This is a genomic window from bacterium, assembly GCA_035454885.1.
In the GTDB taxonomy this organism is placed as follows: Bacteria; UBA10199; UBA10199; order JACPAL01.
In genome coordinates, this window is sequence record DATIGE010000077.1 from 1 (window position 1) to 53,568 (window position 53,568).

A 53,568-nucleotide genomic window follows, 5' to 3' on the forward strand; every position below is an offset into this window, starting at 1 on the left:
GGGCCTGGTGTTCCTGCCCAGGGACCCCGAGGTCCGCCGCCGCTGCGAGGAGCTGTTCGAGAAGACGGCCCTCGAGGAGTGCGTGCCCTTCCTCGGCTGGCGCGACGTCCCGACCGACAACTCGTCCCTGGGCCGGAGCGCGCGGGCCGCCGAGCCCGTGATGCGGCAGGCGTTCGTGGGCCGTCCGGAGGCGCTCGAGGACGACCTCGCCTTCGAGCGCAAGCTGTACGTGGTGCGCCGCCTGGCCGAGAAGGCCGCCTCGCGTTCGGCCATCCCCTCGCGCGGAGACTTCTACATCCCCTCGCTGAGCTGCCGGACCATCGTCTACAAGGGCATGCTCAACGCCTCGCAGCTGCGGACCTTCTACCCGGACCTGCTCGACGAGCGCCTCGAGAGCGCGATCGCGCTGGTGCACTCGCGCTTCTCGACCAACACGTTCCCGAGCTGGGAGCTCGCGCACCCGTACCGCTACATCGCCCACAACGGCGAGATCAACACGCTGCGCGGGAACGTGAACTGGATGCACACGCGGCAGGCCATGCTGGAAAGCGACCTCTTCGGGAAAGACCTGAAAAAGGTTTTTCCCATCATCAACGAGGACGGCAGCGACTCGGCCATGTTCGACAACGCCCTCGAGTTCCTCGTCCTGGCCGGCCGCTCGCTCCCGCACGCGATGATGATGATGATCCCGGAGCCGTGGTCGAACCACGAGAGCATGAGCCCGGAGAAAAAGGCGTTCTACGAGTACCACGGCTGCCTCATGGAGCCCTGGGACGGACCGGCCTCGATCGCCTTCACGGACGGCACGCAGATCGGCGCCGTCCTGGACAGGAACGGCCTCCGCCCGTCCCGCTACTACGTCACCAAGGACGGCCTGGTCGTCATGGCGTCCGAGGTGGGGGTGCTCGACATCGCGCCGGAGCGAGTTTTGCAGAAGGGGCGCCTCCAGCCGGGCCGCATGTTCCTCATCAACATGGAACAAGGCCGGATCATCGGGGACGAGGAGCTGAAGGAAAGGATCTCGAGGGAGCACCCCTACGAGGTCTGGCTCAAGGACAACCTCGTTCCGCTTGAGAAGCTGCCCGACGCCCCCCACCTGCCGGAGCCCGACCACGAGACCGTGCTCCAGCGGCAGCGGGCCTTCGGTTACACCTTCGAGGACCTGCGGATCGTGATGGCGCCGATGGCCAAGAGCGGCGTCGAGGCGATCGGCTCGATGGGGAACGACGCGCCCCTGGCCGTCCTCTCGGAGAGGCCCCAGATCCTCTACAACTACTTCAAGCAACTCTTCGCCCAGGTGACGAACCCGCCGATCGACGCGATCCGGGAGGAATTGATCACGGCGACCGAGACCACCATCGGTCCCGAAGGGAACTTGATCGATCCCAAGCCCGAGAGTTGCCGGCAGATCAAACTGAAGTCGCCGGTGATCAGCAACGAGGAGCTGGGCAAGCTCCGCCACGTGAAGCGGCCCGGATTCGAGAAGACCGTCACCCTTCCCATGCTCTTCGACCCCAGGGACGACGGGAAGGGGCTCGAGAAGGCGATGGAGGACATTTACAAGGCCGCGGACCGCGCGATCGAGGACGGAGCGAAGATCATCATCCTCTCGGACCGCGGGGTGGACAAGGACCACGCCCCGATCCCGGCCCTGCTCGCCACCGCCGGCCTGCATCACCATCTGATCCGCGAGGGCAAGCGTACGCGCGTCGGCCTGGTCATCGAATCCGGCGAGCCGCGCGAGGTGCATCACTTCGCACTGCTCATCGGCTACGGCGCGGGCGCGGTGAATCCGTACCTCGCCTTCGAGACCCTGGACGACATGATCCGACAGGGCATTTTGACCGACATCGAACACAAAGAGGCCGTCAAAAAATATTTGAAGGCCGCGATGAAGGGCGTCGTGAAGGTTCTCTCCAAGATGGGAATCTCCACGATCCAAAGTTACCGCGGAGCCCAGATCTTCGAGGCGGTCGGGTTGAACGATTCGGTCGTCGGCAAGTATTTCACGGGCACGGCCTCGCGGATCGCCGGCGTCGGGATCGGCGTCATCGCCAGGGAGGTCGCCCTGCGCCATCAGAGCGCCTTCCGCGACCGCTCCGAGGACGTTGCGGCGCTGGACCCGGGCGGCCAATACCAATGGCGGAAGGATGGCGAGCACCATCTCTTCAACCCGCAAACCGTCCACAAACTGCAACTCGCCTGCCGCACGAACAGCTTTAAGGTGTTTCAGGAGTACTCCAAACTCGTCGACGACCAGTCCGAGCGTCTGGCGACGCTGCGGGCGCTGCTCGAGTTCAAGTTTCCGGACAAGCCGATCCCGATCGACGAGGTCGAATCAGTGGAGTCCATCTGCAAGCGCTTCAAGACCGGCGCCATGAGCTACGGGTCGATCAGCAAGGAGGCCCATGAGTCTCTGGCAGTCGCCATGAACCGGATCGGCGGCAAGTCGAACACCGGCGAGGGAGGCGAGGACCCGGAACGCTACGTCTGGACGAACGAGAAGGGCGACTCCAAAAACAGCGCGATCAAGCAGGTGGCCTCGGGGCGTTTCGGCGTGACGAGCCAGTACCTGGTCAAGGCGCAGGAGCTCCAGATCAAGATGGCCCAGGGCGCCAAGCCCGGCGAGGGCGGCCAGCTCCCGGGCACCAAGGTGTATCCGTGGATCGCGAAGGTCCGTCTCTCCACGCCGGGGGTGGGGCTCATTTCGCCGCCGCCCCACCACGACATCTATTCGATCGAAGACCTGGCGGAGCTGATCCACGACCTCAAGAACGCGAACACGCGGGCCCGCATCAACGTCAAGCTCGTCGCCGAGGTGGGCGTCGGGACGGTCGCTGCGGGAGTCGCCAAGGCGCACGCGGACGTCGTCCTCATCTCGGGGCACGACGGGGGCACGGGCGCCTCGCCGCAGACGTCGATCAAGCACGCGGGGCTCCCGTGGGAGCTGGGGCTCGCGGAGACGCACCAGACGCTCGTCTTGAACAACCTCCGGAGCCGGATCGTTGTCGAGACGGACGGGCAGCTCAAAACGGGCCGGGACGTGGTCGTCGCGGCGCTCTTGGGCGCGGAGGAATTCGGATTCGCGACGGCCCCGTTGGTCGTGATGGGCTGCATCATGATGCGGGTCTGCCACCTGGACACCTGCCCCGTGGGCGTGGCGACGCAAAACCCGGAGCTCCGCAAGAAATTCACGGGCGATCCGGAACACGTCGTCCGCTTCATGCGCTTCGTCGCCCAGGAGATGAGGGAGATCATGGCCAAGCTGGGCGTGAGGACGGTCAACGAGCTCGTCGGGCGGACGGACCTGATCGAGCCCAAGAAGGCGATCGAGCACTGGAAGGCGAAGGGACTGGACCTCACCAACATCCTCTACCGTCCCAAGGTGGCCGATGACGTCGGCCGCTACTGCCAGATCGCGCAGGACCACGGGATCGACCAGTCGCTGGACGCGACGGCGTTGCTCGATCTCTGCAAGCCGGCGATCGAGCGGGGGGAGAAGGTCGCGGCCACCCTCCCGATCCGCAACGTCAACCGCGTGGTCGGCACGATCACGGGGAGCGAGGTCACGCGGAAATACGGGGCCGAAGGGTTGCCGGAAGACACGATCCAACTCACGTTCCAGGGTTCGGCGGGACAGAGCTTCGGGGCCTTCATCCCGAAAGGCATGACGCTCATCCTCGAGGGCGACGCCAACGACTACGTGGGCAAGGGCCTCTCGGGCGGCAAGATCGTCGTGACGCCGCCCAAGGGTTCGACGTTCGTGCCCGAGGAGAACATCGTGATCGGCAACGTCGCCTTCTACGGGGCCACGGGCGGCGAGGCCTACATTCATGGGATGGCGGGCGAGAGATTCTGCGTCCGCAACAGCGGTGCGCATGCGGTGGTGGAATCGGTGGGTGACCACGGCTGCGAGTACATGACCGGCGGACGCGTCGTCGTGCTGGGCCCGACCGGGCGGAACTTCGCCGCGGGCATGTCCGGCGGCATCGCCTACGTGCTCGACGAACGCGGCGACTTCGCCAACCACTGCAACAAGGAGATGGTGGATTTGGAAAAAATCGACGACTCCGAGGCCGAGGCGGTGAAGTCCATGATCAAGAAGCACTATGATTACACGCGCAGCCAAAAGGCCTGGAAGGTGCTGTCGTCCTGGAAGGAAGAGTTGCCCAAGTTCGTCAAGATCATGCCGCGCGACTACAAGCGCGTCTTGGAGGCGATGGACCGGGTCACGAAGGCCGGCATGAGCGGCGATGAGGCCGTCATGGCGGCGTTCAAGGAAAACGCGCGGAACCTGGCGCGGGCATCGGGGAACTAATATGGGAAAACCGACGGGATTCATCGAATACAGGCGCGAACTGCCGGAAGACCGTTCCCCAGCCGCGCGGGTCGGCGACTGGAACGAGTTCCACCTCCACATGGAGGAGGAGAAACTCAGGGAGCAGGGCGCGCGCTGCATGGATTGCGGGGTGCCCTTCTGCCACACAGGCACGTTGCTCGCCGGCATGGCCTCCGGCTGCCCCATCAACAACCTGATCCCCGAGTGGAACGACCTGGTCTACAAGGGCCTCTGGCGCGAGGCGCTCGAGCGCTTGCACAAGACGAACAATTTTCCGGACTTTACGGGACGGGTCTGTCCCGCGCCCTGCGAGGGGTCCTGCGTCCTGGGGATCAACGAGCCGCCGGTGACGATCAAGAGCATCGAATGCGCGATCGTCGACCGCGGCTTTGAGGAGGACTGGGTGACGCCCCAGCCGCCCGCCAGACGCACCGGCAAGAAGGTGGCCGTGGTGGGTTCGGGCCCGGCGGGGCTCTCGGCGGCGGCGCAGCTCAACAAGGCGGGCCACGCCGTGACGGTCTTCGAGCGCGCGGACCGGATCGGCGGGCTGCTGATGTACGGCATTCCGAACATGAAGCTCGACAAGAAGGAGGTCGTCCAGCGCCGGATCGACTTGATGGCCGCCGAGGGGGTCAGGTTCGTCACGAACACGGAGATCGGCAAGGACATCCCGGCCGCGAAGCTGCAACAGGACTTCGACGCCGTCGTCCTCTGCGGGGGCGCGACCAAGCCGCGCGATCTGCCGATCGAAGGCCGGAACCTGAAGGGGGTCCATTTCGCGATGGAGTTCCTGACGGCGAACACGAAGAGCCTGTTGGACAGCGGTCATGAGGACGGAAAGTTCATCGACGCGAGGGGGAAGAACGTGATCGTCATCGGCGGCGGAGACACCGGCACCGACTGCGTGGGCACGTCCCTGCGCCACGGCTGCAAGAGCCTCGTGCAGTTCGAGATCCTCCCCCAGCCGCCTCTGGAGCGCGCGGCGGACAACCCCTGGCCCCAGTGGCCCAAGGTTTACAAGATGGATTACGGCCAGGAGGAGGCCGCCGCAAAGTTCGGCGCCGACCCGCGCGTCTATTGCATCCTCACCAAGAAATTCATCGGCGACGTCGACGGAAGAATAAAGGAACTTCATACCGTCGACGTCGAATGGGTGCCCGGCAGCAACGGGGGGCCCCCGTTCCGGGAGGTCCCGGGGACGGAAAGGGTCTGGAAGGCGGACCTGGTCCTTCTCGCCATGGGATTCCTCGGCCCCGAGGACGCGGTCCTTTCGCAGTTGAACGTCGAGCGCGACCCGCGCACGAACGCCAAGGCGGAGGAGGGCAAGTACGCGACGAGCGTGAAGGGCGTCTTCGCCGCCGGCGACATGCGCCGCGGCCAGAGCCTGGTCGTCTGGGCGATCAAGGAAGGCCGCGAGGCGGCGCGCGAATGCGACCGCTACCTCATGGGCTCGACGAACCTGCCCTAATCTCCTTCCACCCGGATTATTGTGCAAAAATCAGAGTCGCCGGAGTCGGCGTCGGCTCGATCGAGACGGTCTTGAAGTCCGCCTCCTTCAACCAGTTCCGGTAGTCCGACTGGCGATAGGTCGCCCCGCCAGGCGTCTGCAGGAGCATCACCGAATAAAACATGAGGGCGAACGGATGATGGGCGGTCCGGTCGTCGTTCACCACGAAGTCGCTGATCACGAGCGTGCCACCGGGCTTCAGGGCCTTCCGGAACTTTTTGAAGACGGCCAGGTTGCTCTCCGGCGTCTCTTGGTGGGCGATGTGCGAGTAGATCAGGAAGTCGTAAGCCCCGTCGTCCAGGCGGGCCGTGTGGAAATCGCCGTCGATGGTCTTGAACCGGTCGGCGACGCCGAACTTGCCCACGAAGTCGCGGGCGATCCGGTTGACGTTGGGCCAGTCGAGTTGGAAGCCCGTGGCCTGGCGGTTGAGCCCAAGCCACACCGCCGAATAGATGCCCGAGCCCCCGCCGATATCCAGCCACTTGACCGGACCGGCTTTTGCCAGCCCCAGCCGGTCGGCCGCCATCTGAGCGACGGGGAAGGAGAGTGCGGCAATGGAGGGCACGAGCATTTCCCAATACGGATTCTCCGGCGTATCGCTCGTGTTTTTGATTTGAGGGGCGCCGCTCTTGACGGCCTCCGCCAGCGTGCTCCAGCGTTCGAAATCAAGGTAGTTCAATTTGGCCATCCCGCCCAAGTAGGTCGGCTTGCCTTCCACCAGATACGTCGATGCATCCGGCGTGTTGCGGTAACGGCCGTCTTTCAAGTCGATCAAGCCCAACCCCAACAGTCCGTCCAGGAGGGCTTGAGCCCCACGGCCCGAAATTCCCGATTTTTGCGACACCTCCTTGGCGGAGAGCCCCTCGCCTTCCAGGTGCCGAAAGAGTGAATGGATGACCGCCGATCCCAGGATGCTGCAGGCCCAACCTCCCGTCACGATCCGCATGACCTTTTCCGGCGTCGGCTGCTGGTCGTTCATGGCGCCTCCTTGTTTTCTGAGGAAGGAATTTTATACCAAGTGCGAATCCCTAATCCACTGCCGTCGGCGGCTGTTTTCCCAACCGGGCGATCAGCACGCAGCCCAGGATGACCACCGCGCTTCCGGCGACCGACCAGAGTGAGGGGATTTCTCCCCAAAACAGCATCCCGGCCACGAACGAGAGGACGACGGCCACGTAGGAGAGCGGCGCGAGCCGGGAGACGTCGGCCAGTCCGTAGGCATGGGTCATCAGGATCTGCCCGCCCGTCCCCAAGACACCCGCGCCGAGGAGGAGGGCCCATTCCCGGGCGTTGGGCGGGACGTAGTCCTGCATCATCAGGGGAAAGGCGATGAAGGCGCAGAGGGCCGTGAAATAGAAGGCGATTCGGAGCGAAGGGTCCGTCTCGTGCGTCTGATGGATGACGACGATGACCACCGCCGAAAAGATCGCCGCCAGGAGGGCGATGAAGCCGGCGAAGTTCAAGAAGTGGAACTGCGGCCTCAAGATCATGAGGATGCCCGCCCAGGAGAGGGCGATCAGGACCCACAACGCGCGGGTCGGACGCTCTCCCAGAAAAAGGAAGGAGAAAAGGGCGGCGAAGACGGGAAACGTGTTCACGAGGGTGCACGCGTCCCCGAACGAGAGCTTTCCCAGGGCATAGAAGTTGCAACTCATGGCGGCGAAGCCGGAGAGCGACCGCGTGAGCATGAGGGTCAGGTTCTTCGCGCGAAATCCGGTTCCGCGGGCCTTCATGAGGCCGCCCAAGGCCACCGCCGAGACGAAGGCCCGGAAGAAGACGGTCTCGTACACCGGCATGCGGCCCGAAACGCCTTTCACGCAAGCCGCCATCGACACGAAGAAGAACGAGGCGCCGATAATCAACGCCTCCGCACGATTCCGAAATTGACTCTTCACCTCGATGCTCCTATAAATCCCCCCACACAAACGACAGGAGGCCTCTTTCTATGTTCTTCTCCTTCAAATCCAATAAATCCAAGGTGATTTTGTGGCTCATTGCCGCGTGTCTGTTCCTCCCCGGCGCCCTTCACGCCGCGGCCAGCTTTGACAGCATCAGCTTCAAGCCGGCCACGGACCAGGGTTTCTACCTGACGACGCAACAGTCGCAGACCCTCGGCCAGTGGGGATACGCGGCGGGCTTGCTCGCCGAGTTCAGTAACGACTCGGTTATCGCCAGGACGTCGACGGGGGCACGGATCAACGACGTGGTCGAGAAGGAGATCACCCTCCACGCGGGCGGTGCCTTGGGCCTCTTCAACTGGCTGAACGCCGGCGTCCTCGTTGAATTCGTTCCCTTTCAGGAGTTCAACTCCATCGGAACCAACATCGGCGACAACGGGGCCCGGATGGGGGACATCCGCGTCGACCTCAAGGGACGGATTCTGGACAACGATAAATACCCCGTCGGTATCGCCCTGGTCCCCTTCGTGACCCTTCCCACGGGCAGCGACTCCCATTTTACGGGCAACGGCAAGGTGACGGGCGGCGGCGTGCTCGTCATCGACACCCCCCGCATCCGCGACAAGTTCTCGGCGGCGTTGAACGTCGGGGCCCAGATCCGGAGCGGGGCGGCGCTCACCTCCGGCACGTCCGTCGACGACCAGTTCCTGGTCGGCGCGGGCGTCAACTACGCGGTCCATCCGAAGGTCCAGCTGATCGCCGACGTGAGCGGCTGGACCCCCTTCGATAATTTTTGGAAGAACAACATCCGCAATCTCGAGGGCAACGGGGCGGTCCGATGGCTCTTCGCCCGGCACTGGGCGGCCACCGTCGGAGGCGGCACGGGCATTCTGGACGCCATCGGCGCCCCCGATTACCGCGTGTTCGCGAGCATCGCCTACCGCCACCCGCCGGAAGAGCACGTCGAGGCCCCGAAGGAGGAGGTCATCCGCACCAACAAGATCCACTTCGAGTTCGACAAGGCGGTCATCAAGCCGTCCTCCTACCCGATCCTGGACAACATCGTGGCCCTGCTGAAGAGCCGCGATGACGTCGAGGCCGTCCGCGTGGAAGGACATACGGACTCCAAGGGCTCGGACGAGTACAACTTGAGCCTCTCGGAACGACGCTCCGCGGCCGTCATGGAGTACCTGGTTAGCCACGGGGTGCCGCGCTCCAAGCTCTCCTCCGTGGGCAAGGGCGAGCGCGAACCGATCGCACCGAACGACATCAACGGCAAAGACAATCCGGCGGGACGGGCTGAAAACCGCCGCGTCGAGTTCCACCTTTCGATCCGCCCCGGGTCCAAGGTGAAGGTCCTCAAGGAGGAGCAAGAGGCGCCGACCTACATCGATGGGTCGTCGGAACCGGCGCCGTCCAGGAAGAAGGCGAGGTAGTTTATGACGTCAAAAAAGATAATTTTTGCCGGGACGGCCTTGGCGGTTCTACTGACCGCCGGGTGGGCACATTCGGCGACGATCAACGTCAACACAACGACGGACGAGACAACGGATAATACGACGTGCTCCTTAAGAGAGGCGATCATTTCGGCGAATAACGATTCGAATGCCGCCGAGGATGCCTGCGTGGCGGGTTCGGGCGCCGACGTTATTAACCTTCCGGCGGGGCTTTATTCGTTCAGCGCCATTTTGGGGACGTCCTGCGAGGACGACGCTGAAGACGGGGATCTCGATATTCGGGACGACCTGACCATCGTAGGCGCCGGTGCGGATCCGACGCCGAACGGTGTTTGCGATCCGGGTTCAACGTGCATCGATGCCGGCAACATCGACCGGGTTTTTGATATTCCGTTCGATCCGACTTCGCCGACTGTGTTGATGACCGACTTGGTCATTCAGAATGGAACCGCAAGCACATGCGATGGCCCCCTTAGCGATGGAGGGGGAATCCGAGTCGCCTCTGGCTCTAGCGTGGATCCCGCAGAAGTGACCCTCAGAAGGGTCGTAGTGAGGGTCAACACGGCCTCGACGGGTGGGGGGATCTACAACGAAGACCTGGTAACCATTGAGGACTCCACGATTAACGGCAATATAGCGACGGCCGACGGAGGCGGCATCGAGAATTATTACAGCGCGTCCAATACCGTCACGACGGTGATCAACAGTACCATCAGCGGAAACGAGGCGGCCGGCTATGGTGGAGGAATCGACGCCAGTGGCTATGGGATTGCGAACCTCCGCAATGTGACCGTGACGGGCAACACAGCCGATAACGGGGGCGGGGTTTCTATTCCAGATGCCGGAGGTGAAAATGAGCTTCGGGTCAGGAACACGATTATTGCGGGCAATATCGACAGCGATCTTGGCACACCGAATCCTGATTGTTATTTGGAATCCGGCATACTGACCTCAGAGGACTTCAATCTCATCGGAGATGAAACAGGATGCGACGGATTGTTTACCGTACCGAACGATCAAGTCGGAACCAGCGGCAGTCCTATCAATCCACGATTGGGTCCCTTAGCGAACAACGGCGGCCCGACCCCCACCCATGCGCTCTTGACGTCTCCCGTCGTGAGCCCCGCGATCGATACGGCCAATTTGGCAGGCTGTTTCTCGAACGACGCCAACAACGGCGTTCTCTTGAACACGGATCAAAGGGGTTCACCCCGTCCCCGCGACGGCGGCCCCGCGGGTCCCTCTCCGGCCCGCTGCGACATCGGGGCCTTCGAGCTGGGCGGCTGCGGCGACGGCTTCCTTCTGTCGCCCGAGGAGTGCGATGACGGGAATCTGACCGACGGCGACGGTTGCAGCGCGACGTGCACGATCGAGGCCTGCGGCGACGGGATCGTTCAAGGAACGGAGGAATGCGACGACGGCAACCTGGTGGACGGCGACGGCTGCTCCGCCAATTGCACCAATGAGGTCATCCCCGCCTGCGGCGACGACATTATTCAGGCAGGTGAGGAGTGCGACGACGGGAATACCGTGGACGGGGACGGTTGCTCGGCGGATTGCCTCGACGAGGCGCCTCCGCCGGCCTGCGGCGACGGAACCCTTGACGCCGGCGAGGGCTGCGACGATGGCAATACGACGAATAACGACGGCTGCTCCTCCACCTGCACCGTGGAGCCGTCCTTGATCCTCCTTCTGGGCGACGGCGGGTGCAGTTTGATTCGATGAGAATTCGCGCGGGCGATTAAGATGAACGAACGACAAAGGGAGTCTATGACAATGAAACACATCGTGATCCTGACCGTCTTTCTCCTGTGGAGCGGCGCCTCTTGGGCGGCGACGTTCACGGTCACCAAAACGGCGGATACGGCCGACGGGACCTGCAATGCCGACTGTTCGCTTCGGGAGGCCATCAGCGCATCCAACGCCACATCGACCAACGACGTGATCACGTTGCCTGCGGGGACCTTTCCCATCCAGATCGCGTCGACCTGCGAAAACTTCAACGACGATGGCGATATCGACATCTTTACCACGACCCCCGGCAAGACGTTGACGATCAACGGGACCGGTGTGGCCACGACGATCATCGACGGCAACGACGTTGACCGTGTCTTCGACCTCGTGTCGCAGTCGGTCTTCACGCCGACGGTGACGATCAACGGGGTCACGGTCCGGGACGGGACGGCGCAGGAGGACTTTGACGGGTGCGGCGTCGGGGGGGACGGCGGCGGAATCCGGATCGGAAATCTGGCGTCCTTGACGATGAACGATTCCGTCGTGGAGCAGAACGCCGCCGACGAGGGCGGCGGCATCTACAACAACGGCTCGCTGACGATCGACGAGAGCACGGTTCGAACGAACCAGTCCCGATTTGACGGGGGCGGGATCGGGAACACGAACGTTTGCCTGGGCACAGACATCTTGATCACGAACAGCACCGTCAGCGGGAACACGGCCGGCGATTCCACGGGGAACGGCTCACAGGGCAACGGCGGCGGCATCAGTAGCAGCAGCGGGGAGGTGAGGGTCGTCGACAGCACGATCAGCGGCAATCGGGCCGTGGGCACGGACGGCGCTGGCAACGGGGGCGGTCTCTATGTCTTCTCGGGTGCTTGCCCGGCGACGGCCATTCTGATGAACGCGACGATCACGGCCAACACGGCGGACTTCGGCGGGTTCTTCAGCGGGGATGGAGGCGGTGTCGCCGTCGAGGGGCAGATCGTGCCGGCGCTCACGGCGCTCGTCGTGACCAGCGACGAATTGAATCTGAGAAACACCATCATCGCCGGAAATACGGATGCGAGCACCACCGGCACACTGACCCCGGATTGCGTCACCATCGGCTCCGCGGTGATCAATTCCGAAGGTTTCAGCCTGATCGGCAACGAGACCGGCTGTGACGGGTCCTTTACGGGGACCGGCGATCAGGTTGGGACGGCGGGGAGCCCCATCAACGCCCGCCTCGGTCCGTTGGCCAACAACGGTGGGCCGACCCAGACGCATGCGCTGTTGACGACCCCGTTCGTGAGCCCCGCCATCGACGCCGCCAACCCGGCGGGGTGCTTCACGAACGACGCCAACTCGGGCAGCGCCCTGACGAGGGACCAGCGCAACGCGCCCCGTCCCCTGGACGGCGGTCCGGCTGGGCCGTCCCCGGCCCGTTGTGACATCGGCGCCTTCGAATTGGGAGGCTGCGGCGACGGCTTTGTCGCTCCGACCGAGGAGTGCGACGACGGCAATTTGACCAACGGTGACGGCTGCAACGACACGTGCCAGATTGAGGCGTGCGGCAACGGCGTGCTGGATGCGGGCGAAGAGTGCGACGATGGAAACGTCGCCGACGGCGACGGCTGTTCGGCGAATTGCACGAACGAGGTGATTCCGGCGTGCGGGGACGACATCCTGCAATCCGGCGAGGAGTGCGACGACGGCAATACGATCGCCGGCGACGGATGCGCGGCCGATTGCACGCTGGAGCCGTTTTGCGGCGACGGAACCCTTGACGCCGGCGAGGGTTGCGACGATGGCAATAAGACGAATAACGACGGCTGCTCCTCCACCTGCGCCGTGGAGCCGTCCTTGATCCTCCTTCTGGGCGACGGCGGGTGCAGCCTCATTAGGACGCCTTGATGAAAGTCCGCAGCCTTCTTTTCATTCTTGTCTCCGCCTGCGCGGCCCTTCTTCCCGTCGCGTCGCCGGCGGCGACGAGTTTCGATTCGTTGAGCTTCAAGCCGGCCGATGACCACGGCTACTTCCTGGTCACCCAGCAGTCGCAGACGCTCGGAAAGTGGGGATGGGCCGCGGGACTGACGACGGAATTCTCGAACGACTCGCTCGTCTTGAAAAACGCCGCGGGGGCCCGCATTCAAGACGTCATCGACGATCAGATCGCCCTGCAGGCGGGAGGGGCCTTGGGCGTCGCCGACTGGTTGAACGTGGGACTGAACGTGAGCTTCGTCCCCCTTCAACGGTTCACCCGGATCGCTCCCCCCATTTCGGACGATGGGGCCCGCATGGGCGACGTCCGCCTGGATTTCAAGGCGCGGATTGTGGACAACGAAAAACATCCCGTCGGACTGTCCGTGGTGCCTTTCGTCACCTTCCCGACGGGAAGCGACAGCCATTTTGTCGGCAACGGAAAATTCACGGGCGGTGCGCTCGCGGTTTTGGATTCCAAGCGGATCGCGGACCGAGTCTCCCTGGCGCTGAATGTCGGCGCGCAGCTCCGGGACGAAGTCACGTTGAGTCCCGGGACGACGATCGGGCATCAGCTCCTGTACAGCGCGGCGGGCAACGTCGCCATCGTCAAGAAGAAGCTGGAAGGCATCGTCGACGTGAACGGTTGGACGACGTTCGACAATTTCTTCGATTCGAACAACCGGAACCTCGAACTGAACGGCGCCCTGCGGTTTTTCCCGATCGACAAGCTGGCTGTGACGGCGGGCGCGGGGACAGGCCTGCAGGACGGCGCGGGCGCGCCTGATTTTAGGGCCTTCCTGACGGTGGCTTATCGCCATCCGCGCGAAGAGAAGGCCGCACCGCCGCCTCCGGAGCCCGCGCCGGCCCAAGAGGAAGTCATCACGACCAACCGCATTCACTTTGCGTTCAATAAGGCGGCGATCCGGCCCGAGTCTTACCCCGTCATCGACGAGATCCTGGCCTCCATCCAGGGCCGTCCCGAAATCGAGAGCGTGCGTGTGGAGGGGCACGCCGACAGCGTGGGTTCGGATGCCTACAACCAGAAACTATCCGACCAGCGCGCGAACGCGGTGCGGACCTACATGACCGACAAGGGGTATCCGGCCGACAAGGTGACCGCCGTCGGCATGGGCGAGAGCGCCCCGATCGCCGACAACGCGACCAAATCCGGCCGGGCTCAGAATCGCCGCGTGGAATTCCATCTTCAGATCAAGTCCGGGGCCCACATAAAGGTGAAAAAGAAGGGCGAGGAGTCACCCACCTTCCAGGAAGGCGATCCGATCAAGGACAAGAAGTAGACTGCGTTGACAGGGCGAGTCGAGATCCCCTAAGGTTAACTCCTATGATGGAAGCCACCGAATCCGCGCCGGCCGAGGCCCCCAAGCCGGCGGCCAAGCCCGAGAAAGCGGCGAAACCCAAGATGAAGGCGCTGGTCGAGCGCGACGCCTGCACGGGCTGCGAGTACTGCGTCCATTGGTGTCCGGTGCCGGAATGCCTGGTGATGAAGGAAGGCGAGCAGGTTCCGGGCGTCCTGCAAATCGTCCACGTCAACATCGAGACCTGCATCGGCTGCAAACTCTGCGAACAGAATTGCCCCTACGACGCCATCCACGTCTACAAGCTCGCCCCCGAGGAAATCGAGGCCGCGAAACCCCTGGACGGCGTGATTCCCGAGCCTTTTCACGAAGGCCTTCTCTAATCCCATTGAAATTTAGTGACTTAGGTTTAACAATCTCGATTTAATCGAGATAGATGATATAACTTATTATCTTTTAAGTATAATTTTAATTATAAACAAGTGTGGATAGAAATCGAAATTCCTTTGAAATTTCAATAGATTAGCTATAGATTTTCGTTGACTTCGCACGCTCGTTCCATATAATCCCACAAAGTTCCATAAAGGGGTTATTTGTGTTTCGCGGGCGATACGAACATACCATCGATCCGAAGGGCCGTCTGTCCATTCCTTCCAAGTTCCGGGAGATTTTGGTCGCGCATTTTGACGAACGTTTGATCCTGACCAATTTCGACCAGTGTTTGTGGGCCTATCCGGTCCGCGAGTGGAAGGCCGTCGAGGACAAGGTGGCCGCGCTTCCTCAGTTCAAGCCGGAGGTGAAGGCCTTGCAGCGCTTCTTCATCTCGGCCGCGAGCGAGTGCCCCGTCGATCCCAACGGGCGCATCATCATTCCCACGACGTTGCGCAAATACGCCGACTTGAATCAGGACGTCGTCATCGTCGGGATGACCAACCGTTTCGAAATTTGGGCGAAGGAGAAGTGGCAAAAAATCTTCGAGCAGGCGGAGCACGACTTGAACGCCATGGGCGAGAAACTCGCGGATCTCGGTCTTTAGGGGCCGCTGGGAGAATTTCATGTTCATGCAGGTGGACGACGTGTCGATCTTCAACCCCTCCGGCGAGCTGGATCACGTCGACGGGCGCGCTCTCTTGGAAAAAATCCGAAAATCCTTGAGCTCCGATTGGAGGAAGATCGTCATCGACCTCTCTCAGGTCGAGCACATCCATTACGGCATTTTGGGCCAGTTGTGGGGGCTTGCGGAGATCACGGCGGGCGCGGCGGGCGGCATCAAGCTCGCCAACGTCAACCCTCACAACCGGCAGATCCTGATCTTGACGGGCATGGACCGGCGCTTCGAGACGTACGACTCGGTCGCGGACGCGGTCTTGAGTTTTCAGAATCCGCTTCTGAGAGCGGGCCGGTTGCATTGATGGTTCACCGCGCGGTGTTGGTTCGCGAGTCGGTGGATCTCTTGGTGACGAAGCCGGACGGCGTTTACGTCGACGCGACCGTGGGGGCGGGCGGGCACGCCGGGGAAATTCTCAAGCGCTTGGGCGCCGGAGGAAGGCTCCTCGGCATCGACAGGGATTCCGACATTCTGGAGCAGGCTCGGGAGCGGCTGGCCGGGGACGCGAGGGTCGTCCTCCATCACGGATCCTTCGAGGACCTGGAGACGGCCATGAGGATTCTGGGCGTTCGGCGGGTCGACGGCATCCTCGCCGATCTCGGGGTGTCGTCCCTGCAGCTCGACCGGGCTGAGAGGGGATTCAGTTTTGCCAAGGACGCCCCGCTCGACATGAGGATGGACCCGGGAGAAGGCATAACCGCGGCGGATTACCTGGCGGAGGTCTCGGAGAAGGAACTGGAGCGGGTCTTGAAGGAGTACGGCGAAGAGCGGTTTGCGAGGAGGATCGCGAGGAGGATCTTGGAGGCACGGCGGAGACAACCGATCGAAACAACGGCGGCGCTGGCCGGGATCGTCTCGCGCGCCGTTCCGCGCGGCGCGGGACGGATTCACCCGGCGACGCGGACGTTTCAGGCCTTGAGGATCGCGGTAAACGGCGAGCTGGACCGGCTCGATGCGCTCCTTCATCGGGCGCCCGCCGCGCTCGCGCCCGGCGGCAGACTCGCCATCCTCTCCTACCATTCGCTGGAGGACCGAAGGGTCAAGCGGGCGTTTGTCGAGGCGGAACGGCTGGGCGCGCTCCGACGCCTGACCAAGAAACCGTTGACGCCTTCGGAGGACGAGGTCCGGGACAATCCCCGGTCCCGTTCCGCGAAACTGCGGGTCGCCGAAAAGACGGAGGCGTCGTCGTGAGAACGGCCTTCATGCCCCAGACGCGCATCCGCCGCCGCGGCCTGGCGGTGACACAGAAGCTCAAGATGCGCCGCCTGCTCAAGGGGGCGCTCGTCTACGTGGCGCTCATCTTCGTCTTCAGCCTTGGCTACGTGTGGACGCGCGTCCAGGTCGTCGAGACGGGATACCGCCTGAGAAGCCTGGAGGTGAGCCGGAACAAGCTCAAGGAGGACAACCGTTCGCTCATGGTGGAGGCGGCGACGCTCAGGTCGCCGCAGCGCCTCGAACAGATCGCAAAGCAGATGGGCCTGCAGCGCCCGACCGAAAGCCAGATCGTCTATTTGAAAAAAGAAAAACCGTGAAAAAGAAAACAGTCTTCACGAAAGACAGAGGGGCGAGAACCAAGAAAAAGCGCATCGCCGTGGTCGTCTTTCTTTTCTTTCTCGGCTTCACGGCCCTCGTTTACCGCGGACTCCATCTTCACCTCTCGCGCGACCCCAAGCTCGTCCGGATCGCCCAGAATCAGTACCGCACGAAAATCCCCGAAGCTCCTCCCCGCGGCAACATCTACGACGCCTCCGAGAACGAGCTCGCCGTGAGCGTCCCCTCGTACGCCCTGGCGGTTCGTCCGGGCAAGGCCAGGGACAAGGCGGCCCTCTCCGCCCGTTTGAAGGGCATTTTGAAAATGCCGGCCAAGGACCTGGAGGAAAAGCTGTCCTCCGAAAAGAAATACGTTTGGATCAAGAGGTATTTGAGTCCCCGGGAGAAGGATGAGTTGGAGGCCGTGTCGAAGGATCTGGCCGCGGACGGCGTGGAGCTCGTCAAGGGCTCAAAGCGCTTTTATCCCAACCGCGAGGTGGCCAGCCAGATTTTGGGCGCGGTCGGGATCGACAACGAGGGGCTGAGCGGCATCGAGCTTTTCTACGACCGCGATCTCAAGGGATCGGCGGCCGATTCCACCGCCTACCGCGACGCACACGGACGGATGTTCGAGACACTGGAGACCCTGGGCTCGGCCCTGGGCCGGGAGTCGCGTGAGCCCAACCACCTGCACCTGACGCTGCGCAAGAACATCCAGTACGCCGCCGAGCGGGAGCTCAATCAAACCTGCGACAAGTACGACGCCAAGTCCTGCACGGCGATCGTCCTCGATCCGGCGACTGGCGCGATTCTCGCCATGGCCTCCTATCCCACCTTCAATCCCAACGCCTATCAGTCCTACGACGTCGGCTCCTGGAGGAACATCGCCGTGACCGACTCCTTCGAACCGGGGTCGACCTTCAAGCCGATCCTCGCGGCGGCGGCCCTGGAGGACGGCGCGGTGGGTCCCGATGACAGGTTCTTCTGCGAGAACGGGAACCTCAAGGTGGGCGACCACGTCATCCACGATCACGAGAAATACGGCATGCTGTCGGTCCGCCAGATCATCAAGGTTTCCTCGAACATCGGCATCTACAAGGTGGGCAAGAAATTGGGCAAGAAGCTCTTCGCCGAAACCGTCGAGAAGTTCGGGTTCGGCCGCAAGACGGGTATCGACTATCCCGGAGAAATCGCGGGTTCCGTCCGTCCTTCCAAGTCCTGGCAGGAAATCGATTTCGCCAACATCTCCTTCGGCCAGGGACTGCTCACGACGCCTCTGCAGCTGGCCTCGGCGTACGCGGCGTTCGCCAACGGCGGCGTGCGCATGAAGCCCTACGTGGTCTCGCGCGTCACGGACGCCGAGGGCCGGACGATCCAAAAGAACGACCCGGAGGAGGCCGCGAGGGTGGTCGGGCCCGCGACGGCGCGCCTGATGCTCCAGATCATGAAAGGCGTGACGGAGGAGGGCGGCACCGCCACGCGGGCGGCCTTGCCGGGTTACACGGTGGCGGGAAAAACGGGCACGGCCCAGAAGGTCGTGAACGGAAAATATTCGCACGACAAGTTCGTGAGCTCGTTCGTGGGCGTCGTTCCGGCGGACGCGCCTCGGTTCGTCGTCCTGGTCATGGTGAACGAGCCCAAGGGCGAGATCTATGGCGGGCTCGTCGCCGCTCCGGTCTTCAAAGAAATCGCCTGGGCCGCCCTGACCGACCTGGGCGTGCCGCCGGAGACGTCGCCGGGGAAATCCGAGAGCCCCGGCGTTACGGTCGCCAAAGGGGAAGCGTCCAAGAAAGCCAAGACGGAGAAGAAACTGTCGGCAAAATTGGCGAACGCCGCGGAGAAGGTCTTGGTCCAGGCGGGTCTGGTCGTGCCGGCGGGATTGGCGGACGCGCCGGCGGCGCTTCCCCAGAGCGTTCCGGATTTCCGGGGGCTTTCGAAGCGAAAGGTGTTGGCGATCTTGGACGAGCGGAAGCTCAAGTGCCAGGTGTTGGGATCGGGCGTCGCCGAGTCGCAGTCCCCCGCGCCGGGGAGTCCGGCGCGGAAGGGGGAAGGCTGCAAGATCGTTTTCAGGGCGGACTAACGTGATGTTGCAAGAACTCATGAAGACCATCCGCGTCAAGCGGGTCATCGGACCCCTGAAGGGCGCGAAGGTGCGCGGCGTGACGCAGGACTCCCGCAAGGTGGAGAAGGGATTCCTGTTCGTCGCGATCCCCGGCGAAAAACTCGACGGCCATGACTTCGTGGCGGACGCCGTCAAACAGGGAGCGATCGCCGCCGTGGTCCGGCGGAACGCCGACCCCCAGGGGAGCGTGCCGCAATTCGTGGTGGCGGATCCGCGCGCGGCCCTGGCCGACCTCGCGGCGCGCTTCTACGGCGAGCCGTCGCTCAAGTTGCGCGTGGCCGGTGTGACGGGAACCAACGGCAAGACCAGCGTGACCTATTTGCTCGAATCCATCCTGAACGTGGCGGGCCGGAAACCCGCCGTCTTGGGCACCGTCAATTACCGTTACGGCGGCCAGGTCCTTCCGGCCCCGCACACGACGCCCGAGTCCGTCGATCTTCAGGCGCTTTTCGCGCGCATGGTGGAGGAAGGAGTCACCGACGTCGTGATGGAGGTCTCGTCGCACGCGCTCGCGATGGAGCGGGTTCGCGGCGTGCACTTCGACGTCGCCGCCTTCACCAACCTCACCCAGGACCATCTCGATTATCACGCGGGACTCGACGAATACTTCGAGGCGAAAAAGACCCTCTTCACCCGTTTCCTCGCCGCGAGCCTCAAGACCAGCCGCTCCGCGGTGGTGAACTTGGACGACCCGCGCGGAGCCAAGATCACGCGCGGGCTTCCCAAATCGGTGGAGAGGGCGACGGTCTCCGTCGAGGGGCCTGCGGACGTCTTCTGCCGGTCCCATCGGCTGAGCGAGGAGGGGATCGAGGCGGAGGTCGTCTGCGGCGGATCGGCTCTTCAGGTCCGCTCGCCCCTGATCGGGTCGTACAATCTTCAAAACGTTTTGGTGGCGATCGGCGCGGCCCGCGGGCTGGGCGTCGACGACGCGGCCATCGTCAAGGGCATCGCGGCCCTCGGCTGCGTGCCGGGACGCCTCGAGAGGATACCGAACGGACGCGGCCTTAACGTGTTCGTCGATTACGCGCACACACCGGACGCCGTCGGACGCGTCGCGGCGACCCTCAAGGGACTTGCGGAGAAGAAGGGCAAGCGCCTGATCACGGTGTTCGGTTGCGGCGGCGACCGCGACCGCTCCAAACGGCCCCTCATGGGACGGGAGGCGGGGCGCTTTTCGGACTTCGTGATCGTGACTTCCGACAATCCCCGGACGGAAGAGCCCGAGGCGATCATCGACGAAATCCTGCCCGGGCTGAAAGACGTTCGTTTCCCCGCCGACCGTATCCTCCGGATCGTCGACCGGGAAAAGGCCCTCCGGGAGGCGGTCAGGATCGCGAAGGCGGGCGACTTCGTCCTCGTCGCCGGGAAGGGGCATGAGGACTACCAAATCATCGGGACGAAAAAGTTCCGCTTCAGTGACCATGAAATCTTGAGGGGGATCTTGAAATCATGAGGCTCACGGTCGGCGAAATTCTGAACGCCGTCGGCGGCCGGCTCGTCGCGGGGGATCCCGACGAGGCCGCGACCGGCGTCTCGACCGATTCGCGCGCCCTTCAGGCGGGAGACCTTTTCGTCGCGCTCAAGGGCGAGCGCCACGACGGGCACCAGTATCTGGCGGACGTGTTCGCCAAAGGAGCGGCGGCCGCGATCGTCCAGGAGGGGGCCGAGGAGCCGAATCCGGACTTCAGGAACCTGATCGAAGTCCGAGACACCCTGACGGCCCTGGGCGACCTGGCGCATTTCTGGCGGAGGCGGTTTCCGATTCCCGTCGTCGCGATCACGGGCTCCAACGGCAAGACGACGGCCAAGGACATGACCGCGGCCGTGCTCGCCGCCGCGTACCGCGTGCTGAAGACCGAGGGGAATTTCAACAACCTGATCGGGCTTCCGCTCACTCTCTTCCGGCTCCGGCCGGAGCACGAGATGGCGGTGGTGGAAATGGGGATGAACCGTCTGGGCGAAATCGACCGGCTCGCGGAGATCGCCTCACCGAGCGTGGGCGTCGTGACGACCGTGGCCCGGGCCCACCTGGAGGGTCTTGGGGGACTCGCCAACGTGGCCCGGGCCAAGGGCGAGCTGATCGCGCGTCTCCCCGAGGGGGGGCTCGCCGTCCTGAACGCCGACGCCTCCGGGGGAGGACGATTCACGCCCGAGTTCGCCAGGGCCGCCCGTCGCCGCGGGGCGCGGGCCGCCACCTTCGGGCTCTCCCCGAAGGCGGACTACCGGGCGATCCGCGTGAAGGCCGAAGGCTTGAAGGGGGTCCGTTTCGACGCCCGCGTCGTTGGAAAGAAATGGGGCAAGACGGCGGCGTTTTCCCTCGGCGTGCCCGGGCGCCACAACGTTTCGAATGCGCTCGCCGCCATCGCGGTGGGCGATCGCTTCGACGTGCCCGTCTCCAAGATGAGATCCGCCCTTTCGCGTTTTCACGCGGGGTCGAAGCGGATGGAGATCGTCCGTCTCGCCAAGGGAATCGACGTCGTCAACGACTGCTACAACGCCAATCCCGATTCCACCGAGGCGTCGCTCCATTTCCTCAAGGAACTGGGTCCCCGCCGCAGGCGGGTGGCGGTCCTGGGCGAAATGCTGGAGTTGGGCCGCTGGGCGGCGTCCTGCCACCGCGAGGTCGGCGGGGCGGCCGCGCGGTCCGGGGTCAAGCTCCTCTTCGCCGTGGGCCCTCACGCGGAGGACCTGGTGAAAGGCGCGCGGCGGGCGGGGCTCGCCAAGTCGTCGTCGTTTTCGTTCGGGCAGGTCGAGGAATCGCTCCCCATGATCCGGTCGCTCCTCAAGGCCAAGGACGTCGTTCTCGTGAAAGGCTCCCGGGGAATGAAGATGGAGCGCGTGACGGAAGATCTTATGGGTAGGGGCATGGCGCGCCATGCCCCTACGGGGGGCACCACCTAATGTTCTACCACCTCTTATATCCCCTCGCCGGCGAGGTCATCCTCTTCAACGTCTTCAAGTACATAACATTCCGGACCTTCGGGGCGCTCCTCACCTCGCTCGCGGTTTATTTTCTGTTCGGCCGCTTTCAGATCCTCTTTCTCCAGCGCTGGCAGGTGACGCAGACGATCCGCAAGGACGGCCCTCAGTCGCACCTCGCCAAGACGGGCACGCCGACGATGGGCGGAATTCTCACGCTCCTGTGCACGGTCGTGTCGGTTCTCCTCTGGATGGATTTCCAAAACCTTTCCGTGTGGATCGTGCTCGCGCTCTTCACGGCCTTCGCGGCCATCGGGTTCTATGACGACTACCGCAAGATCCGCTACGGGTCGTCCAAGGGGCTCCCCGGCCGATACAAGCTCCTCCTGCAGATCCTCTTTGCGACGGCGGCGGCCTGGGCACTCATCCGTTGCTTCAGCCCGGACACGAGCCTGGCGTTGCCCTTTTTCAAGACCCTTCGTCCGGATCTGGGGTGGTGGTACCTGCCGTTCGCGGTCTTCGTGATCGTCGGGGCGTCGAACGCCGTGAACCTGACCGACGGCCTGGACGGACTGGCGACGGGCCCGGCGATCGTGGCCTTCATGACGTACGCCTTGCTCGCCTACTTCGCGGGCCACGTGAAAATCGCCGCCTACCTGCAGATTCCGTACGTCGCCGGCAGCGGCGAACTGGCCATTTTCTGCGGGGCGCTGGTCGGCGCTCTCATCGGTTTTCTCTGGTTCAACACGTATCCCGCGGAAATCTTCATGGGCGACGTGGGCTCGCTCCCGCTGGGAGGCGCGCTTGGTTATGTGGCGCTAGTGACGAAGAACGAGTTCCTGCTCGTCATCATCGGAGGCGTTTTCGTCCTGGAGACGCTGTCCGTCATGACTCAGGTGGTGTCGTTCAAGCTGACGGGGAAAAGGATCTTCTTGATGGCGCCGATCCATCACCACTTCGAGCTGAAGGGGTGGGACGAGCCCAAGGTGATCGTGAGGTTCTGGATCATTTCGTTCGTGCTCGCGCTGATCGCGCTTTCGACGCTGAAATTGCGGTAAATCCCGCTTCCCGCGGGACAGCGCTCGCTACGGCGAGCAAGGAAGCTAGTGAACTTTAGGGGCAAACACATCCTGATCGTTGGTTTCGGGGTCTCCGGGCAGGCCGCGGCCCGTTTCCTCGCGCGCCGCGGAGCCAAGGTCGCGGTGACGGACCAGAGGGCGAAGGCGGATCTCGGGCCCTTCCCCTCGGACCTCCGCGGACTCGAGGGCTTTTGGGGCGGGCATCCGGAGGAGGCCTTCCAAGGGCGAGACCTCGTCGTCCTCTCTCCGGGCGTGCCCTTGGATTTGCCGGAGCTCAAGAGGGCCCGGCGGCGCGGGGTTCCCGTCTTGGGGGAGTTCGGGCTCGCGGCGGCGCTCTTGAAATCGCCGATGATCGCGGTCACGGGGACCAACGGCAAGTCGACGACCGTGTCCCTGATCGAATCCATGCTGAGACGCTCGAAAAAGAAGGTGGCCCTTGGGGGCAACATCGGAACGCCGCTCATGGAAATCGTGGAAGAGAAAAAGGCCTTCGATTGGGTGGTCGCCGAGGTCTCCAGCTATCAGCTGGATACCTGCTCCAAAGTGTTTCGGCCCAAGATCGCCGCGATCCTGAACGTGACGGAGGATCATCTGGACCGCTATCCGTCCTTCGCGGCGTACGCGAAGTCCAAGTTCCGCATCTTCAGGAACCAAGGACCCCGTGACGTCCTCGTCTACAACGGCGCGGACCCCGTCGTGGCGCGCGGCGTGCGCGGCGCAAGGGCGCAAAAAATCGATTTCACCCGCGAAGCGCATTCGCTCGCCGGGATGAAGCTGGTCGGCATTCACAACGCGGAGAACATGAAGGCGGCGATCGCCGTGGCGCGTGCCGCGGGGGCCACGCCGGCGGCGACCCAAAGGACGGTCGAGACTTTCGAGGGGCTCCCCCACCGCACCCAGTTCGTGCGGGAGCGGAACGGGGTCCGTTATTACGACGATTCGAAGGGAACGAACGTCGACGCGGCGGTCAAATCGCTCGAGGGGTTCGAGGACGGCCGCGTGATCCTGATCGCGGGCGGACGGGACAAGGGCGGGAGCTACGCGCCGCTCCGGGACGCCGCCCGGCGGAAGGCCAAGTTCGTTCTGACCATCGGCGAGGCGGGGCCGGCCATCGCTAAGGCTCTCAAAGGGGCCATCGAGGTCGTGCCCGCCGACACCATGGACCGGGCGGTCCAATGGGCGGGTGGACGCGCGCAGCCGGGGGACGTCGTCCTGCTCTCCCCCGCATGTTCGAGTTTCGACCAGTTCCGGGACTACAAGGACCGCGGAGACGCGTTTCAACGACTTGTGAGGCAGCTTTGAAAAAGCATTTCGACTATACGTTGCTGCTGGCGACCCTTCTCTTGGTGGCCCTCGGGCTGACCATGGTCTATTCGGCCTCCGGCGTGCTCGCGAGGGAGCGCTTTCACGACAGCACGTACTTTCTCAAGAAGGAGCTCATGGCGGTCGTGATCGGCTCCCTGGGGCTCGCCGTGGCCAAGATCGTGCCGCTCGAGTTCTACCGCAAGATTTCGTACCCCGTCTTCGGCGTCGCCCTGATCCTCCTTGTTTGCGTGCTCGTTCCGGGCCTCGGTACCAAGGCGGGCGGGGCCCAGCGATGGTTCAAGCTGGGGCCTTTCTCGTTCCAACCCTCCGAATTCGCCAAGATCGCCCTGATCATTTTCATGGCCTACGTCCTCACCAAGAAACAGGAGAAGATCCAGATCTTCCTCGTGGGATTCGTGCCGCCGATGATCCTGTCGGGGATGCTCGTCGTGCTCGTGCTGGCGGGGGACGACCTCGGCAACGCCGTCGTCATGGCGGCGACGGTGCTGGTGCTCATGTTCATCGGCGGGGCGCGGATCTCGTATCTTCTCTCCGAAATCCTGCTCGCGCTGCCGGCGTTCTACTACCTCATCTTCGGCGTCGAGTACCGGAAGCAGAGGATCATGGCCTTCCTGAACCCCTGGGAGCACAAGCAGGGGGCGGGGTTTCAGATCATCCAGTCCTACCTCGCGTTCCATTCGGGCAACCTCTTCGGCCAGGGACTCGGCGAGGGCAAGCAGAAGCTTTTCTACCTTCCCGAGGCGCATACGGATTTTATCTTTTCCGTCATCGGCGAGGAGCTGGGGCTCCTGGGGACGCTCACCGTCATCGGTCTTTTCGCCGTCTGGCTCTTCCGGGCCTTCGTCATCGCCTGGAAGGCGCCGGATTCCTATTCGTCGTTCCTGGCGCTCGGGATCGCCGTCCTCTTCAGCTTTCAGGTGGTCTTCAACATCGCCGTGGTGATGGGGCTCCTCCCGACCAAGGGATTGGCGCTGCCGTTCTTAAGCTATGGGGGCACCGCGATGATCGTGTCGCTGACGTGCGTGGGGGTTTTGCTCAATGTGTCGTCGAGGATCGAGGTGTGAAATTGCTGATCGCAGCCGGAGGGACGGGCGGACACTTGTTCCCGGGTATCTCCGTGGCCCAGGTCTTCTTGGAGCTGAACCCGGGAGGGGCCGTCCTCTTCGTGGGGTCGGACCGGGGGCTGGAGAAGACGATCCTGGAGAGGGCGGGGTTCCGCCACGTGGCTTTGAACGTCGGTCGGATCAAGGGAGAGGGATGGTATCAACGATTGAAAACCTTCGCGTCGCTTCCGGCGGCCTTTCTTCAGGCCCGGTCGATCCTGAAAAGCTTCCGGCCGGACGTGGTCTTGGGGATCGGCGGCTACAGCTCCGGGCCGATGATCTTGGGGGCACGCTGGCTGGGAATCCCGAGCGCCGTCTTGGAGCCGAACGCGATCCCCGGGTTCACCAACCGGCTTTTGAGACGGTTCTCGAATCTCATCTGCATCGCCTTTCCCAAGGCGGCGGAATTTTTTCCGGCGGCGAAGGTGAGGCTGACGGGTACCCCGGTCCGCTCGGAATTGACCGAGATCGGACGGCAAACCAAGACCGAACGGGGGGATTTCACGGTCGCCATCCTCGGCGGGAGCCAAGGAGCCACGGCGATCAACAAGGCCATGGTGGCCGCCCTGCCGGCCTTGGAAGCGTCCCGAAAACCCCTCCGCGTCCTTCATCAGACCGGTGCGAACGACGAGGGGTGGGTCCGGGAGGCCTACGGGAGGACGAAGATCCCGCACGAGGTCGCGGCCTTTGTGGAGGACATGGGGCGAGTCTTCCGGGAGGCCGATTTGGTTGTGAGCCGGGCGGGCGCTTCGACGGTTTCGGAGCTCATGGCCACGAGGACGCCGTCGATTCTGGTCCCATATCCGTTCGCGGCGGACGACCACCAGCGGTTCAACGCCGAGGCGGTCGCGGCTTGCCGCGGCGCGGAGGTGATTCCGAACGCGGAGCTTCCGGAAAGGCTTGCGGACCGCGTTTTGCATTACGAGGCCGCGCGCGGAGAATTGGCCGCCATGCGCGAGAGACTGGCGCAGGCGCAAAAGACGCCGGCGGCGGAGGCGGTGTTGAGGGAGATTTTGAAGCTTCATGTATCCAACGATTAAAGACATCCACTTCGTGGGCATCGGGGGCATCGGCATGAGCGGGCTCGCCGAAATCCTTCTGACGATGGGCTGCCGCGTCGCGGGCTCGGACCTGAAACGTTCGCCCGTGACCGACCGCTTGCGGAGGCGCGGCGCCAAGGTCCACTTCGGCCACAAGGCGGAGAACGTCTCGAGGGCGAATCCGCCGCAGGTCGTCGTCGTCTCCTCGGCCGTGGCCAAGTCGAACCCCGAAGTCGCCGAGGCCGCCAAGCGCGGAATTCCCGTGATTTCCCGGGGGGAGATGCTGGCCGAGCTCATGCGGCTCAAGTACGGCATCGCGGTCGCGGGCAGCCACGGCAAGACGACCACGACCTCGCTCGTCGCCGCCGTTCTGGACGCCGGCGGCTTCGATCCGACGGTCGTCATCGGCGGGCGGGTGAAGAGCCTCCGGACCAACGCCCGCCTGGGCAAGGGGGACTTCCTGGTCGCCGAGGCCGACGAATCCGACGGGTCTTTTCTGCACCTGAACCCGACCATCGCGGTCATCACCAACATCGACCGGGAACACATGGAACACTACCGGGACTTTGACGCCCTCCGCGAGACGTTCGGGGAGTTTTCCGGAAAGATCCCGTTCTACGGGGCCGCGATCTTCTGCGCGGATCATCCGGAGACGGCACGCCTGGCGGACCGCTTCGCCAAGCGGGGATTTACCTACGGCATCGAGAAGGCCGCCGACTACCAGGCGTCGTCCATCCGCCAAAAGGGTTGGGGGAGCGAGTTCGACGTCAAGTTCCGGGGCGAGACCCTGGGCCGGATCCGGCTCCGCCAGCCGGGGCTCCATAACGTCTTGAACAGCCTGGCCGCCGTCGCCGTCGGACGCGAGCTCGGGATCAAATTTGCGGACATCCGCAAGGGGCTCGCGAACTTTCGCGGCATCGGGCGGCGTCTCGAGATCATCCATCAAGGGGATGTCATGGTCATCGACGACTACGGACATCACCCTGTCGAGATGGTGACGACGACGAAGGCCCTCCGTGGCGCCGTGAAAAGGGGCCGCCTGTGGGTGATCTTCCAACCCCATCGCTATACGCGGACGAAAGATCTCTTCGAGGATTTCGCAAAGGCCTTCGGGGACGCGGACGAGGTGGTGATCACGGAGATTTACGCCGCGAGCGAGGAACCCATCCGGGGCGTCAGCGGCGAGGCGCTCGCGGACGCCGTCAAGAAACGGCGCGGAGGACGCGGCGTGGCCTTTGTGCCGCGCGTCGACGAGATCGCGACCGCGGTTCTGCCGCGCCTCCAAAAGGGCGACATCGTGCTGACCCTCGGCGCGGGGGACGTCTGGAAGGCGGGCAAGGAGATCGCGAAGGGATTGAAATGAAGGAAGCCCTAAGACAGCAAGTTCTGCAGGTCTGCGAAGGGACGCGTTTCGACGAGCCGATGTCCCGGCACACCTCAATCCGCATCGGCGGCCCGGCGGACGCGTTGGTCTATCCCAAGACCATCGACGAACTGGCCGCCGTCGTACGGCTCGCCGCCCAGGCGAAACTTCCGGTCTTCGCCTTGGGGGCGGGGAGCAACCTCCTGGTCCGCGATCAAGGGATCCGCGGCGTCGTCGTGAGCCTCTCCGAGGGCTTCACCAAGGTCGAGGTCGAAGGGGAACAGGACGGGAGGGTGGTCGTCTATGCGGAGGCCGGTGTCGGTCTGCCTCGGCTCGTCGATTTCACCGCGGAGGAAGGCCTCTCGGGTCTGGAGGCCGTCTCCGGGATTCCGGGCAACGTCGGCGGCGGTCTCGTGATGAACGCCGGGACCCACGAGGGGGACCTGTCCCAGACCGTCATTTCGGTGACGTTCCTGGACAAGGAAGGCCGTTTGACCACCTGGCCCAAGGACAAGATCCGGTACGGCTACCGCGAGAGCCATTTCCCCCGCGGAGCGATCGTCCTTTCGGCCCGCTTCGGTCTGGCACGCATGGCCTCCGAGCTCGTCCGCGGAAGGATTCAGAAGCACCGGGCCTACCGGCTGGAGACGCAGCCCCTGAACGTCCCGAACATCGGGTCGGTCTTCAAAAACCACGAAGAGGGAAAGAAGAAAATGTTCGCGGCCAAGATGATTGAAGAAGCGGGGTTGAAGGACGTCCGCGTCGGCGGCGCCAGGATCTCGGCGAAGCACGCCAATTGGATCGTGAACGAGGGCGGGGCGACGGCGAAGGACGTCCTCGCGTTGATCGGACTCATGAAGGACAAGGTGAAGGAAAAATTCGGCATCACGATGGAGACGGAGGTTCGCGTTGTCGGCGAAGAGTAAAAAGATCGGGGTCCTGCTCGGCGGGCTCTCCAAGGAGCGCGATGTGTCCCTGCGCAGCGGCAGGGCGGTGGCGGCCGCCTTGCGCGCGAAAGGGTACGACGTCGCGGAGATCGACGCCGGGCGCGACCTCCCGGAGAAGCTGAAGGCCGCCGGCGTCCAGGTCGCGTTTATCGCCCTCCACGGGCGCTACGGCGAGGACGGAACCGTCCAAGGCCTCCTGGAGATCATGGGGATCCCCTACACGGGTTCGGGCCCCCTCGCGTCGGCCATCGGCATGGACAAGGAGCTGACCAAGAAGGTGCTGGTCTCGGAGATGGGGGACGAGATCATGACGCCGGTTTGGAAGATTGCGACACGCTCGGATGCCGGGGCCGTCGCCGCGCGGTTTCTGCCGTTGCCCGTCGTCGTCAAGCCCAACCGCGAGGGATCGACCATCGGGATCTCCATCGTACGCGATGAAAAGGAATTTGCTCCGGCCGTCGCCCAGGCCTTGGCGTTGGATGAGACGGTCTTGGTCGAGGAGTTCATTACGGGGACGGAAGTGACGGTTTCGATGGTGAACGGCCGGGCCCTGCCCGTCGTGGAGATCGTCCCCAAGAGCGGATTCTACGACTACGCCTCCAAGTACACGAAGGGCGCGACCGATTACATCGTGCCGGCCCGCATCCCGGATTCCCTGCGCGACCGGCTCCAGAAGACATCGGAGCGGATTTGGAAGGTCCTCAAGCTCGCCGGATTCGCGAGGATGGATTTCATCTTGGAGGGCGAACACGAGGTTCACCCTTACTTCCTGGAGGTGAACACCGTGCCCGGGATGACGGAGACGAGTTTGGTTCCCAAGGCCGCGGCGGCCGCGGGCATTTCCTTTGAGGACTTGTGCGAGGAGATCCTGAAAGGGGCGGGGCTCAAGATATGAGGATCGTGAAACGATTGTTTCGCATCGCGGTCCGGCTCTCGGTGGCGGTGATCGCCGCGGCCGGAGTTTACCTGGTCGTCAAGAATCCGCCGTCCTTTCTCAGGGTGAAGGAAGTCGTCGTGATGTCGCCGCTCCGCCGTTTGAACGAATTCGACCTGATCCGTCTCTCGGAGGTCAAGAAGGGCGACAACATCCTGACGCTGCGGCTCCAAGACGTGCGCAAGCGCGTGCTGCGGTACCCCTGGGTCAAGGACGTCCGGCTCTCCAAGAGGTTCCCGGCCCGGATCTTCATTTGGGTGGAAGAGGAGGAGCCAGCGGCATTGATCGAGATCGATTCGGAGTTTTACCTCGTGAGCCGCGAGGGCAAGGTCTTCAAGAAACTCGACGCCTCCGACCCCAAGGATTTCCCCATCCTGACGGGGCTCGCGGCCGACGAGATCCCGGAACGCCTGCCGCGGTTGATGGCGCTCGTGAAGTCCCTCGAGACTTCCGATCTCTTCAACGCCTTGGGCGTTTCGGAGGCCCGATGGGACGCGCGGGCGGGGCTGACGCTCTTCACCAGGGAGCCGTGCATCCAGCTGACGCTTGGACCGGAAGGCGGGGAGCTGACGTGGGAAGAGCGGCTTCAGAGATTTACGCAGGCTTGGAGCACGATCCAGGGCGGTGGGAGGGCGCCCAAGGTCGTGGATCTCTCTCTGGACCGGCGAGTGGTCGTCCGTGACGGTGCGAAACAAGATCGATGAAATTTAAACCAGTTTTCTCATTCAATGGAGGGGTGACCAGATGGGCAAAAAAGACAATCTCATCGTAGGGCTGGATATCGGTACGACGAAAATCTGCGCGATCGTCGGCCAGGTGGTGGAGGACGGCGTGGACATCATCGGCGTCGGAACCTCCCCGTCCAAAGGTTTGCGCAAGGGCGTGGTGATCAACATCGAGAGCACGGTCGAATCCATCCGCCGTGCCGTGGACGAGGCGGAGGCGATCGCCGGCGGACCGATCACGTCGGTCTACACGGGCATCGCGGGCGGGCACATCCGCGGCATCAACAGCCACGGCATCTGCGCCCTCAAGGACAAGGAGGTCCGGGCCGCCGACGTCGAAAAGGCCGTCGACGCGGCTCAGGCGGTGGCGATCCCGCTGGACCGGGAGGTCATCCACGTGATTCCCCAGGAATTCGTGGTGGACGAGCAGGACGGCATCAAGGACCCCATCGGCATGTCGGGCGTCAGGCTCGAGGCCAAGGTTCACATCGTCACCGCGGCCGTCACCTCGGCCCAGAACATCGTCAAGTGCTGCAACCGGGCGGGCTTGAACGTGAACGACATTATCTTGGAGCAGCTCGCGGCGGCCGAGGCGACGCTCACGCAGGAGGAGAAGGACTTGGGTGTCGCCATCATCGACATCGGAGGCGGGACGACCGACCTCGCGGTCTTCTCGGGCGGGAGCCTGGTGCACACCTCGGTCCTCTCGATCGGCGGCAACCACATCTCGAACGACATCGCGATCGGCCTTCGGACGCCCCTGGTGGATGCCGAGAAGATCAAGCAGCGCTTCGGATGCGGCCTGTCCTCGATGGTGGGCCGGGAGGAGACGATCGAGGTGCCCTCGGTCGGCGGCCGTTCGGACCGGATCATCTCGCGCCAGATCCTCTCCGAGATCATCGAGCCGCGCGTGGAGGAGATTTTCACGCTCATCAAGCAGGAGATCGTCAAATCGGGCTACGAGGACATGATCGCTTCCGGCGTCGTGCTCACCGGGGGAAGTACCCTCCTCGAAGGCATGCCGGAGCTGGCCGAGCAAGTCTTCAACCTGCCGGTGCGGCGGGGCGCCCCCAAGGGGATCGGCGGATTGGTGGACGTCGTGAAAAACCCCCTCCACGCAACGGGCGTCGGGCTCGTCCTCTACGGGAGCCGGAACCAGGGCAGCCGGATCTTCCGCAACCGCGAGGACAACGTCTACCACAAGGTGAAGGAACGCATGCGCGAGTGGATCGAAGAGATTTTCTAAACTCTAACCGAGAGAACACGGGGGCATATCATGTTTGAACTGGTGGAAGAGGAATCCGTACAGGGCGCCAAGATCAAGGTGATCGGGCTGGGAGGGGCGGGCGGCAACGCGGTCAACACGATGATCGAAAAATGGAGCGTCTCCGGTCTGGAACGCGTGCTCGCGAGCGGCGGGATCGACTTCATCACCGCGAACACGGACCTCCAGGCCCTCAAGGGCAGCCGGGCCCCGATCAAGATGCAGTTGGGCCGCGACCTGACCCGGGGACTCGGGGCGGGGGCCGATCCCGAGGTGGGGCGCAAAGCGGCGATCGAGAGCGAGGCCGAGATCACGCGCTTTCTAGAAGGCGCGGACATGGTCTTCATCACCGCCGGCATGGGCGGCGGGACCGGCACCGGGGCGGCGCCCGTCATCGCGAGGATCGCGCGGGACCTGGGCGCGCTCACCATCGGCGTCGTGACGAAACCCTTCAGCTTCGAGGGAAAGCGCCGGGGACGATTCGCCCAGCAGGGCCTCGAGTCCTTGGAGGAGTCGGTGGACAGCCTGATCAGCATCCCCAACGAAAGGCTCTTGATCGTCGCGGGCAAGAACATGGCACTGACCGACGCCTTCAAGATGGCCGACGAAGTGCTCCTGCACGCCGTCCGCGGCATTTCGGACCTCATCCTGGTGGAGGGGCTCATCAATCTCGATTTTGCCGACATCCGGGCCGTCATGAGCACGATGGGCACGACCCTCATGGGCAGCGGAAGCGCCTCCGGCGAGCACCGCTCCAACGAAGCCGCGACGCGGGCGATCTCTTCGCCCCTCCTGGAAAACATTTCGATCCGCGGGGCGACGGGGATCCTGCTCAACGTCACCGGAGGCCCGGATCTGACGCTCTTCGAGGTCAACGAGGCGGCCAAGTTGATCCAGGAGGAGGCGCACGAGGACGCCAACATCATCTTCGGAGCGGTGGTCGACCCGACGATGGGTTCCGAGGTCCGTGTGACGGTCATCGCGACCGGATTCGAGAAGGCCCTGCGGCGCCCGACGGAGTTCGTGCCCTACCAGAAGCAACCGGTCCGCGAGGCCCCCGAAATGCCGATGGCGGCCTCCGCTCGACCCGACCTGGTCCTTCAGGAGGTCGAAATGGAAGAACCCGCGCCCCGGGCCCCGTCCTCCCGCGCCAAAATCCCGGTTCATTCGGACCTGAAACGCATGATGGGCGACTTCCGGCTCCAAGATTTCATGAACCGGGAGCCTGACTCGGACGAATACGACGTCCCGACATTTTTGAGGAAGCATGCGGATTGAAGGAAACTCTTTGACTTGGGCGCCGAAGAACGGTTTAATGGGGGTCAAATCCCGACAAGACGCTAAAGTATGAAGATCATTCGTCTGAAGATCATTTTCGCTCTTCTCTCGGCCGTCGGGGTCCTCGGCGCGTGCGCGACGGCGCCCAAAAACGTCGAAACGGCCATTCCCCAGGACCATTTCGCGGAAATCCAGCGCCCGGACATCCCGCTCGTCATGAACGACCGTGTTCAGGACTGGCTGGATTACTTTCAAGGAACGGGACGGTCCCATTTCGAACGGTATTTGGCACGGTCTGCCAAGTACATTCCGATGATCCGGAAGGTTCTGAAGCAGCATGGTTTGCCGCAGGACCTGGTCTACCTGGCCATGATCGAGAGCGGGTTCAACCCCCACGCCTATTCCCGAGCCCGGGCGACGGGGACCTGGCAGTTCATCTACCAGACGGGCGTTCGTTACGGCCTCCAAGTCGATCAATGGGTGGACGAGAGGCGCGATCCCGAAAAATCCACCGTCGCCGCCGCGAAGTACCTGAAGGACCTCTACGACCGCTACAACGATTGGTACCTGGCGGCCGCCAGCTACAACGCGGGCGAAGGAAAGATCGACCGGGCCATCCGCAAGTACGCGACCGAGGACTTCTGGGAGCTGTCTCATGGACGTTATCTCCGCAACGAAACGAAGGACTACGTTCCCAAGCTCATCGCGGCCGCGATGATCGCCCGTGATCCTGAAAAGTACGGCTTCAAGAACATCCCCTACGAATCGCCCGTCGCTTTCGAGTCGGTCGAGATCGAAGAGCCGGTTGACCTCCGGGTGGCCGCAAAATGCGCCGGGATCACCTATGAGGAGATGAAGGCCCTGAATCCGGAGATCCTGCATTGGGTCACGCCGCCCCAGGGCCGAAATTATCAGATCAAGGTCCCCGCGGGAACCGGCGGCAAGTTCCTCTCCAGTTACGCCTCCCTCAAGCCCTATGAGAGGCTGGGCGACGAGAAGGTGACGGTGGACGAGATCAAGTCCATCCGCCGCCTGGCCGACGAACACGACGTGCCCCCGGTCCTCCTGGCCGCCGCCAACGGGAGAGGCATTGACGACACCCTGAGCGCAGGAACCCAGATCACCCTCCCCATGGCACCGCCGGAAGGGGAATCGTTCTATGAAAAGGTGTACGAACGGAGGCGTGGCGGGCGGATGATCGCCTACCGCGTTCGCCGAGGCGATACGGCCAAGTCCATCAGCCGGAATCTGGGGATCAGCGTCGCGGCCCTCAAGGACTACAATCCCCACGTCAACTGGTCGAAGGTCCGGGTGGGGCAGAAGCTCAAGATTCAGACCGCACCCGGCAAGACCCGGTACGCGAAGGCGGGGAAGGGGACGAAGTACGCGAAGAAATCACGAGGCGGCCGGAACGTCGCGATGGTCGAGAAGTCGTCCGGCAAGGGAGGCCACGCGACCCACAAGGTCCAGTCGGGCGACACGCTGGGGGAGATCGCCAAGAAGTACAACGTCACCACGGGCCAATTGAAGGCCGCCAACGGCATCTCCGATCCGAAAAAGCTCAAACAAGGCCAGACGCTCAAGATCCCGGCCCCTTCCAAGTCCGCTTCGAACATCTCCTCGGCATCACCTTCGATGTGATTGAATCAGGGTCGCAACGACAGCAGGATCGGCCAGCGTCGACGTGTCTCCGACTTCATCCGGCCTTCCTTCCGCGATCTTCCTTAAAATCCGCCGCATGATCTTGCCGGAGCGGGTCTTGGGCAGGGCGTTGGCCATTTGAATCACGTCCGGGACGGCGATGGGGCCGATTTCGGTACGGACCTGATTTTGCAGGGCCTTGATATCCGCCCCTGCATCGTTCTTCAACACCACAAAGGCATAAATCCCCTGCCCCTTGATCTCATGCGGGAAGCCGACGACCGCCGCCTCCGCGACCGCGGGGTGCGAGACCAAGGCGCTCTCGACCTCCGCCGTCCCGATCCGATGGCCCGAGACGTTCAGAACGTCGTCGATCCGGCCCATGAGCCAGTAGTCGCCATCCGCGTCGCGCCGCGCCCCGTCGCCGGTGAAGTACGTCCCCGGAAAGCGCGTGAAATAGGTCTCCCGAAAGCGGCCGTGGTCGCCGTAGACCGTCCGCATCATCCCCGGCCACGGGCGTTTGAGAACGAGGTAGCCGCCCTCGTTGACCCCGCACTCCGTGCCGTCCTCGCGGAGGATGGCCGGTTCGACGCCGAAAAAGGGACGGGAGGCCGAACCCGGTTTGGTCGCCATGGCTCCGGGCAGGGGGCTGATGAGGATGCCTCCGGTCTCCGTCTGCCACCAGGTATCCACGATGGGGCATCTCTCCTTGCCGATGACCCGGTGGTACCACATCCACGCCTCGGGATTGATCGGCTCGCCAACGGTGCCGAGGATCCTGAGCGACGACAGGTCGCGCTGGGCCGGCCATTCCTCCCCCTCCCGCATCAGGGCGCGGATGGCGGTGGGAGCGGTGTACAGGATCGTCACCTTGTGGCGTTCGACGATCTCCCAAAAACGGTCCGGTTTGGGGTGGTTGGGAACGCCCTCAAAGAGGACGAGGGAGGCCGCGTTCGCGAGCGGGCCGTAGACCAGGTAGCTGTGCCCCGTGACCCAGCCGATGTCCGCCGTGCAGAAAAAAAGGTCCGCGGGATGATAGTCGAAGACGTATTTGAATGTGGCCGCCGCATGGATCATGTAGCCCGCCGTCGTGTGAAGGACGCCCTTGGGCTTTCCCGTCGAGCCTGAGGTGTAGAGGATGAAGAGAGGGGACTCCGCGTCCATGGCTTCGGCGGGGCACTCCGGAGAGGCGCGGCCCACCAGGTCCGACCAAGGTTGATCGCGTCCGGAGGCCATGGGCACCGCGTCCCCGGTCCGGCGGACGACGAGGCAGGCGTCGACGCGATGTCCATCGCGGGCGCAGTGATCCATGGCCGCGTCGGCCGTCTCCTTCATCGGGAACTTCTTGGGGCCTCGCACGCCGCCGTCGCTGGTGATCAGGATTTTAGCCCCGCAATCGAGGATGCGGTCTTTCAGGGCTTCGGCCGAAAATCCGCCGAAGACGACCGAATGGACCGCCCCGATCCGCGCGCAAGCGAGCATGGCGATCGGAAGCTCCGGAATCATGGGAAGGTAGATCGCGACGCGGTCCCCCTTCTTGACGCCGAGGGACTTGAGGGCGTTGGCGGTGCGCCCGACCTCCCGCGCGAGGTCGGAGTACGTCAGCCGGCGCTCCTCGCCGTCATTGCCGATCCAGAGGTAGGCCAGGCGGTCCGCGTTTTTTTTCAAATGCCGGTCGACGGCGTTGACGCAGAGGTTGGTCCGGCCTCCCTCGAACCACCGAATGTCGATCCTGTCGTTCCAGTCGTAAGAGAGGACCTTTCGCCATTTTCGGAACCAGAAAAACTCCGAGGCGATTTCGTCCCAAAAGCCCTCCGGGTCCCTGAGGGAGCGGTCGTACATGGCCTGATACGATGCGACGTCCTTGATCCAGGCGTTCCTCCTGACGGACGGGGGGGGCGGAAAGACCCGTGATTCTTGACTCAGAGAGTCGATCGACATACCTTTCCTTATGATGAAGAAGAAATTCGCCTACGCGTTGCTCCTTTTTACCTCCATCCCGTTCGCCGGTCAATTCAGGCCCTCGTACGCCAAAGCGCCCGAGGTCCTGTCGGCGGAGGAACGGGTCGAGCGACTCCGAAAGGGCGAGACCTTCACGGACGGGGGGTATCTCAAAAAGGGGGTTTGGGGCCAGATGGAGGGTGTCATCCAAGCCCCCCCCAAGGTGGTCTGGCGCCTGTTCATCCAGGCCAATGAATGGTCCAAGTACAAGCTGCCGCAGCTGGTCGACAGCCGCGCCCTTTCGGAGGAGATCGCGCAGCAGTCCGCTTCGATCAAGAAGGTGGACGACTTCTACAAGCTTTTGGGGGATCGGATCTTCGATCCCACGCAAAATCAGAGGAGCAAGACGTCCTGGATCAACCACACCTTTCAATATTACGACCTGCCCTGGCCGGTCTCCAACAAGTGGATGGTCATGAGGAACGTGAACGACGAGACGGAAGGGGAGAAGGGCGTCTACCGGTGCTCGTGGGAAAAGATGGCGGGGAATATCAGAACCCTGAGAGGGGAATTCCGGCTCGAGCCGTTTGAAGGGGATGCGAAGCGCACCTTGATGTTCTACCGCGTCGAGACTGATCCGGGATCGGGGGTCCCGAGGTTTCTCCTGAAGTGGGGTGTCAAGAAATCCCTGCCCGCCGCCATGCGGGTGATCCGCCGCGAAGCGGTGCGCCTGGCGAACCGGCCGTCGCCCATCTTGAAAACGCAGTAAGGGCGAACACGAGGTTCGCCCCTACATCACTTTTTTTGGAAGACCTGCCAGCTCTTGAGATAGTTCAAAGCGACGCGCTTCTGGTAATCTTCCTCTTCCGTCTTGGCGGCTTCGGCCTCTTTCTTCTTTTCGACCTTCTTTTCGAGGTGTCCCGCGAGATCTTTCTCGCTCACGTAACGGTCTTTCGACGCCGGAGATCCCGTCTGGCGCGGCTTCTGCGCCTCGACCACGACGTCCGGTTTGATGCCCTCGGCTTGGATCGAGCGCCCCTTGGGCGTATAGTACTTGGCGACGGTGAGCTTGAGCGCCGCTCCGTCCCCCAACTCGAAAATGGTCTGGACCGTCCCCTTGCCGAAGGTCTGCGTGCCCAGGAGCACGGCCCTCTTGTGGTCTTGGAGGGCGCCGGCGACGATTTCGGCCGCGGAGGCGCTGCCTCCGTTCACCATGATGATGAGTGGATAAGACGGCTCTTTTCCGCTCTTGGTCGCGATCCGGCGGTCGACCTCGTGGTTGCGGCTCGCGGTCGTGACGATCGTTCCCGACTCGAGGAATTCGTCGCTGACGTCGACCGCCTCGTCGAGCAGGCCCCCCGGGTTGTTGCGCAGATCGATCACGAGCCCTTTGAGAGGACCCTTGTTCTTCTTCTCAAGGGCGTCCAGATTCTTCCTCAGGTCCTCGTCCGTATCCTCCTGGAACGACGCGATCCGGACGTAGCCGAAGCCCCCCTCCTCGAGACTTGAGCGGACGCTCTTGATTCGGATGGTGTCGCGATGGAGGCTGACTTCAATGGGGTCGCGCTGTCCCTCGCGCAACAGAGTCAGATGCACCTTGGAACCGCGCGAGCCGCGCATCTTGCGGACGGCTTCCGCCAGGCCGATCTCCTTGGTGGAGACGCCGTCGATCTTGAGGATGCGGTCGCCGGCATGGACCCCCGCCTTTTCCGCGGGAGAACCCTCGATGGCGGTGACGACCGTGAGCACGTTGTTCCTGACCGTCACCTCGAGACCCACGCCCCCGAAGCGTCCCTCGGTGTCCACCCGAAGTTCGCGGTAGGCTTCGGGCGTCATGAAGACGGAATGCGGGTCGAGCGTGGAGAGAAGCCCGCGGATCGCCCCGTAGACCAGCTCGCGCCCGTCGGGATCTTCGACATAGTCGTCCTGAACGAGGTTCAAGACCTTCGTGAAGAGATCCAACTCCTTATAGAGGGACGCGGCCGAAGGACCGCCGGCGGCCTCTTTTCCCTTCTTCTTGGCCCTTGCGGGCGAGGCGATGACGGTCGACAGGATGATGGCGGCGCACAAGCAGGCGAGCGCGGTCCGAAATCTCAAAAAGGCCTCCAAAATCATCTTCCCATGCCCCGGCCAAAAAGTATAGAGGTCTTGCGAAAGGAACCTCATCCATGGCGGCCCTTCAAGATCTGTCCAAGCTCGTTCGTCATCACATCCTCGTCTCCACGACGGAGGCGGCCTCAGGCCATCCCACGTCCTCCCTCTCGGCGGCGGACCTGATGACCGCTCTCTTCTTCAAATACCTGCGGGCCGACCTGGACCGTCCGGAACATCCGAACAACGACCGGGTGATCTTCTCCAAGGGGCATGCGGCCCCGCTTTTGTACTCCCTCTATGCCGCGGCCGGCGTCCTGACGGAGGCCGATCTAATGACCCTCCGCAAGCTGGGCAGCCCTCTCCAAGGACATCCCACGCCCGCCTTCCGCTATGCGGAGGCCGCGACCGGAAGCCTGGGGCAGGGTCTTTCCATCGGCGCCGGCATGGCGTTGAACGCCAAGTTCCTCGATAAGCTGCCTTACCGGACGTTCGTCCTTTTGGGAGACGGAGAGATGGCGGAGGGCTCGGTCTGGGAGGCGGCGCAGATCGCGGCCTACTACAAGCTCGACAACTTGATCGCCGTGGTGGACGTGAACCGGCTCGGCCAATCGCAGGAAACCATGTATGGCCACGATGCCGAGGCCTACTCAAAACGCCTCGCGGCCTTCGGATGGGACGTGGTCACGATCGACGGTCATTCCTTTCCCGAGATCGAAAAGGCCTACGAGGCGACATTTGCGGCGAACGGCCGACCCAAGGCGATTGTCGCGAAAACGATTAAGGGTCACGGCATCTCCTTCCTGGCCGACAAACCCGGCTGGCATGGCAAGGCCCTGTCTCCCGCGGATTTGGAAAAGGCGTTGAAGGAGCTCGGACCGGTCGACCGGAAACTCAAGGGCCCGGTCCAAAAGCCCCAGGACTTGAAGCCCGCTGCGGCGCCCGTGTCGCCGGCCCCGGCCCCGTCCTATCAGAAGGGCGACAAGGTCGCGACCCGCAAGGCGTACGGCCAGGCCTTGGCCCGCTTGGTCGTCCAGCATCCCAACCTGGTGGCCATCGACGCGGAGACGAAAAACTCGACCTTCGCCGAAATCCTCATGGAAAAGAGGAAAGAGAACTATTTCGAGATGTTCATCGCCGAGCAGAACATGATCGGCGTGGGCGTGGGACTCGCGCGGCGCGGCAAGATCCCGTTCGCCTCGTCGTTCGCAGCCTTTCTGACGCGCGCCTACGACCAGATCCGCATGGCGGCGGTGTCGGAGGCCAATCTCAAGTGCGCGGGCTCGCACGTGGGCGTCTCCATCGGGGAGGACGGTCCGTCGCAAATGGGATTGGAAGACATCGCGATGTTCCGGGCCGTGCACGGAAGCACCGTTCTGTACCCGTCGGACGCCGTGTCCTCCGAGGCCTTGGTCGAGGAGATGATCAAGACGCCCGGCATCGTTTATCTCCGCACGAGCCGCCCGGCGACGCCGGTGCTTTACGATGTTTCGGAAAAGTTTCCAGTGGGGGGCTCCAAGACGCTCCGGTCTTCGGGCCAAGACGCGGTCACTCTCGTCGCCGCCGGCGTGACTCTGCACGAATCCCTCAAGGCCGCCGACCTCCTGGCCAAGGACGGTGTTTCCGTGCGGGTGATCGACGCCTATTCCGTCAAGCCGATCGACGCCAAGACCTTGAGAAAGGCCGCGCAGGAAACCAAGGCCTTGGTCGTGGTGGAGGACCATTGGCCGGAAGGCGGCTTGGGAGACGCGGTCTTGGAGGTCCTGGCCGAGCAGCCGAAGGTGCCCGTCTACAAAGTGGCGGTCCGCATCCTCCCCGGCTCGGGCAAGCCGGAGGAGTTGGTCGAGCAGGCGGGTCTTTCCGCCGCCGCGATTGTCCGAAAGATCAAAGAGATCGTTTAAATTCCCGGATGTGCGCGGGAGTCGTCCCGCAACAGCCGCCGATCCACGTACAACCCAATTTCTTGAATCGCAGGCCCCATCCGGCGAATTCCGCGGGTGAGAGCGTATGGCCCGGAAGGCCGCCGGAAATCCGCGCGGCGAAGGGGCCTTCGTCGGCGCGCCGGAGCGCTTGGAGGAGCGAAAAGGCGTCTTCGGGCGAAGCGCCGCAGTTGGCGCCGAGGACGTCCGCACCCGCGGAACGGAGCGTGGCGGCGGCGAGTTCCGCCGTTTCGGGGGTCAGGCGCAGGGGGCGGGCAAGAAGCGCCAGGACCGTGCCGTCCGAAACCTGCCTCGCGGCCGCGGTGGCCGCTTCCGCCTCCGTGAGGGAGGTCATCGTCTCGATGACATATCCCGAGGGGGACTCCTTTTCGAGGGCGAGGGCCTGTTCCTTGAAGGATTGGAACATCTGGGGAAACGACATCCGTTTTGCCGCCTGGCCCAACGGGCCGATCGAGGCGAAGACGCGCCTGCGTCCCGCGGACTGTCTGGCCAGGCGGATCCCCGCGCGGTTGATCGCCTCAAGGCGGCCGGCGAGGCGGTGGTTTGACAGACGGGGGCGGTTCGCGCCGAAGGTGTTTGCGACAAGGACCTCCGCCCCGGCGCCGGCGTAGCTCCGGTGGATTTCGCGGATCAACTCCGGACGGGAAAGATTCAAGGCCTCGAAACACGTTCCGAGGGGAACTCCGTGCGCGAGCAACATCGTGCCCATCGCTCCGTCCATGAGGATGAACTTAGATTTCGACATGGTGAATGTTGGTCAGCTCCCGCCCTAAGATCCGTTGCCCCACCCTTTGAAAGCGTTCCGGTGAATCGGTGACGAAGAACTTTCGGATGGGCTCCGGATGGGATGCCCGCGCAAGGCCGCGTGCGGCAAGCAGGGAGGCTGTTTCCCGCGCCGTCTCCTCGGCGGAATCGACGAGGGTGATCCCATCGCCGGCGACCCTTCGGAGCGTCTTCTTGAGCAGGGGGTAATGCGTGCAACCGAGGATCAGGGCGTCGAGTCCCTCCGCGAGGAGGTCCCGGAGATGGACGCGGGCGACGCTCTCGGCGACGTCGTTGTCCCACCATCCCTCCTCAACCAAGGGAACGAAGAGGGGACACGCGGCGCTCTTGACCGAGAGGTCCGCGTCTTGCCTCTCAAGACTTTTCGAGTAGGCCCGGCTTGCGATCGTGCCCTCCGTGCCGATGACCCCCACGCGGCGCTTCGCCTTCGTTGCGACCGCACGCAAGGCACCGGAAACCCCAGGCTCGATCACGCCCAGGATGGGGATCGGGAACTCCTTTTGGAGGGGCTCCAGGGCGAAGGCCGAGGCGGTATTGCAGGCGACCACGACGATCTTGACTCTCTCTTGCAGCAGAAACCGGACGTTTTGAAATGCGTAGCGCGTGACCGTCGAGGCGGACTTTGTCCCGTACGGAACGCGCGCCGTGTCTCCCAGATAGATCAAGTCTTCATGGGGAAGGATCTTGGCGATTTCCCGGAAAACCGTGAGGCCGCCGATGCCGGAGTCGAAGATGCCGATGGGGCGTTGGGGCACTAGCTTCCTTTACGTCCCTTTTCCCTTCAATCCTTAGAGGCAAGGGACGTCCCGAGCCTCATGGTTCTTGTGGTTTCGGGACGAGTCGTAACGAGCGCTGTCCCGCGGGAAGCGGGACCGGAATCTAGCGTCCGGCCCGGCGGCGTTTGTGGCCGCCGTTCAGCTTCTTCTTCATCAGGTTGCGCCCCATGGAGTCGATCTTCTTTTCGAGCATGTTGATGCGGCGCTCGTAAGAGGAGAGCTGGTTCTTTGAGGGGATGCTCATGGTCTTGAGGGCGTCTTGCACGTTCCGGTGGATCGTGCGGGCGATTTCGTCCTTGGTCTGGATGACCTTGGCGATGGTCTCCGTGAAGCGACGGTTGTTGAGAAGCTCGTTGATGGTGGCCGACTTGAGGATCTGGCCGACGATGTCCTTCTTCAACCTCTCTCCCCTCGCAATCGCGTCTTCGATGACTTCCTTAAGCATACGTCCCCCTCGCTGAACAAAAAGAAACATTTTTTGGCTTGAACCCCCTGTTCACTAATGGAAACGCCGGGGCCTGTCAATAGCCTCTCACTCGACTTATTCATTCCGAGGAGGCGTCGGGAATGCTTGACTTGGGTCCTGATTCCGCACAGTTTTGCGTCATGACTCTGAAGATGGAGAGATTGAGGGAGGGGTTGGGAGGCCTCGAAAACGCGCTCGTAGCCTACTCAGGTGGCGTGGACTCGGTCTTCCTTCTCAAGACGGCCCGCGACGTCCTGGGAAAGCGCGTCAAAGCCGTCACCGCGATTTCACCCTCTTACCCGACCTACGAGCGGGAGGAGAGCCGGTCGCTTGCCCGCGAAATGGATGTCGAGCACGTCGAGATCGACACCTGTGAACTCGACCGGCCGGAGTACCGGGCGAACCGGGGCGACCGGTGTTATTTCTGCAAATCCGAACTCTACGAGACCCTGGCGGCCAAGGCCAAGGAGTGGGGATTCCGCTGGATCCTGAACGGGGTCAACGTCGACGACCTGGGAGATTACCGACCGGGTCTCAAGGCGGCCGAGGAATGGAATGTGAGGAGCCCCTTGGTGGAGGCGGGATTGACGAAACCTGAAATTCGCGAGCTCTCAAGGGAGCTCGGATTGAGGACCTGGAACAAACCGGCGCTCGCGTGTCTCTCGTCCCGGTTTCCTCCCGGGACCGAGGTGACGGAAGACAGGCTTCGCCGGATCGACCGAATCGAGACGGCCCTCGTGCGCATGGGGTTCGCGGGAGTCCGGGTTCGCTTTCACGAGCCGATCGCGCGGATCGAGGTCGGGCCGGAGGCCTTCAACCGTTTTCTCGATCCGGAACTGAGGGCGGAGGTCGACCGCCTCTGCCGCGAGAACGGATTTCTTTATTCCGCACTCGACCTCGCCGGTTACAAGACCGGCAGCGTGAATCTGCCGTTGTTCCAAATTACCTGATCCTGTGGCACACTCCTCGTGTGCGCATCGGAATCCCCCGCGAAGTAAAACCCTTCGAGGACCGCGTGGCGATGACCCCGGCGGGCGTCAGGCGTCTTGTGGAGGCGGGCGCGGACGTGTGGATCGAACGCGGCGCGGGACGGAACGCGGGTTTCTCGGACGCCCACTATCAGGCCGCGGGGGGAATCCTGAAAGCGTCGGCCAGGTCCGTGTGGCAGGCGGACCTGGTTCTGAAGGTCAAAGAACCCCAGCCCTCCGAGTTCCGTTTTTTCCGCGAAGGGCTGATCCTTTTCACCTTTCTCCATCTGGCGGCCTTTCCCAGGCTTGAGAGGGAACTCAAGAAGAGGAAGGTGAGGGCGATTCCCTACGAGATGATCCGGGACGAGTCAGGCTCCTTTCCCATTCTCGCCCCCATGAGCGACATCGCCGGATGCCTCGCCGCCCTGATCGGGTCGAACTATTTAAGGAGGGACCTGGGAGGCAAGGGGACCCTCCTCACCGCCATCGGATCGGGAGGGACCGGCCACGTGACGATCCTGGGGGCCGGACACGTCGGCAGGAACGCCCTTCGGGTCGCGCACGGCCTGGGGGCGACCGTGACCGTCTTCGACAAGAATAGGGAGAAGCTGGCCCGTCTCGCGGAGCAGTACGGGGAAAGGTTCCAGCCGATGAGCGATCCGGGGGAGCTTCCGGAGATCCTCAAGCGGACGGACCTCTTGATCGGTGCCGTCCTTGTGGCGGGTCAGGCGGCGCCGACGATCGTCACAAGGAAAATGGTGTCTCTGATGGAAAAGGGATCCGTGATCGTGGACGTGGCGATCGACCAGGGGGGCTGCATCGAGACGATCCGGCCGACGACGATCAAGACGCCGGTCTTCCTCAAGTACGGCGTCCTTCACTACGGTGTGACCAACATGCCGTCGATGGTCCCGCGCACGGCGACCGAGGCGCTCGCGCGGGCGACGTTGCCGCATGTGATTGAGATCTGCCGGTCAGGCTCCTTCCCGGCATTTTGAATGCCCAGTCCCGCCCTTTTCCATGGGTCCCATCTGCAACCCTTGGAGGCCTTAGGTCCGCCGATACGGTCCAAGGGGTTTGAGGGGCATCGCCGCCGGCAGTCGCTTCAGGAAGGACTTGTTCCGCTCCGCGATGGCCGCCAGGACCGGATAATCATAGGTGAGGACAGGGTGTCCCAGCGCGAGCATCAGGACCTCGTAGAGCGTGGCGACGTGGCCGAGGCCGGAGTGGCGCAGAAATCGCCTTTCGGGGGATCCCGCGAGGATCCGTTCCATGGCCTTCACGGTTCGGGCGAATTCTTCCTTCAATCGAAGAAAGCATTCCTTGTTCTGGCACGACTCGATCGTCTGCCGGACCTCCCAGGCCCGCCTCTCGGCCGCTTCAAAAAGATCGAAGGTGTCTTGCCGCTCCTCCGGAAGCCATCGGCTCGCCCAGGCGGTCCAAAAGAAGGAGAGAAAAAGGGCCCCGATGACACACGACTCATAGACCTCGCGGGCGACGGGAACGATGCGGGGAAAGACCGCGATGGCCGACCAGAGGGCCGTGACGCGGACGGTTCTCAGGGCGAGTTCCTTTTTGTGGCACCGCAAGAGACCGGCTTGATCGATCCCGTAACGGCTCAAGGCCGCCTCGCCCCAGGACGAGGGCATGCCGAGGCTCGTCGGGTCCGAGGTTTGAAATCGGGTCGAGCCGGTCGGCGGCCACGGATCCCCGCCGCCTCCTTGGCCCCCGTCCCCGCCTTGGACGGCCAGGATCCCCGGCGCGAGCGCCGGTGCGGCCGGAACGCAGGGCATGGCGACGCGCGCCGCTTCTTGGGCGGCGGTCTGCAAGGAAAGGGGCGTAAAGGCGGTCGGGATCATAGACAAACCTCAATTCTCTTCGAGGGAATGACTTGTAATGTTTCGAATGATCGCGGCGTCAGGAAATTACTTTCAGAATGGGTAATTCCATTCCTGCAGCCTTTGGAGGCCTTTGAGGGTGAGATTCGGATCGACACTGTCGATCGCCCTTGAGGCGTGGCCGACCAAGGCGGAGAGGCCGCCGGTGGCGATGACCTTTACGGGGAAGCGCAGCTCCTTCCTGATCCTCTGCACCAACCCGTCGATGAGTCCCACGTAACCGTAGAAGACGCCGGAGCGGATCGCCTCGACGGTGTTCCGGCCCACGGCGCGGCGGGGGCGGGCGATCGGAACGAGGGGGAGGAGGGCGGTCTTTTCATGCAGGGCCTCGTTGGCGATGCCGATCCCCGGGGAGATCGTCCCGCCGATGTACTCGCCCCGGGGCGTCACCACGTCGCAGGTCGTCGCCGTCCCCAAGTCCACGATGATGAGGCCGCATTCCCAGCGCGCGTAGGCGGCGGCCGCGTTCACGATCCGGTCCTGGCCGACCTCGCGGGGATTCCGGGTCCGGACGCGGATCGGCATCTTCATTTTGGATGATACAAAGAAGGCCCTCCGGCCCGTGGCCTTTTTGGCCAGTCGCTCGATGGCCGGCTTCAAATGCGGAACGACGCTGGAGGCGACGACCGCCTTGAGGTTGTTTGGAGGCCTCCGGGCCCAGCGCGTGAGCGCTTGGGGCGTCGAGGCGATCCGCCAGGTCTTCTTGAGTCTCTTCCCCTCGAAGAGCCCCAGGACGGTGTTCGTGTTGCCCGCGTCGATCGCCAGAAGCATCTTGTCTCCTCCTTAGGTTCGAACGCTCGGCGTGACATCCCCCGCGAGGATCGAAACGATTCCTTCCTCCGTCTTCACCCTCAAATGGCCCTCCGGGGAAAGACCGGCGACGACCCCGGTCCTCTCGCCTCCGTCGTCCCAACGGACGTGGCGGCCGTTCAGATAGGAATGGGCCTCGCAGAAGGAGATCGTCTTGGAAGGGCCCTCGCGGGTGAATTCGTCGTAGCGCTGGCCGAAGGCCTCCAAGAGACGGTTCAAGGCCGTCTCCCGGTCCACAGCACGTGCGGTCGCCATCTTGACGGACGTCACCTTTTCCCGGACCTCCGGAGAAAAATCCTCGGGATCGGCGTTCAGGTCGACGCCGATTCCCACGACGACCCATTTCAACCGATTCCCCTGGGACTCCATTTCGGTCAGGATGCCCGCGACCTTCTTGTCCCCCCAGTAAAGGTCGTTCGGCCACTTGATCTTCAGGCGATCGGCGCCGGGGAGGAGGTCCGCCAGCAGGTCATGAACGGCGGTCCCCGCGACGAGGGTGAGGAGGGCGGCCTGCGCGGGGGGACAGGCCGGGCGAAGCAGGATCGAGACGTACAGGTTCTTGCCGCGCGGCGATTCCCAACGGCGCCCGAGCCGGCCGCGGCCCGCGGTCTGGGACTCCGAGACGAAGACCTCGCCCTCGGCGCCGCCTTCCCTCGCGCCGGCGACGGCCAGGTCGTTGGTGGACGCGGTTTGCTCGAAGCGATGGATAACGAGGTTCACGGCAGAGGTTCCTAGCTTGAGTTCTCCCTCTTGGGAAGGGCAGCTTTCACGATGGCTGTGAGCTTGGAGTTGATGCGCCGGAAATTCGCCAGCAGGTCCAGGTGAATCGAGCTTGTCTCGATCGCCTCCTTCAATCCCTTGTGCAGCCTTAAGAGATGCGCCTCGCGGTATTTGTCCTCCATGACGGCCAGGTGCCTTTCGTGCCGGGCCATCTTGCGGGCGATGATCTCGTCCTCGGCGGCGAGGTAGGCGAGGGCCAGGTGGAAGTTTTCCAAGACCTTCGCGTGGAAATCCTGGATCTCCTTCCATCCCTCGGCCGAGAATTGGAGGTCCTTTTGAATCTTCTTCTCGGCCAATTCCAGGACGTTCTTGTTGATGATGTCGCAGATCTCCTCCATGTCGCTCGCCATGGCCACCAAGTTGAGCTGGATGCGCGCCTGGTCGGAGGTCAAGGTCTCCTGCGAGATGTGCGCGAGGTACATCTTGATCGACCGGTCGAGGACGTCGACCTTGTCGTCCTCCTCCTCGATGTAATTCATGAGCTCGCGATCGTTGTCGGCAAAGACGGTCAGGGTGCGGGCGAACATTTCGGAGGCGATTTCCGCCATGCGCAGGATCTCGCGGCGCGTGCTGGCGAAGGCGAGCGGGGGGGTCTCCAAGGACTTCGAGTCCAGATATTTCGGACCGAAAGGCTTGTGCTCGCTCTGGTAGGGCTCGGGGATGAGCTTACGGACGAACCAGGCCCCCGGCGTGAGAAAGGGCAGAAAGAGGATCGAGAGGGAGAGGTTGAACGTCAGGTGGCTCAAGGCGGTCTGGGCGGCGGGATTGCCTTGAAACGACGGCATGCGCGACGCGATCGCCACGACCAGATCCCTGAATTGAGGGAGGAAGGCGAGCGCGACGGCGGCCCCGGTCGCCTTGAAGAGGAGATGGGCGGCCGCGACCCGCCGGGCGGCGGGGCCGCCGCCGATGGAGTTCAAGATCGAGCCGGCGCACGTGCCGACGTTCGCCCCCAAGACGATCGGGAGCGTCTCCGGGAGGCTCAAGAGTCCGGAGAAGGCCAGCGCGATCGCGACGCCGAGGGTCGTTGCGCTGTTCTGGACCAGGGCCGTGAAGGCGGCGGCGGCGAAGAACGCGTAGACGGGACTCGAACCCAGGGCCTCGAAGATCTCCGTCAGGAGGTGGTTTTGTTGCAGCGGGGCCGTAGTCTGGATCATGAGCTTCATGCCGAAGAAGACGAAGCCGAATCCCAGGATAATCATGCTGAGGTAGCGGCTTTTTTTCCGGCGCGAGGCGATGTCCAGGATCACGCCCGCGACCAGCAGGAGCAAGGCATAGTCCGCGATGTGCCGGACGGAGAAGAGCAGGACGACGAACGTCGTGCCGATGTCGGCGCCCAAGATCACCCCCATCGCCTGGACGAGGGAAATGACGCCCGTGGCGGCGAAGCTCACGAGCATCACCGTGGTCGCCGTGGAGCTCTGGAGGATCAAGGTCGTCAGGATGCCGATGACCAGGGCGGAGAACCGGTTTTCGGTCAGCGAGGCCACCAGGGGCCGGAGGCGGTCCCCCGCGATGAGCTGCACGCCCACGCGCGAGAGGCGGATGCCGTACATGAAGATCGCCAACGCGCCGAGGAAGGCGAGGCCGGAGAAGGAGGAATCCATCACTTAGGTAAGCGTAACATAATCGAAGCGATGGCGGAAGGTTTCCCGGGGAGGGCTTTCTTGTTATGCCAATAAATAATTGGCATGCCAACTTTTCAGTGGTATATAAGACCCACACTAAAGTGCGATTCAAGGCTTAGATTTTTGGAGGATCTGAAACGTGAGAAATCTCGCAGCTCCCCTTGAGAGGGACTGGCAAAAGAAGTTTGTCTTCCTGGCAGGCCCTCGTCAGGTGGGTAAGACTCATTTGGCCATGTCGGTCATGGAGCATTTGGGAGGGCGGTATTACAATTGGGACCTTGCCGAAGACCGTCAGAAAATACTGACCAAAGAGTTCCTTCAGGATCGTTGGGTCGTCCTGGATGAGCTTCACAAGTACGACCGCTGGAAGAATTTCCTTAAAGGAATTTACGACAAGTACCACCAGACCTTGAAGGTTCTCGTAACGGGCAGCGCCCGACTGGATGTCTACCGCCGAGGCGGGGACAGTCTGCTGGGCCGGTATTTTCTCTTTCATCTCCATCCCTTCACCATGGGGGAGGTGAGACGACCGGAAGTCATCGGGAAGCCCGACGATGTGTTGAAAGTGGAGCAAGGGGCTCCCGCTCCGGAATTGCCGGACTTGATGGATCAGCTTCTTCGATTGGGAGGTTTTCCCGAACCCTTCCTGAGCGGATCGGAGGAGGTGCATAGCCGCTGGTCGATTCAAAGAACGGAAATCCTCGTGCGGGAGGATATCCGCGACCTGACGCAGGTGACGCTGTTAAGCTTGGTCGAGCACCTGATGCTCTTGCTGCCGGGCCGCGTGGGTTCCGTCTTGAGCGTCAACAGCCTTCGAGAAGAACTGCAGGTCGCCTATAACACCGTTCGGTCATGGCTGGAGACGTTCGAGAGGCTTTATATCACCTTCAGTCTCAGCCCTTGGACGCAGAAGATCGCGCGGTCGATTCACAAGGAGAGAAAGCTTTATCTCTGGGATTGGTCGCAGATCAAAGACGAAGGTGCCCGCTTTGAGAATTTCATCGCCTCCCATCTTTGGAAGGCCGTTCATCTCTGGCGAGACCTCGGGATGGGCGATTTTGGGCTATGGTTCGTGAGGGATCGCGACCGAAGGGAAGTGGATTTTTGCGTGACGAAAGATCGAGCCCCTTGGCTCCTGGTCGAGGCGAAACTCTCCGAGACCCAACTCTCCGAATCGCTCGAGTCTTATGCCAACCGTTTCGGAGTCCCCGGCATCCAAGTTCTCAAGACCGGAGGTGTGCTCAAAAAGAAGGGGCCTCATTGGATCGTGAGCGCGGACCGCTGGCTGCCTCTCTTTCCTTGAAACCTTAACTTGCCAACTTCATCGCCTCGTTCATCCGGACGGATACCAGCTGGGAACAGCCGGGCTCCTGCATCGTGACGCCGTAGAGGAGGTCGGCCTTCTCCATCGTGCGGCGGTTGTGGGTGATCAGGATGAACTGCGTGCGCGGCGTCATCTCCTGGAGGAGGTTGTGGAAACGCTGGGTGTTCAGGTCGTCGAGCGGCGCGTCGACCTCGTCCAGGATGCAGAAGGGAGAAGGCTTGACCAGGAAGATCGAGAAGACGAAGGCGACGGCCGAGAGGGCCTTTTCGCCGCCGGAGAGGAGCCCGATGTGGGAGAGCTTCTTGCCCGGAGGCTGGACCAGGAGCTCGACGCCGGCGTTCAAGAGGCCCTGCCCGTCTTCGCCCTCTTGCAAGCGCATCTCGGCCCGTCCGCCGCTGAAGAGGCGGGGGAAGAGGGTCTTGAACCGCTCGTTGACCATCTCGAAGGTGGCCTCGAAGCGGAGCTTGGTCGTCTGGTTGATCCGGTGGATGGCCTTCTTGAGCGCCTCGATCGAGTCCTCGAGGTCTTGGATCTGTTTCGACAAGAAATCCTGGCGGACTTTCAGTTCCTCGTACTCGGGGATGGCGCCGAGATTGACGTCTCCCATGCCCTCCAGCTTGGACTTGAGCTCGTTCAGCCGCGCTTCTTCCTCCTCCTGGTTGAAGTCGGGGGCAACGTCCGCCGGCACTTCGGCGAGGTTGACGGAGTATTTTTCCAGAATGCGTTGCTCCAGGTGGGAGATCTCGGTCTCCGCCCTGGAGAGGGTGACGCGAAGATCGCCCGTGTGGCTCTTGGCGAGATCGTTCTCCTTGCGCAGGTCCCTCACCCGGGCCTCTTTGTCCTTGAGCCCCGAGGCCAGCGTTTCGAAGGCGCGGCGCGCGTCTTCCTGGGAGACGGTGAGTTCGTCCGCCGCCGTCTTCAGGGACCGGATCTCGTCCGCGGAGGTTTGCAGGGCCGAACGGATCCCGGCGATCTTCCGATGGGCCTCGGTGATGAACGACATCTTTTGCTCGATCTGCTGCCGCAGGTCGCTTTCGATCCTCAACAGACGCTCGGACTCGCGCTCGGCCATCGACCGCCGCTCGGAGAGGGCCGCGGCCTCGACCCGGAGGGAGGTCAGCCGCTCGTGGGCCAGACGGACCCGGTGCTGTTGTTCGTTGAATTCCGTCTCCAACCGGACCAGGGACCCGTCTTTTTCCTCCAAGGATTTGATCAGCTCGCCGCGCCGCATGTCGCCGGCCTCCAGTGAGGCGTCCGCTTTTTCGAGGTCGGCGGCGATTTCCTCCCGCTCCCGCGCGATTTTCGCGTGGGCCTCGTCGACGCGCCGGTATTCCTCTTCAAGATGCTGGACCTCTTGCCCCAGGGACATGTGTTTCATTTCCTCTTCATGCGCGCGCCGCACCAGCGTTTCCTGATTCATCCCCAGTTCGGAGAGGCTCCCCTCGAGCTGCGAGAGGGTATCCTCCTTGAGACCGATCTCCTCCTCCATCTCGGCGCAGAGGGCCCTGAGCTCCTTGATCTCGCGCTTCTTCTCCAACAAGAGCTTGCCGCGGATACCTCCTCCGGACTCCGACGTCCCTCCGCTGACGACGCCGGAGGGGTCCACGACCTCGCCGTCCAGGGTGACCAGGGTCTTCTTGTGGCCGTTCCCGCGCCAAAGGGTGAGGGCGTCTCCCAACGTCTCGACCAGGACGACGTCGCCCAAGAGGAACTGTCCGATCTTTCGATAATCCTCCCGGATCTTGACATGGTTCATGAGCGGTCCGATGACGCCTCCCTGATGATAGGGGAACGCTTCGGAGGCATGGTCCCGGACCTCGATGGGGATGAAGCTGGAGCGTCCCGTGCTTTGGGCCTTGAGGTAATTGATGGCCTCGACCCCTTCTTCGTGGCCTTGCACGATGACGTACTGGAGTTTTTCGCCCAGGGCGGCGCTGACCGCCGTTTCGTAGCGGGGCGAGGTCTCGATGAAGTCGGCCACGACGCCGAAAACGCCGCCGATCTCCCGGTTGTCTTTCTTCTTCTGCAGGATCGCGCGGACGCCCTCCTCGTAGCCCTCGAAATTCCGCTCCAAGTCCAGGAGGGACTTGAGCCGCGAACGCTTGTTGACCAGTTCCTCCTGCCGGACCTTGAGTTCTTGGGAGAGGACGTCCCGACGGGCCTGTTTGTCGGCGAGCTCGACCCGGACGGTTTCGATCTCGCCGCGGAGCGAGGCGCAGAGCCGCGTGATTTCCTGCAGGAGACGGGATTTTTCCTGAAGTTCAGCGTTTTGTTCCCCGCGAAGCCTGTCCTCCTCCGTCAGTTCCACTTCGAACTTGGCGAATTGGCCCTTGAGCGACACCTGGCGCTCTTCATAAAGACGGCGCTCCGCCTCCAGACGATGGATCTCGGACGCGGCTTGATGGCGCTCCTCCTTCAGCCGGTTGATCGCGTGCGAAAGCTCTTCCCGTGCGCCTTCGGCGGCCTTCCAGTCATTTTCGGCCGCCTCGAGCGTGCCGGCCGATCCGCCGAAATTGAGCTCGAGATTCGTTTGTTTGGTCTGTTGTTCTTCTTTCTCCCGGGCCAAGGTTTCCTGCCGGCCCTTGAGTTCGACGATTTCGCGGTGCGCCTGGTCTTTGAGAGCGTCCAGGGATTCGATTTCCTTATTCTTGAAACCCGACTCCGCTTCCAAAAGCCGGAGGCGGCTGGTGACCTCGAACCCGCGCTCTTGAAGGCGGTTAAACTCCTGATCCTTTTCCGCGAGCTCGATGCGCCCGCGCTCCAAGTCGGTCTCCAGGATGGAGAGTTCGCCCGTGGATGCGGTCTCGCGGACCGTCCAATCGTCCAAGAGGCCGCGAAGTTCGGAAATTTCACGGTTGAGTTCGGCGTGGCCCAAGGCCGAGAGCCGGATCTCGATCTCCCGAAGTTCGTTCTTCAGCACCTTGTACCGTTCCGCCTTTTTCACTTGGCGGTCGAGGGAATTGATCTGCCGCGAAACCTCATGGAGGATGTCCTTCAAGCGCGCGAGGTTCAAACCGGTCGCCTCCATCTTGCGGAGAGCGGCCTCCTTGCGGGCCTTGAACTTGGAGATGCCGGCGGCCTCTTCCAGCAGGAGACGGCGTTCCTCGGGCTTGGCGTTGATGACGAAATCGATCTTGCCCTGTTCGATGATCGAGTAGGCCTTGTGACCGACGCCGGTTCCCAGGAAAAGCTCGATGACGTCCCGGAGCCGCCCCGGGACCTTGTTAATGAGGTAGTCGCTCTCGCCGGATCGGTAGAGGCGGCGGGTGACGGTGATCTCCGAAAAGCCCGCATAGTCGGCGGGCGCGATGCCGTCTTCCGTCGAGAAGGTGAGGGAGACCTCCGCCATGCCGAGCGGCGGCTTCTTGTCGGAGCCGTTGAAGATCACGTCCTCCATGGACTTGCCGCGAAGGCTCTTGGCGCTCATCTCGCCCATGACCCAGCGGATGGCGTCGACGACGTTGGACTTGCCGCAGCCGTTGGGGCCGACGATGCCGATGACGGGGGCGTCGAAGTCGATGACGGTGGGGTCGACGAAGGACTTGAAGCCGACCAGTTCGAGCCTTTT

General features: G+C 63.1%; 42 protein-coding genes. 30 read left to right on the top strand and 12 right to left on the bottom strand.

The window, feature by feature from the left end:
* Positions 1 to 4,318: glutamate synthase large subunit (gene gltB, locus VLJ37_12600; GenBank protein HSA60511.1), on the top strand; the 4,318-nt coding region annotated here is incomplete at its 5' end.
* Position 4,319: 1 nt separating this feature from the next.
* On the top strand, positions 4,320 to 5,807 hold the full coding sequence (locus VLJ37_12605; protein HSA60512.1) for a glutamate synthase subunit beta: 1,488 nt from the start codon (positions 4,320 to 4,322) through the stop codon (positions 5,805 to 5,807).
* Between the two features lie 16 nt (positions 5,808 to 5,823).
* On the opposite strand, the gene VLJ37_12610 is transcribed toward VLJ37_12605, so the two are convergent.
* Together VLJ37_12610 and VLJ37_12615 are read right to left on the bottom strand one after the other, a co-directional pair.
* The gene (locus VLJ37_12610) at positions 5,824 to 6,825 is read right to left on the bottom strand and encodes a methyltransferase (protein HSA60513.1); all 1,002 of its coding nucleotides are present in this window, start codon (positions 6,823 to 6,825) and stop codon (positions 5,824 to 5,826) included.
* 49 nt (positions 6,826 to 6,874) lie between these two features.
* Positions 6,875 to 7,741, bottom strand: coding sequence for a DMT family transporter (locus VLJ37_12615; protein ID HSA60514.1), 867 nt, complete (start codon positions 7,739 to 7,741; stop codon positions 6,875 to 6,877).
* A gap of 50 nt (positions 7,742 to 7,791) precedes the next feature.
* Between VLJ37_12615 and VLJ37_12620 the strand changes: the two genes are divergently transcribed.
* From VLJ37_12620 to VLJ37_12730, 23 genes are all read left to right on the top strand, one after another.
* Positions 7,792 to 9,180: an OmpA family protein gene (locus VLJ37_12620; protein HSA60515.1), complete on the top strand. Its 1,389-nt coding sequence runs from the start codon at positions 7,792 to 7,794 to the stop codon at positions 9,178 to 9,180.
* Between the two features lie 3 nt (positions 9,181 to 9,183).
* Positions 9,184 to 10,926 (top strand): DUF4215 domain-containing protein, encoded by a 1,743-nt coding sequence (locus VLJ37_12625; protein HSA60516.1) that lies wholly within the window; start codon positions 9,184 to 9,186, stop codon positions 10,924 to 10,926.
* A 51-nt stretch (positions 10,927 to 10,977) separates the two neighbouring features.
* Positions 10,978 to 12,831, top strand: a complete 1,854-nt coding sequence (locus VLJ37_12630; protein ID HSA60517.1) for a DUF4215 domain-containing protein — start codon at positions 10,978 to 10,980, stop codon at positions 12,829 to 12,831.
* Positions 12,831 to 14,198, top strand: a complete 1,368-nt coding sequence (locus VLJ37_12635) for an OmpA family protein (protein ID HSA60518.1) — start codon at positions 12,831 to 12,833, stop codon at positions 14,196 to 14,198. Before VLJ37_12630 ends, VLJ37_12635 begins: the two co-directional genes overlap by 1 nt.
* A gap of 44 nt (positions 14,199 to 14,242) precedes the next feature.
* Positions 14,243 to 14,599, top strand: coding sequence for a 4Fe-4S binding protein (locus tag VLJ37_12640; GenBank protein HSA60519.1), 357 nt, complete (start codon positions 14,243 to 14,245; stop codon positions 14,597 to 14,599).
* A gap of 212 nt (positions 14,600 to 14,811) precedes the next feature.
* A complete protein-coding gene (gene mraZ, locus VLJ37_12645; GenBank protein HSA60520.1) occupies positions 14,812 to 15,252 on the top strand; it encodes a division/cell wall cluster transcriptional repressor MraZ in 441 nt (146 codons plus the stop codon).
* Positions 15,253 to 15,271: 19 nt separating this feature from the next.
* Complete coding sequence (locus VLJ37_12650) at positions 15,272 to 15,628, top strand: STAS domain-containing protein (GenBank protein HSA60521.1); 357 nt, start codon at positions 15,272 to 15,274, stop codon at positions 15,626 to 15,628.
* Complete coding sequence (rsmH, locus tag VLJ37_12655; protein HSA60522.1) at positions 15,628 to 16,515, top strand: 16S rRNA (cytosine(1402)-N(4))-methyltransferase RsmH; 888 nt, start codon at positions 15,628 to 15,630, stop codon at positions 16,513 to 16,515. The genes VLJ37_12650 and rsmH overlap by 1 nt, the downstream gene beginning before the upstream one ends.
* Positions 16,512 to 16,856 carry a cell division protein FtsL gene (gene ftsL, locus VLJ37_12660; GenBank protein HSA60523.1) on the top strand — a complete coding sequence of 115 codons (345 nt, stop codon included), beginning with the start codon at positions 16,512 to 16,514 and terminating at the stop codon, positions 16,854 to 16,856. Before rsmH ends, ftsL begins: the two co-directional genes overlap by 4 nt.
* Entirely contained in the window at positions 16,853 to 18,934 is a 2,082-nt protein-coding gene (locus VLJ37_12665; GenBank protein ID HSA60524.1) for a penicillin-binding protein, read from the top strand. The genes ftsL and VLJ37_12665 overlap by 4 nt, the downstream gene beginning before the upstream one ends.
* Before the next feature lie 4 nt (positions 18,935 to 18,938).
* Positions 18,939 to 20,429, top strand: coding sequence for a UDP-N-acetylmuramoyl-L-alanyl-D-glutamate--2,6-diaminopimelate ligase (locus VLJ37_12670; GenBank protein ID HSA60525.1), 1,491 nt, complete (start codon positions 18,939 to 18,941; stop codon positions 20,427 to 20,429).
* Positions 20,426 to 21,877, top strand: a complete 1,452-nt coding sequence (gene murF, locus VLJ37_12675; protein ID HSA60526.1) for a UDP-N-acetylmuramoyl-tripeptide--D-alanyl-D-alanine ligase — start codon at positions 20,426 to 20,428, stop codon at positions 21,875 to 21,877. The genes VLJ37_12670 and murF overlap by 4 nt, the downstream gene beginning before the upstream one ends.
* Complete coding sequence (gene mraY, locus VLJ37_12680; GenBank protein ID HSA60527.1) at positions 21,877 to 22,953, top strand: phospho-N-acetylmuramoyl-pentapeptide-transferase; 1,077 nt, start codon at positions 21,877 to 21,879, stop codon at positions 22,951 to 22,953. Before murF ends, mraY begins: the two co-directional genes overlap by 1 nt.
* A gap of 48 nt (positions 22,954 to 23,001) precedes the next feature.
* Positions 23,002 to 24,276 carry a UDP-N-acetylmuramoyl-L-alanine--D-glutamate ligase gene (gene murD / locus VLJ37_12685; GenBank protein ID HSA60528.1) on the top strand — a complete coding sequence of 425 codons (1,275 nt, stop codon included), beginning with the start codon at positions 23,002 to 23,004 and terminating at the stop codon, positions 24,274 to 24,276.
* Positions 24,273 to 25,364, top strand: a complete 1,092-nt coding sequence (ftsW, locus tag VLJ37_12690; protein HSA60529.1) for a putative lipid II flippase FtsW — start codon at positions 24,273 to 24,275, stop codon at positions 25,362 to 25,364. Before murD ends, ftsW begins: the two co-directional genes overlap by 4 nt.
* Positions 25,361 to 26,443, top strand: coding sequence for an undecaprenyldiphospho-muramoylpentapeptide beta-N-acetylglucosaminyltransferase (murG, locus tag VLJ37_12695; GenBank protein HSA60530.1), 1,083 nt, complete (start codon positions 25,361 to 25,363; stop codon positions 26,441 to 26,443). Before ftsW ends, murG begins: the two co-directional genes overlap by 4 nt.
* Complete coding sequence (murC, locus tag VLJ37_12700; protein HSA60531.1) at positions 26,427 to 27,806, top strand: UDP-N-acetylmuramate--L-alanine ligase; 1,380 nt, start codon at positions 26,427 to 26,429, stop codon at positions 27,804 to 27,806. The genes murG and murC overlap by 17 nt, the downstream gene beginning before the upstream one ends.
* Positions 27,803 to 28,732 carry a UDP-N-acetylmuramate dehydrogenase gene (gene murB / locus VLJ37_12705; GenBank protein HSA60532.1) on the top strand — a complete coding sequence of 310 codons (930 nt, stop codon included), beginning with the start codon at positions 27,803 to 27,805 and terminating at the stop codon, positions 28,730 to 28,732. The genes murC and murB overlap by 4 nt, the downstream gene beginning before the upstream one ends.
* On the top strand, positions 28,716 to 29,648 hold the full coding sequence (locus VLJ37_12710; GenBank protein HSA60533.1) for a D-alanine--D-alanine ligase: 933 nt from the start codon (positions 28,716 to 28,718) through the stop codon (positions 29,646 to 29,648). Before murB ends, VLJ37_12710 begins: the two co-directional genes overlap by 17 nt.
* Positions 29,649 to 29,653: 5 nt before the next feature.
* The gene (locus VLJ37_12715) at positions 29,654 to 30,391 is read left to right on the top strand and encodes an FtsQ-type POTRA domain-containing protein (protein HSA60534.1); all 738 of its coding nucleotides are present in this window, start codon (positions 29,654 to 29,656) and stop codon (positions 30,389 to 30,391) included.
* Positions 30,392 to 30,431: 40 nt separating this feature from the next.
* Positions 30,432 to 31,658: a cell division protein FtsA gene (gene ftsA / locus VLJ37_12720; protein HSA60535.1), complete on the top strand. Its 1,227-nt coding sequence runs from the start codon at positions 30,432 to 30,434 to the stop codon at positions 31,656 to 31,658.
* Positions 31,659 to 31,688: 30 nt separating this feature from the next.
* Positions 31,689 to 32,954 carry a cell division protein FtsZ gene (gene ftsZ, locus VLJ37_12725; protein ID HSA60536.1) on the top strand — a complete coding sequence of 422 codons (1,266 nt, stop codon included), beginning with the start codon at positions 31,689 to 31,691 and terminating at the stop codon, positions 32,952 to 32,954.
* Positions 32,955 to 33,023: 69 nt separating this feature from the next.
* Positions 33,024 to 34,595, top strand: coding sequence for a LysM peptidoglycan-binding domain-containing protein (locus tag VLJ37_12730; GenBank protein ID HSA60537.1), 1,572 nt, complete (start codon positions 33,024 to 33,026; stop codon positions 34,593 to 34,595).
* Here VLJ37_12730 and acs read toward each other — a convergent pair.
* Positions 34,581 to 36,536, bottom strand: coding sequence for an acetate--CoA ligase (acs, locus tag VLJ37_12735; GenBank protein HSA60538.1), 1,956 nt, complete (start codon positions 36,534 to 36,536; stop codon positions 34,581 to 34,583). The two genes, VLJ37_12730 and acs, sit on opposite strands and share 15 nt — an antisense overlap.
* Positions 36,537 to 36,546: 10 nt before the next feature.
* On the opposite strand from acs, the gene VLJ37_12740 reads away from it, so the two are divergent.
* Positions 36,547 to 37,305: a hypothetical protein gene (locus tag VLJ37_12740; GenBank protein HSA60539.1), complete on the top strand. Its 759-nt coding sequence runs from the start codon at positions 36,547 to 36,549 to the stop codon at positions 37,303 to 37,305.
* Positions 37,306 to 37,331: 26 nt separating this feature from the next.
* Here the strand turns inward: VLJ37_12740 and VLJ37_12745 are convergent, their stop codons facing one another.
* Positions 37,332 to 38,633 (bottom strand): S41 family peptidase, encoded by a 1,302-nt coding sequence (locus tag VLJ37_12745; protein HSA60540.1) that lies wholly within the window; start codon positions 38,631 to 38,633, stop codon positions 37,332 to 37,334.
* A 71-nt stretch (positions 38,634 to 38,704) separates the two neighbouring features.
* On the opposite strand from VLJ37_12745, the gene VLJ37_12750 reads away from it, so the two are divergent.
* Positions 38,705 to 40,528: a transketolase gene (locus VLJ37_12750; protein ID HSA60541.1), complete on the top strand. Its 1,824-nt coding sequence runs from the start codon at positions 38,705 to 38,707 to the stop codon at positions 40,526 to 40,528.
* Here VLJ37_12750 and VLJ37_12755 read toward each other — a convergent pair.
* From VLJ37_12755 to VLJ37_12765, 3 genes are all read right to left on the bottom strand, one after another.
* Positions 40,512 to 41,312: a homocysteine S-methyltransferase family protein gene (locus tag VLJ37_12755; GenBank protein ID HSA60542.1), complete on the bottom strand. Its 801-nt coding sequence runs from the start codon at positions 41,310 to 41,312 to the stop codon at positions 40,512 to 40,514. The two genes, VLJ37_12750 and VLJ37_12755, sit on opposite strands and share 17 nt — an antisense overlap.
* On the bottom strand, positions 41,299 to 42,105 hold the full coding sequence (gene murI / locus VLJ37_12760) for a glutamate racemase (protein HSA60543.1): 807 nt from the start codon (positions 42,103 to 42,105) through the stop codon (positions 41,299 to 41,301). Before murI ends, VLJ37_12755 begins: the two co-directional genes overlap by 14 nt.
* Positions 42,106 to 42,229: 124 nt before the next feature.
* Positions 42,230 to 42,571, bottom strand: coding sequence for a phasin family protein (locus tag VLJ37_12765; GenBank protein HSA60544.1), 342 nt, complete (start codon positions 42,569 to 42,571; stop codon positions 42,230 to 42,232).
* Between the two features lie 122 nt (positions 42,572 to 42,693).
* Between VLJ37_12765 and larE the strand changes: the two genes are divergently transcribed.
* Both larE and ald read left to right on the top strand, forming a co-directional pair.
* Positions 42,694 to 43,542 carry an ATP-dependent sacrificial sulfur transferase LarE gene (gene larE / locus VLJ37_12770; protein HSA60545.1) on the top strand — a complete coding sequence of 283 codons (849 nt, stop codon included), beginning with the start codon at positions 42,694 to 42,696 and terminating at the stop codon, positions 43,540 to 43,542.
* A gap of 20 nt (positions 43,543 to 43,562) precedes the next feature.
* Positions 43,563 to 44,558, top strand: a complete 996-nt coding sequence (ald, locus tag VLJ37_12775; GenBank protein ID HSA60546.1) for an alanine dehydrogenase — start codon at positions 43,563 to 43,565, stop codon at positions 44,556 to 44,558.
* 51 nt (positions 44,559 to 44,609) lie between these two features.
* On the opposite strand, the gene VLJ37_12780 is transcribed toward ald, so the two are convergent.
* The 4 genes from VLJ37_12780 to VLJ37_12795 form a co-directional block, all read right to left on the bottom strand.
* The gene (locus VLJ37_12780) at positions 44,610 to 45,419 is read right to left on the bottom strand and encodes a hypothetical protein (GenBank protein ID HSA60547.1); all 810 of its coding nucleotides are present in this window, start codon (positions 45,417 to 45,419) and stop codon (positions 44,610 to 44,612) included.
* Positions 45,420 to 45,491: 72 nt separating this feature from the next.
* Positions 45,492 to 46,229, bottom strand: a complete 738-nt coding sequence (locus VLJ37_12785; protein HSA60548.1) for a type III pantothenate kinase — start codon at positions 46,227 to 46,229, stop codon at positions 45,492 to 45,494.
* Between the two features lie 12 nt (positions 46,230 to 46,241).
* Positions 46,242 to 46,988, bottom strand: a complete 747-nt coding sequence (locus VLJ37_12790) for a biotin--[acetyl-CoA-carboxylase] ligase (GenBank protein HSA60549.1) — start codon at positions 46,986 to 46,988, stop codon at positions 46,242 to 46,244.
* Positions 46,989 to 46,999: 11 nt separating this feature from the next.
* A complete protein-coding gene (locus VLJ37_12795; protein ID HSA60550.1) occupies positions 47,000 to 48,655 on the bottom strand; it encodes a Na/Pi cotransporter family protein in 1,656 nt (551 codons plus the stop codon).
* A gap of 160 nt (positions 48,656 to 48,815) precedes the next feature.
* On the opposite strand from VLJ37_12795, the gene VLJ37_12800 reads away from it, so the two are divergent.
* A complete protein-coding gene (locus VLJ37_12800) occupies positions 48,816 to 49,979 on the top strand; it encodes an ATP-binding protein (GenBank protein ID HSA60551.1) in 1,164 nt (387 codons plus the stop codon).
* Positions 49,980 to 49,983: 4 nt separating this feature from the next.
* Here the strand turns inward: VLJ37_12800 and smc are convergent.
* Positions 49,984 to 53,568: chromosome segregation protein SMC (gene smc, locus VLJ37_12805; GenBank protein ID HSA60552.1), on the bottom strand; the 3,585-nt coding region annotated here is incomplete at its 5' end.

Bases quoted from the DNA above. Each gene is read 5' to 3' on its own strand.
- VLJ37_12765 (HSA60544.1), bottom strand. From the start codon at position 42,571: ATGCTTAAGGAAGTCATCGAAGACGCGATTGCGAGGGGAGAGAGGTTG.
- VLJ37_12780 (HSA60547.1), bottom strand. From the start codon at position 45,419: ATGATCCCGACCGCCTTTACGCCCCTTTCCTTGCAGACCGCCGCCCAA.
- larE (HSA60545.1), top strand. From the start codon at position 42,694: ATGCTTGACTTGGGTCCTGATTCCGCACAGTTTTGCGTCATGACTCTG.
- VLJ37_12625 (HSA60516.1), top strand. From the start codon at position 9,184: ATGACGTCAAAAAAGATAATTTTTGCCGGGACGGCCTTGGCGGTTCTA.
- VLJ37_12785 (HSA60548.1), bottom strand. From the start codon at position 46,229: ATGCTTCTGGCGATCGACGCGGGCAACACGAACACCGTCCTGGGGCTC.
- VLJ37_12740 (HSA60539.1), top strand. From the start codon at position 36,547: ATGATGAAGAAGAAATTCGCCTACGCGTTGCTCCTTTTTACCTCCATC.
- VLJ37_12670 (HSA60525.1), top strand. From the start codon at position 18,939: ATGTTGCAAGAACTCATGAAGACCATCCGCGTCAAGCGGGTCATCGGA.
- VLJ37_12750 (HSA60541.1), top strand. From the start codon at position 38,705: ATGGCGGCCCTTCAAGATCTGTCCAAGCTCGTTCGTCATCACATCCTC.
- acs (HSA60538.1), bottom strand. From the start codon at position 36,536: ATGTCGATCGACTCTCTGAGTCAAGAATCACGGGTCTTTCCGCCCCCC.
- VLJ37_12730 (HSA60537.1), top strand. From the start codon at position 33,024: ATGAAGATCATTCGTCTGAAGATCATTTTCGCTCTTCTCTCGGCCGTC.
- VLJ37_12650 (HSA60521.1), top strand. From the start codon at position 15,272: ATGTTCATGCAGGTGGACGACGTGTCGATCTTCAACCCCTCCGGCGAG.
- ftsA (HSA60535.1), top strand. From the start codon at position 30,432: ATGGGCAAAAAAGACAATCTCATCGTAGGGCTGGATATCGGTACGACG.
- VLJ37_12610 (HSA60513.1), bottom strand. From the start codon at position 6,825: ATGAACGACCAGCAGCCGACGCCGGAAAAGGTCATGCGGATCGTGACG.
- mraY (HSA60527.1), top strand. From the start codon at position 21,877: ATGTTCTACCACCTCTTATATCCCCTCGCCGGCGAGGTCATCCTCTTC.
- murB (HSA60532.1), top strand. From the start codon at position 27,803: ATGAAGGAAGCCCTAAGACAGCAAGTTCTGCAGGTCTGCGAAGGGACG.
- VLJ37_12620 (HSA60515.1), top strand. From the start codon at position 7,792: ATGTTCTTCTCCTTCAAATCCAATAAATCCAAGGTGATTTTGTGGCTC.
- VLJ37_12795 (HSA60550.1), bottom strand. From the start codon at position 48,655: ATGGATTCCTCCTTCTCCGGCCTCGCCTTCCTCGGCGCGTTGGCGATC.
- rsmH (HSA60522.1), top strand. From the start codon at position 15,628: ATGGTTCACCGCGCGGTGTTGGTTCGCGAGTCGGTGGATCTCTTGGTG.
- murF (HSA60526.1), top strand. From the start codon at position 20,426: ATGAGGCTCACGGTCGGCGAAATTCTGAACGCCGTCGGCGGCCGGCTC.
- VLJ37_12640 (HSA60519.1), top strand. From the start codon at position 14,243: ATGATGGAAGCCACCGAATCCGCGCCGGCCGAGGCCCCCAAGCCGGCG.
- VLJ37_12605 (HSA60512.1), top strand. From the start codon at position 4,320: ATGGGAAAACCGACGGGATTCATCGAATACAGGCGCGAACTGCCGGAA.
- ftsZ (HSA60536.1), top strand. From the start codon at position 31,689: ATGTTTGAACTGGTGGAAGAGGAATCCGTACAGGGCGCCAAGATCAAG.
- murC (HSA60531.1), top strand. From the start codon at position 26,427: ATGTATCCAACGATTAAAGACATCCACTTCGTGGGCATCGGGGGCATC.
- VLJ37_12755 (HSA60542.1), bottom strand. From the start codon at position 41,312: ATGTCGAAATCTAAGTTCATCCTCATGGACGGAGCGATGGGCACGATG.
- VLJ37_12630 (HSA60517.1), top strand. From the start codon at position 10,978: ATGAAACACATCGTGATCCTGACCGTCTTTCTCCTGTGGAGCGGCGCC.
- VLJ37_12635 (HSA60518.1), top strand. From the start codon at position 12,831: ATGAAAGTCCGCAGCCTTCTTTTCATTCTTGTCTCCGCCTGCGCGGCC.